The sequence below is a fragment of the Ruegeria sp. A4 genome (genome assembly GCF_056543025.1).
This window is the reverse complement of sequence record NZ_JBQGAW010000001.1, coordinates 56834-114186: the sequence shown is the minus strand read 5'-3', so window position 1 is coordinate 114186 and position 57353 is coordinate 56834. Positions and strand designations below refer to the sequence as shown.

The following is a 57353-nucleotide window of genomic DNA, read 5'->3' as shown; positions in this document are numbered from 1 at the left end:
CGATCAGCGAGAACACGCCATTGCCCGGCGCGAACTCTCCGATCAGCACGGTGTCACCGGACAAAGGCACTGACCCTTGCACCGTCGCGCCGTTGTAGGCGGCGAATTTCGGTTGCAGGTTGTCGATCTGCATCAGCGCCCGGATCGTGATCTCGCTCATGCGCCATACTCCTCATAAATGTCGCGCCAGGGTCGGCTTTCATATGCGACCCGCTTGATGTTGATGAGATGCAGGGCGGTGACATTGTCCGAGGTGATCGACCCCGACCACGTACCGGTACCCAGCATGAAGGATGGTTCAAGGTCGGTGGAATACCCCATGCCGCCCATGATCCCCGGCGTATTCACCAGGACCCGCCCCGTGGGTACGGTAGAAAACCGAGCGACCACCTCGGGATCATCGGAATGGATGACCGAGGAATGTCCCCAACCTTCGAATTTGGCAATGGATTGCGCCAGTTCGATGCCGTGATCGGTGGACTTCGCCTCGTAAAAGGCCAGCACCGGGTTCAGCTTTTCGGCCGAAAGCGGGCGTTGCCACCCCACTTCGGTTTCTTCCGACACCAGACAGCACGTGCGCGGCGGAATCGAGAACCCCGCAGCATCGGCCAGCGCCTGTGGGCTTTGGCCGACGCGTTCGGGATCCATTGCCTGAACGCCCTTGAAGATGACCCGCGCCAGCCGATCAGCCTCGGCCGGGGTGCAGAAATAGGCGCCTTTGAGTTTCAGTTCATGGCGCAGATCGCGTGCAATTTCAGGATCGGCGACCACGGCCTGCTCACTGACACAGGCCGTGCCATAATCGAAGCTTTTTGACGTCACGATCATCTCGGCCACTTCGGACAGATCGCGCGCCTTGGACTTGTGCACGTAACACGGCACGTTCCCCGCCCCGACTGCAAGCGTCGGTTTACCGCTGGAATAGGCGGCCTTGACCATGGCAGGGCCACCTGTCGCCATGACAACCGACGTGCGGCGATGCTTCATCAATTCGGCGGTGCCCTGAATGGTCACGGCGTCCAGGCATTGTATCAACCCTTTGGGCGCGCCCATCTGTTCGGCAACGCGCGCCATGATGCGGACGGTTTCCTTCCCGCATTCCACGCCGCGCGGATGCGGGGCACAGACGACGGCATTTCCCGCCTTCACCGCAGACAGAACCTTGTAGATGATCGTGGAGGTCGGATTTGTCACCGGGATAAGCGCCGCGACCACACCCATCGGTTCCCCGAAAGCTGCGATCTTTGTCGCGTCGTCCCGCCACAACAGGCCCAGCGTCGTGACATCCCGCAGGTAATCGGCGACCGACAAGGCGTTGAACAGATTCTTGACCCGCTTGTCTGCTGCGTTGCCGTACCCGGTTTCCTCGACCGCCAATTGCCCCAACCGTTCGGCTTCGGGTTCGATCGCCCGAGCCATGGCATCGACAATGGCATCCACCTGTGCCGGGTCGGTGCCAAGAAAGGCGCGATAGGCTTCGAAAGCCGTTTCAGCAGCGCGCCGTGCGGCGGCGATGGATTTCAGATCAGCGTCCATCACGAGGCTCCGGTGGCAATGGTGTCAAAGATACGGCGGGCCTGATCGACATCGCCTGCGGAAATTCCGATGGTTTCCAGCCTGCGCCCGGACGCGGCCACGTCAGCGCCCAGGATACGGTCTGTCATGCAGATCAGGCTTTCCGTCAGAGGCGCAGTCAAACCTGCGAGCTGTGCGGCGGAAACAAGGGGCACCAATGACCCCAAGACGCCGTCGCGCATCAATTGGCGCGCGGCCTGCCGATCCGGGACCGGACGCGCGCCCGCCCCCCGCTCGGCGCCGGCATAAGTTGCGATCCAGTCATCGGTCTCGGGCAGGTTTCGAACGCCAAAGGCCTTTGCGACCTGCCGCCTTTCGCCAGCCAACCCGTGGATCACGTCATGCTGTTCCGGCCCTATGAGCGCAGAGAATGTCCGGTTGCCTTCCAGCGGCACCCCGCCCATCGGCACATCCGGTCCACCGGACCCCAGCCCCGCGCCACCAAGGATCAACGCCGGAATCTCGACCGCTGCGGAAAGATCGGCAAAGCCTGAGGCCAGAACCGAATCCAGCGGCTGGATGTTCGAAAGATAGGGTTGCAGCGCTTCAAGAACGTCCGCGCGGCCTCGTGGCAAGGTCGCAGCAGCCATCGGTGCCGCCTGCGTCAGGGTCAGGCCCGCACCTTCGGCCTGATACCAGTATGGCAGGCCCTGCGCCTCGACCAGAGTAACGTCGGCAATGCAGCCGCCTATTCGCAGCATCCAGACCGCTTCGACCGCGCCCAAAGAGCGACCGGGCGCCAAAACAAGAACCTGCCCATCGTGCAGATGATCGGCCAGCACCATCGCATAGGTGCGCTGTTTGTGGATCGGCCCGGTCAGAAAGATCGCCTGTGCGTCCCGCACTGCTGCATCCAACTCTGCCGTGGTGCGGATCGAAGGCCCGTCGCGATCCACCTGATACGTGCCCACAGGCCCTTCGCCGCGAATGCCGATGCCCGAGGATTGGGCAAGCAATGACAGTTCCGCCCCATAGGCCGAAAACAGCGTAACCTCAGCCCCTTCGGCCAGACACAGCGCTGCCAGAAGACGGGCATCCGGGCCGCCACCCAATACTGCAATGCGCTCAAACCTTTGGGCAACGGGTGCATCCCGTGTCGCGCCACGTGTCACCGCGCGCGTGAAATCCTCGAAACCGGCTGACATGGTACCTCCTCAAAGGGGTTGATCAGGCCGACGACCCGGCACCCAGCCCGTCGATGATTGCCTCAAGCTCGTCATGCGGCCGCGCGATCACGTGAACCGAGACCACCTCGCCCACCTTGTTGGCCGCTGTCGCGCCTGCATCGGTGGCGGCTTTGACCGCGCCGACCTCGCCGCGGACAAGGGTCGTCACCAGCCCGCCGCCAGCTTTGGTCTGACCCACGATGGCAACGTTGGCTGCCTTGACCATCGCATCCGCGGCTTCAATCGCGCCGACCAGGCCGCGTGTTTCGATCATGCCCAGGGCCATCTGCCCCGCCACTGGTTTCGCCATTTTCTGTTCCTCCAAAAATAGATGTTTCGCGTAGTGTGATTCAGGTCGTCGAGACGCGGTCGATCACCGCGATGATGGCCATGTCCACGGGGGCCGTGGACAGCCCGGCCGCCATGCGGGCGGCAGACCCGCTGACAACCAGCACCGTATCCCCGACCCCAGCGCCGCAGGTATCGACCGCAACCCGCGCGGGATCGATCAGGCTGCCCTTGCTGTCGACCAGATCCGTCACCAGCAGCTTTGCTCCGACCAGCCTGGCATCCTTGGCAGTTGCCGTGACAGTTCCAGCGACCTTGCCCAAGTGCATCAGAACGCCCTCAGGTAGCGGTCCAGCTCGACCTGTGTGACCTGTTGATTGAAGAATTCCAGCTCTCGCTCGGCCTGTTGCAGGACCAGTTCCCACTGCATTTCGCCCATGACATCGCGCAGCCATTCCGATCCGCGCGCCAGATCGATGGCGGTTGGCAAATCGGTTGGAATTGGGTCTCCGATCCCTTCCTCGTACCCGTTGCCTGTCGTCGGCTCCGAAGGGGACAGCCCCTGTTCGATCCCGTCAAGCCCGGCGGCAATCTCGGCCGCAAGCAACAGATACGGGTTGGCGTCCGCACCGGCATCGCGCTTTTCCACCCGCACGGCACTGTCCGAGCCTTCGATGACACGGATACCAACCGTCCGGTTGTCATAGCCCCAGCTCGTGTTGATCGGGCAGAAGGTATAGGGCTGGCGACGGCGATATCCGTTGACCGTGCCGCTGCCGCAAATCGCCGTCTCGCACATGCGCTTTTGCAGGCCTGCGATGAAGGATTTTCCGGTGTCGTTGATCTTGCCGTTGTCGGCAAAGGCGTTTTTGCCGTCTTTCCACAACGAGTAATGCGTATGAAACCCGTTGCCCGATTGATCAAAAAACGGCTTGGGCATGAAAGTCGCCAGATAGTCGTGCGCGATCCCCAACTGGCGGATCAGGGATTTGAACAGAACGACACGATCCGCAGCTGCCAAGGCTTCACCATAGCGAATGTTGACCTCGATCTGGCCGGCCGCATATTCCGGGTTCGACTGTTCGATGGGAATGCCACATTCGTTGATCTGCTGACGGATCGGGCCAACGATGTGTTCCATCCGGGCGGCGCGGCCCAGGCCATAGACCTGGATGCCCGTGTCGCGCGGCTGGCCGGTTTCCGGGTCCAGCAGATAGAATTCCAGTTCCGTGCCGACATTCACCTCGAACCCCATGTCGCGGGCCCGGTCCACCTGCCGCACCAAAGCCTGACGCGGATCAATCGGCACCGGTTTGTGATCCATGCCCTCAGCGCGACCAAAACAGACGGCCACGCCCGGTTCCCAGGGGACAGCGACAGGCTTTGTCATCGGAAAGACATGCATGTCGGGATAGCCGTTGTCGAAATTGACGTATGGCGTATCCCAGACGTCGCAGGTCATATCGATCGCCAGCAGCGCAATCGACAGAGCATTGCCGCTTTTGCAGACATGATCCCAATGGCTGGCCGGAATGCGCTTGCCACGCATGATGCCGTTGAGATCCCCGACACCAAGAATGACGGTATGTGTGCCCTCGGGCAGATCAAACCCCGAACTCATTTGCGCGTGCTCCCTGTTTTTAGCTTTATAATTGCTGTATTCTGTATACAGTATTCACAAAGCCAGTCAGGAAACAAGGAAAATCTGCGCCATGTCCAAAAGCTCGGTCATCGTTGTCGGAGGCGGCATAGTCGGCGTCATGACAGCGCTTACACTGCAACGGCGCGGCGAGGCCGTGACATTGATCGACAGGTGGGAGCCGGGACATTCCCGTGCATCTTCAACAGATTACAACCGAGTGATTCGCGCCATATCCGGGCGGGACGAGTTCTATACACGCTGGGCGCGCGAAAGCCGCCTGCGCTGGATGGAGCTGCAAGCCGAAAGCGGCCAGAACCTGATGTATGAATGCGGCGCCTTGATTCTGGCGACGGCGGGACATTGCGACTGGGAAGACGCAACCGCACAGACTTTCGACCGGGTCGGGGTGCCCTATTACAAATTCGGTCGGTCGGATATCGAATCGCGGTTCCCTCAGTTCAAGGTCACCGACATCGAATATGCGCTGTTCGAACCCGAAGCCGGAATGCTGATGGCGCATCGATGCGTTCTGACCGGTTTGGATTTGTTCCGAAAGGCAGGAGGCAAAGTACAACGTGGTCGCGTCACCACGGATGGATCGGAACGTCCGATGCTTGACGGCAAACCGCTCGAGGCTGATCTGATCATCATGGCGACCGGCCCATGGATGGCCGACATGTTTCCCAGAACGATCAAGCCGATCTCGACCGTGGTTGGCGTCAATGTCCTCTACACTTCGACACCCGACGGGTCGGAGGATTTCGACATGAGCCGGATGCCCTGCTGGATCGATCACGGGCAAGGGTCATTTGGTCTGCCGTCGTCCGAAGGATCCGGCGTGAAGGCGGCGGTTGTCATCCCGGACAAGATCGATCTGGACAATGATGAACGGCTGATCCGCCAGGAAACGCTGGGCCGCACACGCAGCTATATCCGCCACCGGCTTCCGGGTTTAGAGGGGCAACGTGTCGTGGATTCCAAGTTCAACCAGATCATTCTGACCCCGGATACACATTTCATTGTCGACTGGCACCCTGAGCATGAAAACGTGCTGTTCGCCGGCGGATGCTCTGGCCATTTGTTCAAGCACGCCCCGGTGTTTGCAGAATTTGCCGCAGGCGTTGGGCTGAAGGATTTTGGGACCGCGGACCGGTTCAAGATCAGCGGCCGCAGAAAGCTGAGCCCGAAGGAAAGCCCCAGCGGACGCTAACCATCCAGGAGGGCGCGATAAATTCCAGCATTCGGGCATTTGCCCTGGGGCAGACGCGCGCCCGCCCGGATCGCGTCACGGCAGGTTTCGGCCTGAAGGCAGTGCCCGCATTTTTCCGCCAGTTCCAACCCCAACTCGGGGTGCGCGTTCAGGTCTGCCTCGGTCAGTCCGAATTGTCCGGCCATGGCGAGTATACGCTCTCGTGCCTGTGGTGCGCCCGATCGCAACATGGCCAGATCCGCGCGGGACAAGCCAAGGTCCGAAAGCTCTCGGTCACTCAGGTTTTCATCCCGAGGTGAGCTGACGATGCGCGCTATTTTATGAAAGAAATCTGTGTATCCCGACATCTCGCGGCCTCCTCCACCACGTTATGGATACAGTATACACCGCATTTCAAAGCCGGAATTGATCAGGATCAAGCGGGTTTTCAGGTCTTACGGCCGACCGCAGGCATTGCGAAACAAGTCAACCGCCTGTGCGGCGGCCAGATCCTTCGACACATGTGCCATTTCAATCGAGGCCAGCCCCTCATCCGCCTCTTGCGGTGCAAGGAACACGTCGCGCCCGCGCACGAACAATTCACGCAGATGGCTTGCCCGGTATTCGGGGTGGAATTGCACGGAACGGGCCGGGAAATCATAATCCAAGGCCCCTACCGGGCAGTGATCCGCCGACCCTGTCACCCGCCCCGAAGGCGGAACATGCGTGACCTGATCCTGATGCCAGACAAAGGCATCAACGCTGGCCCCGCCATAGTCAAAGCCTCGTGCGCCGACGACATTGCCGATCTCGGCCCTCTCGGCTTTGCCGCCATAGACATCCGCCATGATCTGATGGCCAAAGCAGATGCCGAAAACCGGCTTGGCATGGTCCCGGCACAACTTCAGGAAATCGCGAAGGGGCCGCATCCACTCCGTGTCATCGTAGACGCCGAATTCGGACCCTCCGACGACAACCCCATCAAAATCCCCGAGCTGAGGCAATGCCTCGCCGTCGACCACATCCACCGAGGAAAATCGGGCTTCGGGCAGATGCGGTTCAAGCCATGCGCGGATCTGCTGGGCCGTCCGCGGCAGCCCCTCAAGCAGCGGCAATGGATGAAGGGTCAACTCGAGAAGCGCGATCCTCACCAGTCGAAGGCCCGGTCGATGCCCGCCATCTTGACGCCGGTAAAAGCCGAGGCCTGAAAACTGAGCGCGCGCAGATCTTCGGTTTCCAGATTGTGCACCGAAGATTTGCCGCAGGCCTTGGCAAGCGCCGTGATCTCCATTGTCATCGCGGTCAGATACCGCGCGACGCGCTCTGCCCCTGCATGCGGGTTCATACGCGCCTCAAGATCAGGGTCCTGCGTTGCGATCCCAACCGGGCAACGGCCCGTATGGCAGTGATGGCACGCCCCCGGCGATGTTCCCAGCGCCTGGTAATCGTCCAGATATCTGGGAGTGTTGCATCCCAGCGCGACCATCGCGGCATTCCCGATCATGACCGCATCCGCCCCAAGCGCCAGACATTTGGCCGCGTCCACACCTGATCGAATACCCCCCGCGGCGACAAGCGAGACCTTGCCGCTCATCCCACACTCGTCCAGCGCTTCACGTGCCGCGCGTATGGCACTCATGGTTGGAATGCCCGTGTGATTCAGCAGCAACTCGGGTGACGCACCGGTGCCGCCCTCGGCCCCGTCCACCACGACCACATCCGCGCCTGCCTTTGCAGCCACGGCCACGTCGAACCGCGGCCGCGTGGCCCCCATCTTGATGAAGATCGGCACCTGATAGTTCGTGGCGATCCGCAACTCCTCGATTTTGACAGCCAGATCGTCGGCCCCAAGGAAATCGGGATGCCGGATGGTGGATCGCTGATCGACCCCTTCGGGCAAAGTGCGCATTTCGCTGACCCGCGGGCTGACCTTCATACCCAGCAGCAGACCGCCGGTGCCCGGTTTTGCCCCCTGCCCGACCACCAGTTCAAGCGCATCGGCGCGGCGCAGGTGATCCAGATCGACCCCATAGCGGGCGGGCGACATCTGGTAGAGCAGGCGTTGGGAGGCTTCGCGCTCCTCTTCCAGCATGCCGCCTTCGCCGGTGCAGGTCATGGTGCCCACCTTCGAGGCACCATAACCAAGCGACGCCTTGGCCGAGGCCGAGAGCGCGCCGAAAGACATCGATGCGATATAGATCGGGATTTTCAGTTCCAGTGGCCGTTCCACCAATCCGCGCCCGCCGCCCAGAACCGTCGTCGTATCGCAGCTCTCGCGGTATCCTTCCAGCGGCAGGCGGGTCATCGTCGCCGGGACAAATGTCAGATCGTCGAATGTCGGCAACTGCTTGTTGAACGTGTTGTAGCCACGCACCTGATACCGCCCAAGCTGCGCCAAAGCGTGAACTTCCGATATCGCTTCGGGCGTCCAGCGGGTTGATCCCCCTTCATCATAAGACGAAGGCACACCAGCCGGTCGCCCATCGACCGCGCCTGCGTCGCGGAACCGTATTTCTTCCTCTGACGCGACTTCGAACGGGTAGTCATAGGGTTTACTCAGATCATGAGCCATGCGCTTGCGTCCCTGCTTTCAAAATACCAAAGGCGCTGGCCAGAGACCATTTTGCGCCAGTTACGAGAGCTGTCGACAAGCCCCAGAGGATCAAGGATCGCATCGACCTCGGCCACCTCTTCGGCAGTGGGTTCGATCACCGAGACGTCCACACCCAGACTTTCGACTTCGCCTGCGACCCAAACCTCGCCTTGCCACAACGCGTCCGCACAGGATTCACCCGCACCGCCCAGCGCAATGATGCGTCCCGCATGCGCCATGAAACCGGATTGGTATCCGATCTTGCCCTCGACCACGATGTTGCCGCCCTTCATGGCAACACCGACACGCGGCCCGGCATCACCTTTGACATGAATGGTGCCGCCAATCATCGCCGCCCCGCAGGACATGCCCGCATAGCCGCCGACAGTGATGTGACCCTTGGCCATCCCTTCGCCCACGGCCCACCCGCAATTGCGTTCGATTGAGATGTTGGCGCCAGTGTTCAGTCCACCGCAATAGTATCCCACCGAACCTTCGAAAGTGATGTCCACATCATCCGGCAGGCCCACGCCCAGATTGTGTCGCGACAGCGTATCGACAACCCGGATCGGCCGTCCTGATGCGCAGGCCGCCATGATATCCCGGTTCACCTCACGAATGTGCCGCTTGCCGACTTCGATGACGATTTCATCCATCTGTCTTGCTACCTCGCTCATGCTGCCAGGCTCCGGTTGCCGACACCCCAGATGCCGGTCAGCGATGGGCCATCATAGTTGATCACGTCGCATTCCTCGGTCATCACCCGACGCACCGCCTGTTCTTCGGTCGCGGCTGCCAGATCCCCATTGCGATTGACCACCACTAGCGGCTTCATCGCGAACCGATCCTTGGCAAATCCGATCCCGTCCGGCGTTGCGATCATGTAGGTGAATACCCCGTCGATAGAGGTAATCGACTTCTTCAACGCCTGTTCCATCGTCAGGCCCGCTTTCATCTGGTCACTGACCCAGACCGCAATCAACTCGCTGTCATTCTCGGTCAGAAAGCGATAGCCCTTTCGGCTCAACTTGTCGCGCCAAGTGAAATAGTCGGTGATCTGGCCGTTATGCACGATCGCCACATCCGAAAACGGCCGCGCCCAGAACGGGTGTGAAGCGTTGGGCAGAACCGAGCTTTCCGTCGCAAGCCGCGCGTGGCCAAGACCATGGGTGCCGATCATGTCACGCACGCCATGCTTTTCGGCAACCGCTTCGGCCCCGCCAATATCCTTGATGATCTCAAGACTGCGGCCGCAGGACTGCACTTCGAACCGGTCCGTCAGCTCATCTGCATCCCGCACCCAGGCCTGCAAATCAGTCGGGTCCGAGATTTCCGCACGAAAGCAATAGTGCCGGTTCTCATCGGTTACGATCTTCGGATCGGACAGAAAGCCAGAGCCGTGATCCTTCAACACCGCCTCAAACGCATTCAGGTCAGCATCCTGCCGGGATTTGTCAAATCCCATCCCCCGCAAAACATATCCGGTGTCTCGTGGCGGCCCATAAACTGCAAATCCGGTGCTGTCTGCGCCACGGTGTTCCTGCGCATCCATCAGGTCTACCAGGTCCGCCCCGACCTGCCCGGGTGCGGTAAGAATCCTTCCAGCGATTCCACACATGAAGAGCTCCCTGTTCAACTGTGTCTGTATACTGTATACAGTACACGAGCAATAGCAAGCCCATTCGCCTTGGCACCAGATGCTTTTTTGAATACAGAATTCACAAAACACGGAAAGAGAGGCTCCGAGTGGCTCTGAAACAGATAAAAACACAGCGCAGACGGCTGGCGGACGAGGTTTATGATCAGTTGGTCGAAGCCATAATGAGCCGCGAAATCTCTGCCGAAGACCGATTGGTTCAGGAAAAGCTGGCAGCGGAACTGAACATCAGCCGAACCCCGGTTCGCGAAGCCCTTATGCGGCTGGAAACCGAAGGGGTTCTGGAAGTCGCCGCAAGCGGTGGTTTCCGGCTGGCACGCATGGATCAAGCCGAAGTCCGGCAACTGTATCAGGCCCGCGCCGCAATCGAAGGTCAGGCTGCCCGGATTCTTGCGGCCCACGCAGACCCCGCGGTTCTGGAGGGTTTGCGCGAGCTGATTCGTCGTGAGGAAAATCTGACCAACCCTACGACGCGCGACTATTTCATAGCCAATCGGCGCATTCACCGCGCCTTCATGGTTGAAGCGGGAAACAAGTTCCTGCTGGACATGTTCGACATGATCTGGGGCAAGGCCATGGCCTTTCACCTGTTTTCCGCAATCGAAAATGTCGATATCTCACAGTCTCTGGGTGATCATCAGGCGCTTGTCGACGCGATTGAAACCGGAGACGTGACAGAAGCACTGGAAACCTTTACCGCCCATATTCAGGCCGGGTTCGATTTGCAGATCGAGGGGCTGAAAGAAGCGGACAACGGCTGACGCACAGAACCATAGGCAAGGCGGACCGCGCCGGTTCGCCTGCCTGAAACCGGCTCATGCATCGCGGCAATGCCATCAAGGTATCCGCGCGCTGTTCTGACGGCTTCATGACAAAACGGTCATTTTCGTCTATTATAGAAATCTCTCATTACAAAGACCCTCCGATTCCATCGGAGTTGATATTTGAACGACACGTTTTTCCACAGGCGGTCCCAAGTCGACTATTCGACCACCTCAGATTCCGGAGAGAGAAATGAGTGCTGACGAAAACGACAATCGCAAAGAACACGAATACACCGAAAGCGAAAAGACAGATCCGGAATGCCGGTCTGTCGATGACAGGCTGACCGCGATCGAGCAGCGCCTCGACCAGTTGATGCGCGTCATGGAACCAGGCCCGGAAGACAGGCTGGAAACCGTCGAACATCGCGTGGACGCGCTTTTGACATCCATCGAATCCCTGGGCGAGCTGGGTAATCATTCTTCTGATTTCAATCCCACGTCCACCGGTCCTGCCTTCGGCTTCGTTGACGCCGGCAGCGTTGGCGCTCCGACGCGCCGCACGTTCAGTTGGGCCAAGAATTGCTGCAAGAATTGGTGCAGCATCCGTGCCAGCAGCAAAGGGTGCCATCCAAACGCCTGCTGAATGACAAATCCCGTTTGGCGGGGAAAATTGTTTTGTTCCATGTCTATTTCGACAACGCGGATTGATGCGGCAATACAGTCCATTGCAGGGTCGATTGCTGCGGCCCCGATCAGAACTGATGCAATCGGACTGGGAAGCGCCGTCGCCGGAGAGGCGCTGGCATTGCTGGCGGCAGACAAGTTTCTGAAGGATGATCGCGTGCGATCCGCCGCGTCAGGTCGCCTTGCGACCATCTGGGCTTGCGACCGAGACCTGCGCGGAGCCCCTGTTTCTCTGTTCGATGGCCGCGCCGGCCTTGGGTTGCTGGCCTGTCATGCTCTGGACGCCAATCCACACGATCCCGAAGCGCAACTGGCGCTTGACCGTGCCCTGCGTTCGGTTGCGCAACGCCTTCTCGAAGCCCCCTGGATGGGGCACTTCGATCACGTGTCCGGTCTTGCGGGTATATCCGTATTTCTGTGCGAACCGAAATCCCGGACGGCCCGTCTTGGGGGAAAGTCGCTGTGCCTGCGTTTGGCGGCGGAGCTTTGGAGGCACTCGGCACGCACAGAACGGGGGCTTGCGTGGACAGAACCTTTTTCCTCTCCGGAAGACGAGACCGGCCCCCGGAAAACAACGCGGCACCTCGTCAACATGGGGCTGGCGCATGGTTCTCCCGGCGCCGTTCTGGCTCTGGCCCGCCTGGGTCGGCGGCACGCGTTCACGCCGCGACACATCGAAGACCTCAAAGACGCGGTCCTGTTTCTCCTTTCGCACCGGGGCGCATTTTCAGACAGCGGCCTGTCATCCTGCTTTCCCTGCATGTCAGCGCTCAGTCATGCCTGGGAGGTACCGTCACGTCTTGCATGGTGTTATGGCGACCTTGGCATCATATACACCGCGCTCGCGGCGGCGAGGCTGGTGGGGATGGAGGACGAAATACGCGATGTCGCATCGCGGGTTCTGGTATCCTGCGTCGACAGACCTTTTCGTGAGACGGGTATCAATGATGGCGGGCTTTGCCATGGCGATGCCGGAATTGTCGTGATGGCCCTTGCCATTCGATCGCTTTTTCCCAAAGCAGACGTCGATCCTCTGATCGAAAAGCACGCCGAACGGCTTTTGTCCCTCGTTGAACGGGAATTGAGCCCGGACGGGCTCCCCGCGATCGGCGCAGGCTGGAAGACGTTTCAATCGACGGACCTTCTGACCGGGTCGAGCGGCGTTTTGTTGGCACTGATTGCCCTACGGGACGCGGGTTACCTCGGATATCTGAAGTTCATGGGGCTGGATGTTGAACAGAATGTCCACTGCCCGTCCCATACGGAACCGCACAGCTCTCGTCCGTTCCTCGGAATTCGTGTTTGTACGCGTTCACCGCAGCACGATCTTGGTGGAGTCACAAAAAGCACCCGAAAAAAGGATCTGGAAAAGCGTGCTTCAGATTTAATTCGCGATCCGGCCTTTGCCTTGTCGCTGTTCATTGCACGACCCGGTTTCTTTTCGAAGGTCATGCGGGAACTCGAGAAAGGCGAAGACCTCTCCCCCACAGTCCTCGGCACATTGTATCGGTTTGTTTACAGAATGTGTTTTCGCCCGACGCCGTTCGGCGCATTCGCGGCAGTGGGCACGGCAATACCTGTTGCAGGCAAGGACATCGTCACCGTGGCAGACCACCATCTGGATATGGATCTGGACTGTGGGTTTTTGTCTCATATTGCCGCCGGACTCGCCGAAACGCAAAGCACGAGGGTGCGATGCAATCCATCGGCCTGGTGGGAACAGGACGTTCTGCACTGGATAACCAACGGTGATCTCGACGGGCCCTGGAACCAAGAACAGATCATTGCAGCGGCGGATTCCGATCTGGCAGAGTTCATCTTTGATGTCGATTCCGTCCCGATTTCCGATCTGGAAACGGCCCTCAAAGACCGCCCTTTCAAATCTGCCGTGACAATCTCGGATCTCTGTCGGTCCGAGGCTCTGATTCCACAGAAAGACCCAATACTTCTGGGGCATGACGCAACCGCCAGAACCCTGAAGCGGCTGGAAAGAGATATGACCGCCCGTCAAAAGAGAGGCTTGGCGGCGCTCGGGCATGCTCTTGATGCCGCGCGTGAAATCCCTTCGATGATCGCGTTAAAGCAACTGGGGCGAACAGCTGACTCTTTCGCCCCGGGTTGGAGAGGTGATTTTCTGCATGTCGATGCGCATTGCGTCGGCACGTTGGAAACTCCACTGCGCGCGGTGCAGGCACTGACCGACGCATGGAACATTTTGGAAAAGATCGGCTTTCGCGTGCCAAAGCCAAACCGTTTTCTGGAATTTGAACGGCGTTTCCTTGACCGTTACGGTGACCGCGCCGTATTGCTGGGTCAGGCCGTGGATGCCGAAAGCGGGCTAGCATATCTCGGCATGTCGCTGCGAATGGATTTCGTTACAGGTACGGGGTCGTCAAGTGATGCCCCCAGGCAAAACCTTCAGGAATTTCCGCTGGAACCCGATTGGGACGCGCGCAAGTGGGTGCTTTGCGCGCAGGATATCGAGATCCTGCATGCCCGCAACACGGATCAGACCCCTTTCGCCATCCAGGATGGCGTTCTTCTGAGCAAAGTAGGACGCAGTGTCGGGCACAACCCCGTCTGGACGGCCTATCCCGAAGGGATTTTTCCGGGCGGGCCCAAGGCTATTTTCGGCCGTTTCTCAAGGCGAAATCAGTTGATCGCAGACGCATTGATGCAACACAGCCCCACGCGTGAAGAGGATTCGACAATTGTCGAAGCAGACATCCTGTGCGCCACGGACCCCCGGTCATCAAACATCCTCAGACGCGCCAGCCTTTCCCGGTATGTCATCGAGATCCTCGGCGACAGCGGGTTGCCGCCCGAACAGAGGATTCCGCTGCACGATCTGTGGATTCGTCACGATGGCAGCCGGTTCCGGCTGTTCTGGGGCAGCCAAGGCGTCGAGGTCATTCCACAGCTGCATGCTGCGCACCAAAGCCCTCCCGGGGCGCCCGCTGTCTATCTTCTGCTCATCGACATCGCCACGCACATGCGGCAACCGTCGGTGATCTGGTCGTGGCAAGCGCAAAGCAATCGGAACCGGTTGCCTAGGGTCTGTGCTGGAAATGTGGTCCTTGCGCCGCAACGGTGGCGGCTTTGCATCCCGACAGAGGTGGTCAGGTCAGGCAAAGCGGAAATCTGGCTGGAAGCCAACCGAGAAAAACTGGAATTGCCGCGATTTGTGGCCCCCACGGATGAGGCCAGCGACATGGCCACGCCATGGGATCTGGACAACCCCTTTTCCACTGCCAACCTGATCAAGACGCTGAAAAAAGGGCCGCTTTCGATCTGCGAGTACCTTCCGACGCCCAAGGATTGGTGGATCGACTCGCCGCATGGTCGATTGGCCTCTGAACTGGTTTATGCCCCAGCAAAGCCAGTTGATACGCCCTTTGTCGAATACGATGCCAACCCGACCGCATGGCAACCGCTGGGGCACGGCACTGAAGAGGCCGGGTCATGGTTGTATCTGCGGCTTTTCGGGGATGCCATAAAGCTGGAACAGTTCCTGAAACTGCAATCGAACAGGTTGACGCTTTGGCAGAAACGCAACCTGATCGAGAACTGGTTCTTCGTAAGATATGCAGACCCGGAACTTGAACTGCGCCTCCGCATCAAATTTTCAAACGATCATGACAGAGTTCTGAGGAACCGGGTGCTTGTTCACTTGCAGAAAACGGCCGGTGGATTGGTGGACAGGTTTCTTGTTGACGAATACCTGCCTGAAACGGCGCGCTACGGCGGAGAACTGGGGCTTCGCGCATGCGAGAGGATATTCGGCGCCGACTCGATCACTGCGCTTGACGTGCTCAACGATCCGAAGATCGGTCGATCCAGACGATGGATGGCATCAGCCGCCAGTATCGATGCCCTGTTCGAAGATTTGGAACTGCCCACAGGTGTTCGGCTGGCGATCTCCGAGCGCTGTTCGCAAAACTACGGCGGCGGCCCGGCGTCGCGCCGGATTGCGCGTCGCGCTACTGGAAAGGAATGGAAAAGTGCATGCGTTGTTCTGAGTGAACTCGGTGTGGGCAAGGGTATTCAATCGCGGCCATCGCGCTGGAACGCACGTGCCGCCAGGCTTCATCCGGATCTTGGACGCCTTCAGCGAGAAGAACAGGATGGCCGGTTGGGAAACAGCTTGGCCGACGTTCTGGGAAGCCTCGCTCATATGTCCATCAACCGGATCCTTCACTGGGGAACTGCCGCGGAAGAGGCGGTCATCCACGAGGCGCTGTGTCGACATTATCGAACCAAATTGAACCACGGGTGGAAATCGTCCTAGGCGGCACGCTTCAGGCAGCGGGTTGGAACCTGAACCGTCCGCCCGAAACATTGGCCGTCCACAGATACCCCCTGCCCCCGAAGGAAGCACCTGGCGCATGGGGAAAGGCAACGTGGATCACTGCGCTTTTGACCGGCAGCGGGACACCTCGGACCCTGGATCACACTTTTACAGCACGCGGCGTTTTGGGACCTGTCGACTTACCGCGTAACCTGCAAGCGCCGAAAGCGATTTTGCCACGCCGCCCCGTGGCACGGGGCTTAGCGCCGCTATTGCCTGATCGCGGTATTCTTCAGGCAATTTCTGCCTCTTGATATGGCGCGTGGCCGGAGAAAGCTCTGCCAAAAACCGCGCAGGGTCACGGTGACTGAGGAAAGCACGGACTGCCGCGCCCCCCGTTTGCCGCTGGGCTGCCTCGAGAACAGGCACGCTGAACAGGCCGCTCGAGAGGTCTGACGCAAATGGGGTGCTGCCCGGGGGGCGGTCTAGGGCAAGTTCATCCTCGGTCAGCAGGTACGCCAGGCCAAGATTCTCACCATAGTCGCGAAGGGCACCTGACAGATCGTTTTGTTCGGCAAGCATCGCGCCGAGTTCACATGGCAGTCGGAAGAATGCAGCCATGCAGTGCCGCATCTGCGCGATGCGCTTTTCGACAGCCAGATCCGGTTGCCACGCGGTCCGAAGTTCGGACACTCGGCCTTCACAGGCCGAGGCCATGGCGCTCAGGATTGATGGCACCAGATCCGGGCAGTCCCTTGCGCCGACTTCATGCGACTTCGCCAGAAGATAATCACCTGTGAGTATCCCAAGCTTGTCACCCCAGTTCGCCGTGGCGTCGGCTGTTGCTGCCGCCCCCTCGATCCCTCGAATGCCGCTTTGGGCAAGAAACCCCAGATACGCAAGCTCCAGCGCCGTGGCCGCGGCACGACGCCGTTTTGCCTCAACATCACCCAGATAGGACGTCAGCAAAAGCAACAGCGAAGGTCGAAACGCAACCATGTCAGCCCGCTTGCCCGCGAAGGACATGCGCGTCAGAAACGGCCAATCGGTGCGTACGATGTGATTGAGGCGCGCACCCACATCGCGCAGGTCGTCCCCAAGCGGCATCTCGGGCACTCGCACAAGGGGCGATACGTCATCCAACATGGCGCTTTCCACATCACCGCCAGTGCCTTCAGGCACCAAAACGGCGCGGCGCAGCATGTTGTGGACCGGCTTGTCGCTTTCAAACGTATCGTCCAACACGCGCCAGATGAACTCGTATCGGCGGCTTGCGCGGTTCCCGAGCGTGAAGTAACCGGCAAAGCGATCCCCCAACAAAAGCGCATAGTCGTCTGCCGCCACCCAGGGGCCTGCCCCTGTGCGGAGACATCGATCAGTGGTTTGCGCCGCAAGCGCACCGGATTCCAGCGCAAAGCTGATTCCTTCGCCTGTAAACGGGCTGATAAGACCGGCGGCGTCCCCAACCAGCAACAGACCCGAATGGGCGGCGCGTTCCGGTGCGAAATCGAACCTCAGCGGTGCCCCCAAGGTCGTGCCGGACAACTGAATGCCCGAATATTCCGGATAATCCTTGCGGAGCACGTCCAGAAATTGATCGAACAATGTCCTGACGTTGGTGTCAAACGCCCTGCAAAACAGCCCGACACCGACATTTGCAGTTCCCTTCCCCGTTGGGAACGCCCAGCCATAGGACGGCAACAAATACCGGTCTGTAACATCAGTCAACGGCAGCATTATTTCCAGCAGTGGCGGAGTGTCTCCGCAGCCATCGACATAACCGCGAAGCGCGGTGCCATAGCCTTGTTCCGGTGTTTCCCGCAATCCCGCTGCTTTCGCCAATCGAGACGCGGCCCCGTCCGCGGCGATGACCATGTACCCGGTCAGAACCGCCGTCGTGCCATCCTGCATCCGAGCGGTGACACCTGTGACAGTCCCGCTTTCATCCGTTACCAGATCGTCGGCGCGGCATTTTGGCAAGAAAGCCGCTCCTTCCGCGCGGGCCTGACGCAAAAGACAGTCATCCAGTATCAAACGGGGTACAACCAGCCCATAGTCGTCTTCGCCCTCGTATCGAAAATCCCGGTGGCCCCTGTTGCGCATATGGACACGCACACCTTCGACCTCTTGTTGATCTGTAAGCGCGGATAGAATGCCGAGGCGTTTCAGCTGAGAGATACCGGACCGGGTGATTCCGTCTCCACAGCTTTTGTCCCGAGGGAAATCCTCACGGTCGATCAGAATGACCTTTCGACCTCTCCGCGTCAGCTCGATGGCGGCAGCGCTGCCGCCGGGCCCCGCACCGACAATGATGGCGTCCCATGTCTCGGCCGCGGCCTCCGCAGGTGTCGCAAGCGGCAGATCCTCGGCAAAAGGGCCGTAACCGTCCATGTCAGGCCCTCCTTTCGACCGAAAGCCGGGCGAGGTTTGCCAGCGAGGCGCGCAGCACATGATCATCCAGCCCCGAGATGACCTGTACGGCCGCTTCGGATTTGTCCCGCGCCAACTGTTCCGTGGCTTCCACCGCGCCCGAATTGCGAATGATCTCTACAGCGCGCGAAATATCCGCATCCTGCATTTCAGCCAGCCTCAACCTGGCTCGCAATTCATCGGCGGCCTGACCGTTCTGACCCAGGCACAGGAGCACCGGCATCGTATAGGCCCCTTCGCGCAGATCAGAGGCGGACCCCTTTCCAAGTTCCGCGCTGCTTGCAATGTAGTCCAGAACATCGTCGCGCAGTTGAAACGCAAGGCCCAGGCACTTTGAATAGGTGATCAGTGCGTCTCGATCCTGATCACTTACGTCCGCCAACATCGCCCCCAACGATGCGGCGAGAACAAACAGCTCGGCCGTCTTGTCCTCGAGCATTTCAAGATGCTCTTCAATGGTCCAATCGGCGTTGTAGGCGTTTTCGGCTTCGCGCAACTGCCCCAGACACAGCGCAGCGCAGTGTTTGCCAGCCAGCTCAGAGGCCTTTGGGCTGATGGACTCCAACAGGTTTATTGCACGGGCCAGAATGAATGTTCCGGCGAAGCTGGCGATGGGCGAAGACCAGCGACGGTTCACGCTTTCCGCTCCACGCCGAAGTTCGGCCCGGTCCATGACGTCGTCATGATAGAGCGACGCCACATGGATCATTTCGACAGCCGCCGCCGCCTGAATTGCGCGGTTGCGGCCTTCTGTGTCGGTGAGGCTTCGCGCGGTAAGCAGCAGAAGAATTGGCCGCAACCGTTTCCCGCCAGCCCCGATAAGCCAGTGGGCTATCTCTTCGAATCCCGGCTGGTCCGAGGCGACGGCATCCAACATGGATGCTTCAACCTGGGGTATCGTGGCCCGGACCTGTTCGTCTTGCAACCAGTCAGACATCCGCAATCTTGCGGAACTGCGCCAGCGTCTTCTGCAAACGCTTCGACCTGAGCGCCGCTTCGGAGTTCCTGATGAAACTGTCGTAGCCCTCGTGCAATGCTGCGGACTCGGCGCGAACGACAATCTCACCACGGTGGAAAGCGTCCATTACGGTCATCCTGCCTTCGGATATGGCCACAAGTGCTTCCGGTGAAATCGCGCCGACGCCCCGGCCTTTCCCTTTGCGCTTTTGGCTCGGGTTGATGAGAACTTCACCGCTCATCACCGAAACTTCGACCGACCCCATACCAAAAACACCAACCGTTGCACTGGCGCCCTCGTACTGCTTGACCAGTTCAGCATATTCCTTCTTGGCGTCCGCCTTGAAACCCGCCAAAGCATCTTCGGCCAGTTTTTCGACTGCCTTTGCACCCTCTTCCGGCTGCATCCGCTGTTCATAGTCTGCCACGTTCGTATCCTCCGTTCCAAAATATCCAAATCAAACCGAGCCGACCGCCGCCCGAGCATCCACACGCCCGGCGCCCTGCTGCGTGGTCGGTGCGCCGATATCGACGGCGGTGGCCATGAGAACTGCCTTGATGTCAGCCGGCAGAAGTGTCGGGTTTCGCTGCAACATCAGCGCCGCGACCCCGGCGACATGAGGACAGGCCATCGAGGTGCCGCTGGCCTCGAGATGAAGCGGATCTATCACCGTCGCGCCGCCATTCATATCATTGCCGGTCGCCGATCGCGATGCCACGATATCCACGCCGGGGGCGGTGACATCCGGTTTGTCGCGTCCATCCGGCGTTGGTCCAGGACTGGAGAAACCGGCCATGTTGTCGCTGTCATCGCTTGCGCCGACGGTAATCACGCTCTGCGCAATACCCGGACAGCGAATGCGTGTGTCATAGGTGCCGCAACTGTCATTTCCCTCGTTGCCCGCGGCCACCACAAAGGTCACCCCGGCGGTCGAAGCCGCATCAGCGGCGACACATAAAACGCATGTTCCGTCCGGATCGACCCAATTGCCGTTTCTGTGGGAAAAGCCCCAGGAATTGGAAAGAACATCCATCCCGTCCGCGACGGCCTGTTGGATTGCCGCAACGCAGTTGGGAGCGTTCCCGCTGCCAAACTGATCCAGCAGCTTGTAATCGTGGATCACCGCCCCCGTGGCGACACCACGGAACGTCGCGCCATTGCTGGCGACAACACCCGCACAATGCGTACCGTGCCCGTTCAGGTCGCCTAAGCCCTCGCCGGTAAAATCCTGTTGGGTGCCGAAATTTCCGGCAAGTTCGGGATGTGTCTGGTCCACGCCCGTATCCAGAACGGCAACATCCACTTCGGCACCGTTGATCCCGCTGGCTTCCACGACATCGGCATTGATCAGCGGACGACTGTTGTCCAGGTCGACCAGGATCTGGTTTTTGCAATGAGCCATCTTCAGGACATCGGCGCGCCCCGCGATATCCGTAAGGCGCTGATCATCGGCAAGGACAACCAGACTGTGAGTCAGCCAAAACGACCGCTCGACTTCAATCCCCCGCTCTTCAAAGCTTTTGGCGATTTTGCCCACCACGTCTTCACCATGGCGTCGGTGTTGCAAGATCGAACGGCGGCGCTGGCGCCGGTCGAACGCACGGGGCGGGCGATCCGGCGATGCCCTGCCGCTGCGCAGCGAGACCAGCACGCGATGCCGGGGAAGCTGGGCGGTTTCCGCTTGGCCAAGCAGGGCGTTCAGGCGCGCCTCTTTTCGGTTGGCCAAGAGGTCGCGCAAGATAATGCTGTCCATCTTCGAAATGGACTCGCTGCCAAACTCGGCACGAAGCTTCTCGATTTCACGACGTTCCGCTCTTTCGAAGCGATCAACGTGTTCCCGGCTTAACTCGGACATTTCGTGCTCCTTTAGATCATGGTCTTGTGGGGTTTTCAGGAATGGCCTGACGTTTGGTGGAATGGGTGATCATCACCACGGAAGGATCGTTGGCCATTGTCGCGATGGCCCCGGGCGAAAGTTCAACGGCAACACTGTCGATCAGCCACAGTTCGGTAATCCCGACACCGCCCAGGTTTTCCAGAGTGCCGACCAGAGGCCGTGTGCGTCGGCGGAAATACTCTTCGCGTGCCTTCGTTTCGGCGCGCCGGAAAGAGGGCGCATTGCCTTCGGTGTCTGGCGCCAAGCGCAATATGACCTGTACCGAGTGCCCATCATCACCGTCTGTTACGGCCTTCGCCAAATCCGATTGCAGCTGCGTGTCCAGCTTGCCCCAAGCCGCCTCGGACAGGCCGAACGGATGGGGGCTGTTGGTTTCGGTCAAGGTTCTGTCCTCCGTGGTCGTCCTTGCACTGAACATGGCCGGTGCGACGGTACGATCGAAGCGCGGGTTCACGACAATGCCGGGCCCCGGTTCAGGCTCTGCCGAAGGCGTACTGCGCAGGTGTTCCGGCCGGAAACACAGTTCGATCAACGCTGCTTCCTGCGCACGCATGGCGAGGGTCACCATACCGCTTGCCTGAACCTCGATGACCTGTACCCCCTGCTGCTGCGTTCCTGTCTGGGTCGTCAGGACATTGCCCGCCGCATCAAGTGCGATGATCGTTATGGGCTTTCCGCCAGCAAAGCTCAGCTTGAGGCGGGCCCAGTCAGCAACGACCGGCAGATGGGCAAAGACACCGGCGATGGAAAGCAACAGTTTGGGTGTGCCTTGCGGCTGGAACCCGCCAATGATCTGAAGAAGGCTGCCCTTGGTCGGCAGGAACCGCACACCGCCGACGTTCAATACCGGATGGCGGGAAGGCAGTTTCTGGCCGCGAAAATCAATGCAACGTTCACGCGGGGGAATTTCCGGATCGGGCTTCGGCTGCTCCGGACAATGCGGCTGAATCGCGATGAAAGCGCAATCATCAATGTAGCCAAGCGCATCGTTGCGCGGATCATCTCCGCTGAACTCCAGAAATACCGTCACGGCTTCGGCTTCCGCCGTCACGCGGCCCCGCAATTGCCGCCAGGCACCGTCCAGATCGCCGGTCCACCATTCCACCCAGGGCGCCCGCGGATCATCACCACCGCGCGGATCCAACCCCAAAGCATAGCCGCCTGCGTCGCCGGCCTCCTTCGCGAACCAACACGAGAATTCATAGTCCCATCCCGGGTTCGAACCCAGCGATTGCCACAGGCCGACACGAAGGCCGCGCTGTGCGATGACCCGCTGGGACCTGTCACCGGTCCGGACGATGCACCCTTCGCAGTCAAAGGCATCGGCGGGGATCGGGGCCAATTGCGGAACGGGATTTCCCTTTCCGGCGTGAAAGGCTGCCAAGTCGGTCAGCCATGCATAGGGTGTCCAGAACCGACCGACATTGCCCGCTGGAAGCGAACGGAAACCATCTTCGAAACCGGGGTTCAGCAAATGCACGACCCGGACGGTCAGGTCGTCCTGACCAAAGGCGCCATCGTCATCCATGACGGTACAGATGGCCCGGAAGTCACCACACTTTTCATAGATATGCGAGGCGGTCGCCGTGCCTTCGGCTGCCGGTGGTTCGTTCGTTTCCTCGATCAGGGCGGTGCGGGGTTCACTGCAATCGCCGAAATCCCACTTGGCCGTATGCGTGTCGCACCAGCCGGGATCCCGAAAATCGGCGACAAGCGTGATCGGTGTGCAGACATATGCATAAAGGTCAGGGCCAGCTTCGACCTCGGGCGGAACATTGGTAACGGTGACACGCAGGGTGTCGATGGCCTCGCCGCCGTTGACGTCGCGAATACGCACCGTGACGGTGTATTCGCCATTGTCGCACCAGGCATGGGTCACGGTCGACGTGCCTGTCGCCGCAGGAGGAGCATTGGTTTCAGAAATCACGCCGGGTTTGGGCGCGTGGTGATCACCGAAATACCACATGGACTCGTGGGTGTCGGGGTATTCGACATCTCGGAACCGTGCGACCAGAGTGACCTCTTCACCCTCCTGCACCGTCAGATCAGGGCCGGCATCCACTGTCGGCGGCACATTTTCGACGGTAACAAGCGAGAAACTGCGACTGCGCGCTCCGCCCGGCTGGTTGATCGTCAGCGCATGTTTTGCGGTGTAGACACCGCTTGCAGCATAGACATGCTGAATCGAGGGCAAGACCGCGGCCGGTGTTCCGTCACCCGGCAACCACTCGTACCCCGCGTCAGGATGTTCATTCGCAGCCGCAAGCGACATGGCCGATGCGGCCGCACCCGACCGTGCCCCGCCCGAATCCGCCGGGACGACATCCGTGGCTTCGCAACTGCTTATGACAGTGAAGTCTCCGGCAATTTCAAGACCGTCGGTATCAATCACGATGGGGTCCGAGAATACCGCTTCGACCCGCCCGATCCTGGCAAGGTTCTCCGGCCAACCGGTGATACCCGTAACCGTATTCGTAACTTCATCTGACAGGATTTCACTGCCCATGCTTTCGGCAATTCCCCGGACGACAAGGGCCACGATCACAACGACCAATGCGCCCAGAATTCCGAAAGCGCCGAATGACAATATCGCGGCGATTGCCGTCAGCACCCAAAGCAGCACGGATTCTTCGGGATCGACATCGCTGTCGATTTCAAAGTGATCCATTTGCTGTCCACCGGTTGGGCCCAGCGAACCATTCGGCTGCCAGCGCAATCCGACATCATTAAAAAAGTCGGCATCCACATCAATGCTGCCCAGGATCGCGTCTACGACCGTCACCTTGCCCGATATTCTGATCGCCCCCGCCCTGAGGCTGACGTCCAAATCGGTCAGCCGGACTTCGCGCCCGTCAGGTGTAAAGGTCTTTGGAAGGTCGTCATCCGACAATTCGGCTTCGATGCGCGCCGTTTCTATCGAAGCTTCGACCTGGGTCGCGCTGATGGCAATTGCAAAATCCCTGTCAGCAGGAATGAAATTGGCAAGCCCGCCTACGTCACCGCCGCCATCATCGTTCAAGGCGATCGCCAGAAACTCGTTTGTCACGCCGACGGTGATGCTGTCGACTTCAAATTCTTCGTCCGTTGCCTCTGGTCCCCAGATGTAAACGAAATCGCGGGCCTCAAGATCCTGATGAAAAAAGTCGCCGATGAATTCTTCGATCTCGGCCACTGTCGGGGCCGCAATTGAAATCTCGCCCAGCCCACTGGCCAATTCCTGCCCCCGCGACACCAGTTCGCTGGAAATCTGGGCGTCGAGGTCAATCGCGACCAACGGGATCGCCGCCAGTTGATCACGGTTGTCGATGTAATTGTCACCCTCTGGCCCATATTCCGGACCGGCGGGGGTGATCGCGTCCACGGTAACGGTGGCCGCGCTCAAATCCGTTCGGAATTCCGAACCGACCCGACTGAAAGGTGCCGTGATGTTGATCCGCGTTTCGATCCCCATGGGGTCCTGCGGATTGAAAAAAAGCTGCACCGTCGGCCCAACGACAATGTTGAACATACGCAGATAGACCGGCAACGAAATTGTTATGTCACCGCCTGACACGGTGGTTTCAATATCGTGCGCCGCGTCCGAGGCGTCGTTGAAGATTTCCGCATGGACATCAGTCGTCAACGCTCCCAAGGCAAATTGCAGCTCGGTCTCATCGATGACATGGGGGATGGAGGGAAAGGCCGGATCGATCGGTCCGCCGGGTCCACCGTTCTCATAGGCTTTGTCCACGAATTCACTTGCGAACAACTCGATATTGGACGCAATCGGATCGCCGCTGGTCAGCGTGGCGGATACCTGGTTGCGAGGCAGGCCATCCAACAGCCATCCCACATCCTGACGCCCGGGAATTAGACCAATCGGCGCAGCCGCAGCAAGATCGGCCGTCATCGTCAGCATTTGCGCCGATGGAACCGGGGGGTTTTCGATTTCGATCTGGATCAGGACACCAAGTTGAATTTCGGCACCGGTGATGTCCGGGCGCAAGCTGGCGTCCAACTGGTCTTCGGGAATCTGAACCGACCCGTCAGCTACAACAAAACCGCCAAAGGTTTCACCTGCGGGAACATCCATGAATTCGGGAATGCGGCCTTCATCGCCGGGATCATCGTCGCATTCCGCGGACTTCCACGCCCCCCGAATGACCTTTCGCAGGACCTCTTCCGAGGCTTCGACGACAACTTGATATCCTCTTGTATTTGCCATCCTGACGTCCTCGGTGTGACGGCGCGAGGGAATCGCGCCCGGGTGTCTTCAAGCAGTGCCGGTAAAAACGGCGCGGGGCGTGATATTGACCAGCCTACGTTTCCCGGTTCGCACGGCACGATACAGCGCCTCGGTCGCAAAACGCGGTGTCGATGCATCAAGTTGCCGGTAGGCAAGCAACGGAGAGATGATTTTGTGCGCCTTGCCCAGTGCTTCCAGCGGATCGGGAATCTTCGCGGGCTCAGTCAAACTTGGATCGATCCCGGCGACGGATTTGCCCTTGGCTTTGCCGGGAAACCGGCGCGCGATTTCCGATGCCTTGACCCTGGCCACCTTCACTTTGGAGGTGGAGTAGCGCACTTTTCGCATCGGCAAGGACAAGGGAGACAGGTCAGGGCGTTTCGAAATATCATCGACCAGCTTCAACTCGTCGAAAAGTACCACAGCAAGATCGTTTTCCTGCCCTGGGTCAAATTCATGCCCGGACGCGGCGAAGATCTTTTTCCGCAAACTTTTGCGTTCAACGATCTGTTTCTTGGAAAACCGCGCTCTGTCCTCCAGCTCAAGTCGGCCAGACAGGTCCAATTCGAGCCCAAGCTCCTCAAGCGCCAACACGGGGTTAATCAGCGCAGCACGAGCAAGCTCTGGGGTGACATTCAAACGGGCAGCAATATCATGCACTGCTGCTTGAACGTCCTGAAACGTAGCCATAGCAGCCTTCCAATTACGAAATAAACGTAACTCTTGAACGCTTGGAACTGATAGATAGATACTTTGGGAGTCTTACTTCACGATATATTTTTAAAGCGATTCCGTCAATGAGCCGGAGACGCAGCAAGGCTGACTTCAACCCGATCGCGAAACGTTATTTGTCGCGTCGCTGGTTGTATCGGACGGGTTTGTCGCGAGAAATGCAGCCCGGAATACAGGCCCTGACCATCTATCGACAACGACAGTGCGGGACCTTCCCGCGCCACGGCCGGGGGTGGTGGTTTCAAGCAAAACCGTCAATCGTGACGCCGCCACATTGTGCAAACCTCCCGTGGTCCCGCGCCTTCAATCCCTCCACAACACCTCGCGCCCCTCTTCCCCCGGACCACATCACCTGCCATAATGGGGGAAACTCAAAAACAAGAGCAGCACCCATGCCCGACGATCTGTTGACGCCAGAAGCGACCACTACCTATGACGCCTCCTCGATCGAGGTGCTGGAAGGTCTGGAACCGGTCCGCAAGCGACCCGGCATGTATATCGGCGGCACGGATGAACGCGCTTTGCACCATATGGTGGCCGAGATCCTCGACAACTCGATGGACGAGGCAGTGGCAGGCCATGCCAACCGGATCGAGGTGGAACTTCACGCCGATTACGCCCTGACCGTGCGCGACAACGGGCGCGGCATTCCGATCGATCCGCACCCCAAGTTCCCGGACAAATCCGCGCTCGAGGTGATCCTGTGCACGTTGCACGCGGGTGGCAAATTCTCGGGCAAAGCGTATCAGACCTCGGGTGGTCTGCACGGCGTGGGCGCCTCGGTGGTGAATGCGCTTTCGGATTCGATGGTCGTTCAGGTGGCCCGCGACAAGCAACTTTATGAACAACGTTTCTCGCGCGGTGTCCCGTTGGGCCCAGTGGAAAAGGTCGGCGCCGCCCCCAACCGGCGCGGCACCACAGTCACCTTCCACGCTGACGACCAGATCTTTGGCCACCACCGGTTCAAACCCGCCCGCCTGTTCAAATCCATCCGGTCCAAGGCCTACCTGTTTTCGGGCGTCGAAATCCGCTGGAAATCCGCCATCGATGACGGCGAGACGCCCACTGAGGCCACCTTCCACTTCCCGGGCGGGCTGTCGGACTACCTGAAAGAGACGATGAATGGCTCGTCGACCTATGCCGAGCAGCCCTTTGCCGGAACCGTCGATTTTCAGGAGAAATTCGGAACCCCCGGCAAGGTCGAATGGGCGATCAACTGGACGCCCTCGCGCGATGGGTTCATCCAATCCTACTGCAACACCGTCCCCACGCCCGAAGGGGGCACCCATGTGGCCGGGTTCTGGGCCGCGATCCTCAAGGGGATCAAGGCTTATGGCGAGTTGATCAACAACAAGAAAGCCGCCCAGATCACGCGGGAAGACCTGATTGCCGGGGGCTGCGCACTGGTCTCGTGCTTCATCCGCGAACCGGAATTCGTCGGCCAGACCAAAGACCGCCTTGCCACGGTCGAGGCGCAGCGGCTGGTGGAAAACGCGGTGCGCGACCATTTCGACAACTGGCTGGCCGCCGATACGAAATCCGCCGGCGCGATCCTCGACTTCCTGATCCTGCGCGCCGAAGAACGCCTGCGCCGACGGGCCGAGAAGGAAACACAACGCAAGTCCGCCACTAAAAAACTTCGTCTTCCCGGCAAGCTGGTGGACTGTTCCAGTTCAACACGCGAAGGCACCGAACTATTCATCGTCGAGGGCGACTCGGCGGGCGGCTCGGCCAAAATGGGGCGCGACCGCAAAACGCAGGCCCTGCTGCCCTTGCGCGGTAAGATCCTGAACGTGCTGGGCGCGGCCAGTTCGAAACTGGGCACCAATGCCGAGATCAACGACCTGACGCAGGCGCTGGGCGTGGGGCTGGGCAGCAAGTTCAACCTCGACGATCTACGCTACGACAAGGTCATCATCATGACCGACGCGGATGTGGACGGGGCGCATATCGCGTCCTTGCTGATGACGTTCTTCTTCACCCAGATGCGCCCGATGATCGACGCGGGCCACCTGTACCTGGCCTGCCCGCCCCTGTATCGTCTGACCCAAGGCGCCAAACGCGTCTATTGTCTGGACGAGGCCGAGCGCGACGAGTGGCTTGAGAAAGGTCTGGGCGGCAAGGGCAAGATCGACGTTTCGCGTTTCAAAGGTCTGGGCGAGATGGACGCCAAGGACCTGAAAGAAACCACGATGGATCCCAAATCCCGGAAATTGATCCGGGTCACCATCGACGAGGACGAACCCGGCGAAACCGGCGATCTGGTCGAGCGTCTGATGGGTAAGAAGCCCGAACTGCGGTTCCAGTATATTCAGGAGAACGCGCGGTTCGTGGAGGAGTTGGATGTTTGAGGGTAGGAACGTGTTGGCTTTGTGGACAGAAGGCGAACCTTCATAGCAGCCACGTTATCCCCAAGTTTGTTTTTCGTTGGTTAATCAATACCGGTGGAACTCCATTTTTACGGGCCGGAGCTAACCCAAATAAAAGGGTGCAGGATGGCGATAGGCACTACCTGTATTGCTCAGAATGCGAAACAACACTTTCAACGTGGGAGCAAAAAGCTAAAAAGCGACTGTTTGACGCTGCTACTGGAAGTGGTGAAATACCGGCAAAGTATGGCTCTTGGCTTTCTCGCTTTGCCTGCTCTCTAGCCCTACGAACTGTACAATCTCAGTTGTATCGAGGAATCGAAAACAAATATGATCCATCTTCGCTGGATCTTTTGTTTAAAGCCGAGAGAAGCTGGAAACAATTTCTTACCGGCTCGTCCAAGCATCCCGGAGAGTATAGCCAATACTTTCTCCACCTTGGGTATTTTGATGGCTTTAATGACCCATCTTTGCCGTCAAACTGGAATACTTGGGTAAAACGGTCCGTTGAAAGGGACACAATTTACACTCCAAGTGGCAGTTTTCTTGCCACTTACGTTAAGCTAGGTCCAATCATCTTCTTCGGCAAAATACGCGACGACAAGCAGATTTTGGGGAAAAGCTTCGTGCGCTGTTCAGAGGGCGAGTTTCCGCTTCCTGACACCTTGTTGAACTCTGCGACATGGAGTCTGTTTAAAGATAGAGCGTCATCGGCGCAAAAAATCTTGAGTGCTATGTCGGAAAAACAAAAACAACTTGTTGGCAGACAAATCTTTAAAGACCCAGAAAAATTCTTGAACTCAGGCTTGGCGGAAGCATTGCTTCAGGACTTCGAGCAATTTGGCGGAAGTTGACAATCGTAAAATTGGCGCGTGTGCTATCACGTCAACTGTAACGAAATGAGTGAACATCCCTTCTACCTCAAAACTAACCTCGCGCCCGCCTTGGGGGGCGGGTTAGGCGCGTGCTTGATGCCTTGCATCAAGCTTGGCCGGATAGGAAGACGCACCAACACCACACGCGCCCTCAAAAAACCAAAACCTACTGCAATTCAAACGCCTTCGGTTTACAAATCAAACCAAGACCCGGCTTCCCCGTGACATGCTGGCTTGGATTTAACGATTAAGGATTTGCAATGGCCCGCCTTTATGACAGTCGAAAACGTGTTCTCGTAACCGGTGGGGCCGGGTTTCTGGGCTCGCATCTGTGCGACAGGCTTCTGGATCAGGGGCATGAGGTTTTGTGCGTCGACAACCTGTTCACCGGCACCAAGCGCAACATTGACCATCTGCACAACAACCCGCGGTTCGAGTTCATGCGCCATGATGTGACTTTCCCTCTGTTTGTGGAGGTCGACGAGATCTATAACCTCGCCTGTCCTGCCTCGCCCGTGCATTATCAGCACGACCCGGTGCAGACGACCAAGACCAGCGTTCACGGTGCGATCAACATGCTGGGTCTGGCGAAGCGGCTGAAATGCAAGATCTTTCAGGCCTCAACCTCCGAGGTTTATGGCGACCCGACCATCCATCCGCAGACCGAAGATTATTGGGGCAACGTCAACCCGGTTGGCCCGCGATCCTGCTATGATGAGGGCAAGCGCTGCGCCGAGACCTTGTTCTTCGACTATCACCGGCAGATGGGGTTGGAGATCAAGGTCGCCCGCATCTTCAACACCTACGGGCCCAGAATGCACCCGGCAGATGGGCGCGTCGTGTCGAACTTCATCATGCAGGCCCTGACGGGTGATCCGATCACGATCTTTGGCGACGGTACGCAGACCCGGTCTTTCTGTTACGTGGATGATCTGATCGAAGGGTTCATCCGCCTGATGGAGACCGGCCCAGACGTCACCGGCCCGGTCAATCTGGGCAATCCCAACGAATTCTCGATGAACGAGTTGGCCCGCGAAGTGCAGGCCCTTGTGGGGGCCGAGACCCCTGTCAGTTTCAAGGAGTTGCCAGAGGATGACCCGAAGCAGCGCCAGCCCGATATCACACTGGCGCGGACCCTGCTGGGCTGGGAGCCCAAAGTGCAATTGAAAGAAGGGCTGCACGCAACCATCCGGTATTTCCGCGATCTTCAGGCCGAAGGCGAGACCTAGGGCCAAGGCCCGGTTCAAGATCCGGGCACGCCCCCAGCCCCTGTCCTGCCCCGGCGCTTGCGGAACCTTCGCAAGGCATCGCCTTATTCGAAATCTGCCTGATCCAGCAGCGTATAGGTGAACTTGTTGCCAAACGCGGCGCGCCCGGCTTCGCATTTCAGCAGAAACTCGGCAAAGTGACGCTGGTCGGCGAATACCTGGCACCCGGCGGAATAGATCGTATTCGCAGTGTCATCGTCACCGTTGTTTGGCCCCTTGTGCAGATTTATGCCGAACATCCCACTTTGAGGATTAACAAGGTTCAGGTTTCCATCCCTGTTGTTGTCCCGAAACACGGTAACGTTTCCCAGCCTTTGACACAGCGCCTTGTGGCCTCCGGGCCGGCCTCGTTTATGAATATCGATCTTGTAGCAGGACCGATATTGCCCGGGCGCCAGAATGGCCGTCCCATCCGGGTTTATCGGGTTCTTCAGGTAATGATCGCTGGGATCGGCCGTCATCGGGTAATACGCTATATCCCAAACGCCAAGAAACCGGTGGAACACCGTCATGACATCATCGAATTTCTTGGGTGAAACCGGGTGGGCGCGAATGCCCACTATGTTCAGGTTCCAATCGACAGTTGGGGTGTCGAAAACCACAAAACCCTTTTGGGACATGACGTCCATAATCGCTTGCACAGAGGGTCTGAACATCTCTCAATTCTCCTTAAACAATGCGGCCATGTTACCACAGAAGTGACCGACCGTAAAAATCGCCCCCTTGGCTTGTCGCTGCGCGTGTAGGATTTTCGTTGCCTAACCCGTTGATCTCGTTCAAACTTGCTGAAACAAGAAACCATGATTGAGGTCCGGGCGTCCAAACCCTTTTTGATCGACAACCGATTTGCAGGACGAGAGGACGACATGAAAACACTGACCTATGGGCTGGCCTTTGCCATGCTGGCGACCCAGGCCCCGGCGCAACAGACGCTTAGCCTGGCATCTCCGATCCCGGACGGGGCGGAAACACGGTTTTGCTATTACAAGGGGCTGGCTTATTCACCGGATTCCTTCATCGTGATCTTTGGCGACAATACGGTCACTGACACGATCAACACGCGCGAGGAACGCCTGCTGCGATGTGTAAGCAGCGACAAGGGCACCATGCACTGGAAGCCACAAAGCACGTTTCAGGTCGGCCGCTAAGCCAGAAATATCACTGTCGCCCAGGGCTTTTCAGCCGGATCAGACCGCCAATCCGATCAGGGCGACACCCACGGCCATGAGCACCGCGGCACCCAACCGTCGCGCCCAGTTGCCTTCCTTGAGGAATACGAACCCGATCAGTGCGGCAAAGATGACCGAAGTTTCCCGCAGCGCCGAAACCGCGCCCAGCGGTGCAAAATTCTTGGCGTACAGTACCAGACCATAAGCTGTCATCGATACCAGCCCGCCAAGAATGCCGATCATCCACACTTTGGCTGGCAGGTCTTTCAGGGTCGCACGTTTCCGCACCCCGACAAATCCGGCAATGAACAGGTGCAGAAACGCACCCCACGCCCAATAGCTGAGCGTGTTGCCCGACAGCCGAACGCCGATCCCGTCAACGACCGAATAGATCGAAATGCAGAACCCGGTGCCCAGCGCAAACATCAGTGCGCTGCGCCCAACGCCCGAGCGCAGAGCTTTCCAACTGCTCAGCTGGATACCCACGGCAATCAGGACGATACCGGTCCAGGCCTGAAAAGGCAGCACTTCTCCGACCAGGACCATTGCCCAAAGCGAAACCAGCGCCGGGACAATTCCACGGGCGATGGGGTAGACCACGCTCAGATCACCATGCTGATAGGCTTTTCCCAGCATGAAGTAATAACCGAAATGCACAACGGTCGAGAGCAGGATGTAAACAAAGCTCTCTGGGTTTGGCAGCGGCAGAGCCATCACCATGACCGCCGTAGGCAGCACTTGACCCAAAGCGACCAAACCCAGCATGGAAGTTCGATCCGCCGCTGTCTTCACGATAGCATTCCACACCGCGTGCAGCAAAGCAGCCGACAGAATAATAAGGACAACGAACAGGGTCATGTCCGGACCTTTCCCGCAGAGATTTCGCGCCAAAAGGGTCAACTGCCCCATTCAATTGGCGCCATGTCTGCAAAGGGTGGATCGTTGTCAAGCCCGTTTCAGATCACCTGGGTTGTCAGCCATTTCTCGATCTTCGAGGCCGGCCCTTCCCAACCCGGCTCCATGAACAGGAAATGCGCATGATCTTTGACCAGCAAAAAGGTTCCGCGATCCCCATAGCGCGTTGCCAGTGCGCGGCAGGTATCGGGGTTAACAGCCCTGTCTTCGGCACCCGAGACCACCAGAACCGGGCAGTCAACCTTGTCGAAATCAACCTTGATCGCGTGATGGTCATCGAACATCCAAAAGAACATTTCAAACATCACGCGCCCGCTTTCCGCGCCCAATTGATCGAATACAGCGTGCTGCTGCGCCTCATCCATCTCGTTCAAGGCGAATGGGGCCATCAAATCGAACCCGACCCGCATCGGCTGCTTCCAGAATGGGCCGCCTTCCATCAAGGTGCGCGGTACAGCCCGTTCATCATCGGTTTCGGGCAAAGTGCCCCAAGGCGCATTGGGATTGATCAGAACGATGGCACTGGCCAACCCACGAGACGCCACTTGTTGCGCCACCACCCCAGCAATGGCATGCCCCAAAATGACAGGTTTGCGGTCCAGTCCCTGTACAAAATCGGCGATGTCGTTGGTGTAGTCCATGACACTGGTATCGGTCAGACCCGGGTCGGGGTCCGCTTTCGGGTCACCGTCATGGTAACGCAAGGCAGGAACGTGAACCGTCCAACCTCGGTCCCGAAAGAAGGCCGCGTAATCCTGCATGCACCAAGGTCCGGCAAATGCTCCGTGGATAAGAACGATTTCTTTGGTCATCGAAGTCCCCCCTGCGCTGCCTACAGTATGGGGATATGGTAAGACGTTACAACTGCCCGTGATCCCTGTTGCAGGTCGAAGCACAGGTCCTAAGATTGGACGCATGAGTTTTGTGACCGACAATCAATTGCCCCTGCTGATCCTCTTCTTTGTCATCGGCTCAATCGGCACTGCCTTTCTGTTTCGCAAACCGGCAGGGCACCGGGCGTGGAAACTGGCTGATCTGGTATGGGTTGTGCTGGGTGGCATCGGGGCATTGGTCGCTGTCTTGGCCGGGCTTTATACCTCGGACAGCTCGCGACTGGACCGACAGATCGACGTGGCCTATGCCGCGACGCTGGCATTTGACAGGGATGCGGCCCGGTTCCGCCTGCGGTTCTGTGATCCGGCCTATGATCCGGATACCGCCGTACTATGCGAAAAGGTTGAATTCCTTTCAGCTTCGACCGCCAGCAACTCGGAACTGCCCCTGTTCATCGCGGTCACGAACGAAGTGGCCCCCCTACAGGGGCTTCACTTCCTGGTTGGGGGTCAGTCCAAAGACGAAAAGGACGAAATACGTGACATGGCCGCCAAAGCCGATGCCTTTGACATCGACCAGTTCCTTGTCTTCACTTCACTGGACGAAAACACACAGACCGCCATTGACAACATGCGTCGCAAGGTTCCCGCGATTGCGGGCGACTATCTGATACTTGCGCAGAGCTACGATGACCTGATCGCGCAGGTCGGGAAGCTGAAAGAAGAATGGGAATACCTACAGGACAATGCTCATATTCTTGTCCTGCAAATCGTGGCCCTATGCCTTGTCAGTTTTGCGGCACCGTTTCGGCTGGGGAAATCCGTGGTCGAGCTGCGCACCACGCTCAGCGACGATACGTCTGCGCCAAACCTTGCGGGTCAGCCCCCAAAAAGTAACGCAGAAGAGTCCACAGGTTCCGAGCACCGCGCCGAATCCAGCCCGCCCGCTCATAGCGCTCCGCACTCGTAAAGGCGCGTGTGTTCAGAACAGTGACCTTTGGCAACGCGCGCACCAAAGCCACATCTTCCATCAACGGCTGGTCGGGAAACCCGCCTGCCGCTTGATAGGTGTGACGCGGAACCAGCAATCCCTGATCTCCGTAGGGCAATCCCAGCATCCTGCTGCGCAGATTGGCCCAGCCAGCCACCCAGGCCGGCGCGATCCCGCGCGCGCGGAACGCCAGCTGAAACGCGGCAGGTTTGGCTGAAGGCAGGTGGGCGCTCACGGTCTCGCTCCACCCCTGTTGCAGCACTGTATCCGCATGAAGAATCAGCAGCCAATCCCCTTTGGCCTGCGCGCACCCGCGGCGCAACTGGCCGCCTCGGGATGGCGGGCCGGTCACGACCGTCGCACCAGCCTCTTCCGCAATATCCGGCGTGTGATCGGTTGAGCGTGCATCGCTGATGATCAATTCCCGGATCAACCCGGCATGCACGCCTTCCATCAAAGCCCCAAGACATTCGGGCAAAGCATCGGCAGCGTTGAGGGTCGGGATTACGACGGTAATAGGCGCGGGCACGTCTGATAACCTCTGGTCTTGGCAACGGAACTTCCTATATCACGAGGCCTGAGGAAATGACGAGGACCAAGCCATGCCCACCCGCCGCATACTGCGCCTGTCCGGCTCGGATACCGAAAGCTTTTTGCAGGATCTGATCACCAACGACATTAAGGGGTTGGACAACGGGCTGGTCTACGCCGCTCTGCTTACTCCGCAGGGAAAGTATCTGGCGGATTTCTTCCTGAAACGAGATGCCGACGGAGTTCTTTTGGATGTGGCCGAACACCTTGCGGATGATCTGGTCAAACGTCTGACGATGTACAAGCTGCGTGCGGATGTGACGATCGAGGGAACCGATCTGAACCTGCAACGCGGCACCAAGGCTGCGCCGGAAACCGCCCTGCCCGATCCCCGCCACCCGGACATGGGCTGGCGCAACTACTCGCCCGAACCCGAGGGCGATGATGGAACCGACTGGGATGCACTGCGCGTCCGGCACTGCATTCCCGAGTCAGGCATTGAACTGACCCCGGACAGTTACATCCTGGAAACCGGCTTCGAAGCGCTGAATGGCGTGGATTTCAAAAAAGGATGTTATGTCGGTCAGGAAGTGACCGCGCGCATGAAGCACAAGACCGAATTGCGCAAAGGTCTGCGACGCGTCGTTGTCCAGGGCTCGGCCCCGGTAGGGACCGAGATCAGTGCAAATGGCAAACCTGTCGGAACATTGTACACACAGGCTGGCGGAAACGGGATCGCGTATCTGCGATTTGATCGCGCAGGCCCGGAGATGCAGGCCGCGGACGCCACGATGCGCCTGGAGGACTGAGCCCACCTTGTTGCCAAATCGGCACGACCCGCGCATCAGCTTGTATTGAAAAGTTTGAACCCGTTGTCCTGCACTGCCACAGTGCAGGCAAACAGGACAAACCGGATACCCGCATGTTTCGACTTTATTCCGCGATCTGGCGCGCCAGTGCGGGGCGGCAGATCATCCTCATCATGCTGTCCGTCGCAATTGCGGGCCTTGCCGCCGTGCCGCTTGAGTTTCAGCGCGACATCGTCAACCACCTGACATCCGACGATGTCGGGACTGAAAAACTGATCCAACTGGGCATCGGCATGATGGCCGTCATCCTGCTGAGCCTCGCCCTGAAATGGGTACTGGGCTATCGCGCCGGAACCTTGGGCGAAGACATGATCCGGCTGATCCGCCAACGCCTGCTTTGGCGTTCGACCGACCTGAAGGATTCAGACGAAGGCCTGCGCAAAGGCACCATGACCACCGCCATTTCGGCCGAAGCCGAAGAGTTGGGCAAGTTTGCCGGTGGAGCCTTTTCGGATCCGGTCGTTCAGATTGGAACGCTGATCAGCGTCATCGGCTATATCTCGTCCACGCAACCAGGTCTGGGGCTGATTGCGTTGTCAATGATCGTGCCGCAAATCATCATCGTTCTGGTCTCGCAGCGCAAAGTGAACACTTTTGTGGCGGAACGGGTTCGAATTTTGCGCGGTGCCACCGACCGACTGACGACCGAGGATATCGAAGCCGTTGAGCGGGATATCAACATCATGTTCGATGACATTTACGACACGCGGCGGCGGATGTTCCTGTGGAAACTTTCGGCAAAGTTCCTGCTGAGCGTGATCAACGGGGCCGGCACCGTCGGCATCCTGATGCTGGGGGGATATCTGGTCTTGCAGGGCAAAACGGATGTGGGCACCGTGGTGGCCGCCACCAGTGGACTCAGCCGCATTCAGGGACCCACTGCCTTTCTGATCGCATTCTATCGTCAGGTCAGCGCCAATCGTATCAAGTACGAATTGATGCTGGAATTGTTCGGCCCGGATCCAACCCGCTATCGCTATCGCCCCAACGCATAAGAAAAGACCGCGGGGCGGGTGCCTGCGCGGCCTGATACGTAACGTGACGAAACGTCACGCGCGTTCGGAATATTCCATCGTTTCCGTGTTCACGACGATCATTTCGTCCTGGCCGATGAAGGGGGGAACCATGACTTTCACGCCATTGTCCAGCAGCGCGGGCTTGAACGAGTTCGCCGCCGTTTGACCTTTTACCACCGGTTCGGTCTCGACGATTTTGCAGGTCACTTTCTGCGGCAGCGTCGCGTTCAGCGCCTCGCTTTCGTAGAACTCGACAACAATGGTCATGCCATCTTGCAGAAACGGACGGCGGTCACCCAGCAATTCTGCTGGTAATTCAATCTGTTCGTAGGTTTCTGAATCCATGAACACCAGCATTCCGTCGGATTCGTACAGAAATTGCTGATCCTTTTGCTCCAGACGCACGCGTTCGACTTTGTCCGCCGAGCGGAAGCGTTCGTTCAACTTCGAGCCATTGCGCAGGTTGCGCAGCTCCACCTGTGCAAAAGCTCCGCCTTTGCCCGGCTTTACATGGTCAACCTTGACCGCTGCCCACAGGCCACCGTTATGCTCAAGCACATTGCCGGGGCGAATTTCGTTCCCATTTATCTTGGGCATTACATAAATCCTTCACAAACGGTTGATGCATCAGTTGCGGTCCCTATATCTGGCGGGATCACACCTGACAAGACAACGACACCTAGTGCTGCAGGTGCAGCGAGCCATGCAAGTGACGCAACGCAACTATGCATTTTAGCTGTATCCGAATCGCACCTAATCGGTCATAAGGACCCTCACGCCGAAAATGCAAGAGCAAGAACAACAAGGAAGACGAGATGAGAGATTTCGTTGACGGCACTGCCTTTAACAATGAGCAAGGCAATCGTGCGCGCAAACTTTTCGCGGCCGTTGTCCTGGCTGCGCTTGATGATGCTATCGCCGATGACAAGAAATACGGCAATGGCCCCGAACAAATCGCCCGCTGGGCGCGTTCGCGCGATGGGCGCGAAGTTCTGTCCTGCGCAGGAATTGACCCGAACGAACGGGTTGTCAGCGGATTGATGGAATTCGTTGGACGCGGCGTCCGTACCTCGGTCGCCCTGTCGCGGGAAGAAAGCGAACGCCGCAACGCTGCACAGCAGGCCGAAGCTGCCTGAACCAAGGTAGATTTGGATTGAACAAACGCGCTCTGCCTATCAGAGCGCGTTTTTCTATGCCTGATCGTCAGGCATGAAGCCAACGGCTCAAAAGAACAACAACCATTGCCGCACCACCCAGAATTCAGCCGCCAGCATGGTTGCGAACAGGGCTTTGCCCCAAACCGGCAATCCACGCTGCCAAAGCAGAACATATGCAGCCAGACAAACAAAGGCTGACACCGGAGCCACCCACAAGGCATGATGGTCGCTGTCCCAATAGCTGACAGGGCTGTGGAACACCCAGTCGCTGATGGGCCAGAACTGTGGCCGTCCGTCGCCCGCATGAAGCAGGAAATCTGTCGCAAGATGCAACAGACCCGCCGCTGCACCGACAGCCAGAACATGCCAACCTCTCCAGACTGCCAGCAGGAATGTCAGCCCCCAGAGGATAAAGGAGTTGTCTATGGCGAATACGGTCTGCCACGCCGGGGAAAAGTAAAGCTGCCCGAAGACCACCTGCTCGGGGATGCCCAGAACAAACAGGGACACGCCCGCCATCACGTATAGGGACAGATCCGGCAATAACGCTCCCACGAGCGCGGCCCAGAGGATACGTCCTTGCGGCGGCCGGGCGAACACGGCAGCCCCGATCAAAAGATGCGCAGGCGTATTCATCCGGGGCTTTCCCTTTCGGCTCAAATCAGATCATCTGCGCCCAGACTTATAGGAGACAAGGCATGGTTCGCGCCATCATGATTCAAGGGACCGGCAGCAACGTCGGAAAATCGGTTCTGGTGGCGGGGCTGGCGCGCGCCTACACGCGCCGGGGCCTTCGGGTCGCGCCGTTCAAGCCGCAAAACATGTCGAACAATGCAGCCGTCACTGAAAACGGCGGCGAAATTGGCCGCGCGCAGGCCCTTCAGGCCCGTGCGGCAAAGCGGGCAACGCACACGGACATGAACCCTATTCTTCTCAAACCCGAGACGGATACCGGCGCGCAGATTATCGTACAGGGACAGCGCGCTGGCACGATGAAGGCCGGTGACTATCGCAAGGACAAATCCAAGCTGCTGGGCGCAGCGCTGGAAAGCTTTGACAGGCTCTGCGCCGACGCTGATCTGGTTCTGATCGAGGGCGCTGGCAGCCCGGCTGAGACCAACCTGCGCAAAGGTGACATCGCCAATATGGGATTTGCCCGTGCAGCGGACATCCCTGTCGTTCTGGTCGGGGACATTCATCGTGGCGGGGTGATTGCACAGATCGTTGGTACTCAGGCCGTTCTGGACGAAGGCGACGTGGCGCAGATCAGGGGTTTTGCCATCAACCGCTTCAATGGCGACGTGTCCCTGTTTGACGAAGGCCGTGATGATATCTCGGCCCGAACAGGCTGGCCCTGCCTTGGGGTCGTGCCCTGGTTTCACGACGCCTGGAAATTGCCGGCCGAAGACATGATGGACATCCGTTCCCATACCGGCGGCGCGTGCAAGGTCGTTGTGCCCCAACTGGAGCGTATGGCCAATTTCGACGATCTCGATCCGTTGTCTGCCGAGCCCGGCGTGAGCGTCGAGGTCATCCCCGGCGGGCGTCCCCTGCCCGGCGATGCGGATCTGGTTCTGCTTCCCGGCAGCAAGTCCACGATCGGAGACCTGAGCTATTTCCGTGCACAGGGCTGGGATATCGACCTGTATGCACATGTTCGCCGCGGTGGACATGTCCTGGGCTTGTGCGGCGGCTATCAGATGTTGGGCAAGACCATTTCCGATCCTGATGGCGTGGACGGCCGGCCGGGCAAAGTTGATGGATTGGGGTTGCTGAACGTCGATACCGTAATGGGCGGGCAGAAACAGGTCATCCTGCGTTCCGCCCATGCCCTGCCAGACCGAGAACCGGTCAGCGGATACGAAATCCACATGGGCCATACCGACGGCCCTGACCGCGCCCGCGCATGGCTCGAGATCGAAGGCAGACCAGAAGGCGCCACCAGCAGCAACGGCCGGGTCAAGGGCAGCTATCTGCACGGAATTTTCTCGTCAGACGCATTTCGTGCCCGCTATTTGTCAACGCTGGGCGTGACGTCGGACATTGCCTACGAAGACGGAGTCGAGCGGGCGCTCGATGATCTTGCCGATCATCTGGAGCGCCACATGAATCTTGACCTGATGCTGAGCCTGGCCCAGCCACCACAGCGTGGCTGAATCTTATCCCAGATCTTTCGCGGCGAGCGCGCGCGCGATTTCCCGCCGCACCATTTTGCGCACGTTTCGCGTGATCCGCTCGCCCATTGCGCCTTGCAATTCCTGGCGGACAACTTCCGCGATCAGCTCACGCAATGTTTCTTCATCCAAATCCGTTGTCGAAACGTCTTCAACGACTTCAGTGGCACGATCGGATTCAGCCGGTCGTCCCGCCCGGATGAACTCTGCGTTTTGTATCGAAGCGGACTCGGGCTGAGGATCGTCCGTATCTTCCTGATCAGTCAGAACGACGGTCCTTGCGGCCGCAAACTCCTCTTCGACGTTCCACGGTAGGGAATGCGTCGGTGTGCCGGAATAGGCGTCTGCGCTGTCGCCATCCGGCTCCCATTGATCCTCGGTTTGCGCAATCGCCGCTTCCAGCGCTTCGATCTTGGCACTCAGGCTGATCGCGGGATCATCGGTTGAGCCGGTTTCCGCGGAATGTCCCTCAGTCGCGTCATCCGCAGTGTTGGCAGGATCACCTGCCCTGACGATGTCGCAGGCACGCAGCAGCATCGGCTTGGCCGAGTCGGCAACATCAGCAGACGGCTTGGCGGGCGTGATCTCGGGCTGAGCAGGTTTGCTGATGCGCAGCGCGTCCGTCAGCACCAAACGCCCCGGCTTGCGCGTTGCACCCTGTTGATCCGAGGAGGATTTACCGCGACTGTCTTCACTGACCAGACGTTTGACCGAAGACAGAACGTCTTCGATCCCTGCTTTCACGACATTATCAGACATTGTTCTCTACCGCTCTATCGTTGGATCGAGTGTAGCCAAACAATCCGAGCCCTACAACAAATAGTATTGCCGGTTAGTCCCGACGCAACGCTTTGAGGACTCGATCCAGATCCTTGCTCTGTTTGCTGACACGCGCGGGGGCTTTCTTGACCAGATTATAGTACAAAGTCGGGTCATAAATCTGAACCGCCAGGCCAAGACGTTCTGCCGTCAAAAGGCCCTGCGCCTGCAACAGCTGATACGCTGCGCGCGATCGTTCCGTTCGCGACGCCACTTCGGCCAGCTGCGCGTCCAGCAAATCCTGCTGAGCATTCAGAACGTCCAAAGTGGTCCGGGCACCCAAGGTCGCTTCTTCCCTGATGCCGTCAAATGCAACCTGTGATGCACGAACCCGTTCCGTCGACGCCCTGAGGCTGGCACTGGCTGCCTGGAACGCTGCATACCGGTCCGTAACGCCCTGTGTGATATTCTTTTGTACGTTCAGAAGATTCGCACGAGACGCATCCCGGTTTGCCATAGCGCGCCGCACATTCGCGGCCAACCGGCCACCGGCGTAAATCGGCTGTGTAAAGTCCAGCGACACGGTCGCGTCATTCACATAGTCGTTGTTGTCATAGCTTTCACGCACACCCGCATCAGCATTCAAACTGACATTCGGCCCAAGGTTGGCCCGCTGCTGCTGTACAATCAGATCAAAAGCGCGGACTTGATGCTGCGCCGACAGAATCGCCGGGTGGTTGCGTTGCGCGAGGCTAATCGCTTCTGCCTCGCTCCGTGGAAGATTGGGCAGGCTGGGTTGACCGGCCGTCCTCCCTGGCGCCTTGCCGACCGCATTGACATACTCAGCCTGCGCAATGCTCAGTTCACCACGAGCGACCGCCAGATCAGCCTGAGAACTTGCCAACTGCGCCTCGGAAAGCGCCACGTCCGTACGCGTCACTTCGCCAACTTCGAAGCGATCATTTGATGCGCGAAGCTCTTCCGCCGAAACATCCACGTTGTTCTGGCGAATTGCGACTGTTTCTTCCTGTAGCAGCACGCCCAGGTAAGCATTTGCAGCGCGGATGAGCACCTGTTGCTCAATGTCGATCAAGGTTTGCCGGGTCGACAGAACCGTCTCCTGCGCCGATTGCTTGCCCAGAACCGAAGCGCCACCATCATACAGAAGCTGAGTTAGCCCCAGACCGGTGAAAAACCGGGACGGCTCGGTCGTTGTGACCACATTGCTGGTCCGAGACCGGGTATAATCCTGGCTGACCTGTACAGTCCAGTTGATGATCGGTCGCAACGCGGAAAGCGCGATCGCCACATCTTCATCTGCCGCGCGCAGCAGCGCCCGGTTCTGCTCCAGCAAGCCGCTTGTATTATACGCGCCGATGAAGGCGTCTGTTATGTTGTCAGCCCACGCCGGACGCCCTGGCATAACGCTGATGGCAAGTCCTGCGGTCACTGCGAATGCCCTGACCAGCTTGCCTGTCGCTGAACCACGCATACCGAAATCCTCTCAAACGAAATTACACTGCCCTGAAGGCAGTTTGCGGTCTTCTTTTCAACTAATCAAGGCGCCAGCAGAATCTATCGGCGAACTATAGCGAAAATGCACACTCCGCCGAAAAGCTCTCTAGTATCGGTGCACTGGCGTTGAACGCATCCCGCCAGCTGACCCGGCCTCCGGTCTTTCGACCGATCCGCACGGTTCCAAGATTGCCTTCAACAAACAGGCATGCAATCCGGCCATGTTCCTTGAGCTGATCCAACAGAGCGTCGGGAATCCGTTCAACACCGCCCTGCACCATGATCGCATCGTAAGGACCGTGCTCAGCCGCACCCTGATCCAAAGGACCGACGTGGATAATGGCATTGTCCACATCGGCCTCAGCCAACAGGCTTTGCGCCTCGGACGCCAACGAGTCGTCGCTTTCCACACCAACAACCAACTGGGCCATGCGCGCGGCAACCGCAGTGGAATACCCCGTCGCCGGAGCGATATCGAGAATCATCTCGTCGTTCGAAATGTTGAGCGCATCCAGCATTTTAGCAAGCGTTCTCGGCTCGAGCATACAGCGCCCGTTGCCCAGATCGATCACACTGTCGGCATAGGCGGCCTCACGCTGTGCGTCAGGCACGAAGTTTTCGCGCGGGACGTTCAGCATCGCCTCAATGATCGGAAACTTTGTAACATCCGAAGGTCGGATTTGCGTATCAACCATAGTGCGGCGCCGGGCAGCGAAATCTGTCATAGGATCTCTCGAGTCATTCCCAAAGTTACCCGGCTTTTGCCACATCCTAAACTGCCCAGCAACGGCCCTGTTGACGCAACCCCCCCCGCGCCTGTGCATTTGCGGTTGCGGGCTTCGGCAAATTTCAATCTCGTCGACAAAATTGCGCGCAATCCTCTAGACGCCCCTTGGGAAAGCTGCTAAAACCCCACGCACACCACAGCAAGTATTTGATTTTACTTGAAAAGGCGAGTTGGCGGAGTGGTGACGCAGCGGATTGCAAATCCGTGTACACCGGTTCGATTCCGGTACTCGCCTCCAATACCTCCAATGACCTGCGGTACTTTGTCTTTCTTCGAGGTCCAGTATCCAACCAAAACTTGGATTTTTCGTGTTTCGATCTGGTTCTGTTCCATCCGACTGCGAGCATTCTTGGCATATGCCGCCAGCTTGCGTTCAGGCAACACCTCGCCGTACTTCCTTGGCATCTTCATCTCGAAATGATCAGAATTGGTGACCTGAACCATTTGTACGACCCGTTTAGGTGTATACCATTCTTGTGGGCAGCTTGCGATCAGGGACGGCCAAGCTGGCCCTTTGCGCGGTTCAGGCAGCGGCAGAATGGTTCTGCAAACAAAGCTGTCGGACTGTCTGTCGTCCATGGCTGGAATTGACCTGCCATTGCCTATGCTGCTTCGACCTGGTTGGAACGGCATCGCACCCGCACGAAACGTGCAGGCTACTTCATGCAATTTGGCCTATCCTTCTTTCTGACGTGTTCGTCAAAACGGGCCTCCGAAGGCATTGCTCACACAGCAACCTCTCAGCAACATTATGTCTCAACACCGCCAAAAAACGAAACTTCATGACAATCCGGGAAGGATGAACTAGGACTCTAACAAAGAAAAAGTTCTGGACGTATTGTGGAACACATTGCCTTTACCTTCGAGATGGGGGTCGTTTGCACCCTGCTGGCTTTCACCGTTTTTCTGTTCGTTTCCGAGATCATAAGGATCGACCTTTCCGCCATATTGGTTCTGGTTCTCATAGGCTTGCTCAGCTACGCGCCCGGGCTGGGAAATCTGGCGGATGTCACCCTTCTGTTCGACGGCTTCGCATCCAATGCCGTCATCTCGATCATTGCGGTCATGATCGTCGGGGCCGGTCTGGACAAGACGGGGATCATGAACAAGGTGGCCGCCGTCATCCTCAAATACGGCGGCAAATCCGAAGGCAGGGTTGTACCAATCATATCCGGCACCGTTGGCGTCATATCCTCGTTCATGCAGAATGTCGGCGCCGCTGCTCTGTTTCTGCCGGTTGTCAGCCGAATTTCCACACGGTCAGGCATACCGCTGTCGCGCCTGCTCATGCCGATGGGATTCTGCGCCATTTTGGGCGGCACGATGACGATGGTCGGGTCGTCTCCTCTCATCCTGCTGAACGATCTGATCCTGACGGCAAATGAAAGCCTGCCGGCCTCTCAGAAAATGGAGCCCTTCGGCCTGTTCTCGGTCACGCCGATCGGTGCGGTTCTGATCCTGACGGGAATTGGTTACTTTCTGCTGTTGGGACGCTGGGTTTTGCCCGAGGCTGAAGGACCTGACAATACGGGTACCGGACAAGGGACACAGGAATACCTGCAAAGGGTTTATGGCCTCAAAGCCGATGTGTTCGAAGTCGTGGTGCCCGAGGACAGCCCTTTGGTCGGCGAGATCCTGGCCGACATCAACCACGAAAACCACCTGTACATCATTTCCACCTTCTATCGCGGCAAAACCTCGATGGTTCAGGTTTTGACAGCGGAAATAGCAGCGCCGTGTCGGCTGGCCATCGTCGGCCGCCGTTGGGAGGTCGAGAAGTTCGCCGAGAAATACGGGCTGACCGTTCTTCCGGATTTGGACATTTTCGTCGAAGAGTTCGCCCCAACCAATGCAGGCGTGGCCGAGGTGGTCATCACGCCCGACAGCAAGCTGATCGGCAAATGCCCCCGCGAGCTTTTGTTTCGCAAGACCTACGGGATGTCGTTGCTGGCCATTCACCGCGGCGAAGAGACGCTGAGCCATGTCGAGACCGAGGATCACGAATCCACTCAGATCGGGCTGGAAAAGTTTCAGGCGGGTGACATGCTTGTGGCGCATACCAGATGGGACAACCTGATGCGGATCAAACGAGATCCGGATTTCGTCGTTGTGACGACGGACTTTCCCCAGGACGAGCTGAGGCCGCAAAAAGTCGGCTGGGCCCTGGTATTCTTCGCCATTTCGCTGTCGTTGATCCTGTTCACGGACGTCCGGCTTTCACTCTGTCTTCTTACCGGCGCGGTGGGCATGATGCTGACCCGTGTGCTCAGCGTGGACGAGGCGTACCGCGCGGTCGGATGGAACACCGTATTCCTGCTCGCTTGCCTTATACCTTTGGGACAAGCCGTGCAGAACACAGGCACGGCCGCGTGGATCGCCCAGCAGATCATGATAATTCTGGACGGCTGGCCGCTCTGGTCGCTGCAAACCGGCATCGCCATTCTGGCGACGGCCTTTTCTTTGGTCATGTCCAACGTGGGGGCCACGGTTCTGCTGGTGCCTCTGGCGGTATCGATTGCGGTGGCGGCGGGTGGAAACCCGGCCGTCTTTGCCCTGACGGTCGCCATATCGACATCGAACAGCTTCATCATCCCAACCCATCAGGTAAACGCGTTGATCATGGGGCCGGCCGGATACAAGGTGATGGATTTCGTCCGCTCCGGCGGAATAATGACGGCGCTGTTTCTGGTCGTCTCGCTGCTCATGATCAACGTCATCTATTAGCGCAAGAGGATCCGGGGTGTTCGGTGGTCTTTTCCCATCATCTGGACAGGTACAGTCAAGGCACCCGTCCACGATGGTCTACGCCCCTTGCTGAGATACCGTTCGTCGCCCGGCCCATCTCGGGCTGGAGCCCGGCACACCATGCCGCCCATCGACGCCCACAGGTCGCTTTCCATGCCTCTGCATCATTCTTGCACGCGACTCGCTTGACAAGCAGGCCAGCGGTGCCGCATGTCCCTTTCGTTGGTGTCGGTGACAGCCGATGAAAAGGGAATGCGTCAACGGTCTTGCCGCCAAACGCAGCCGCCCCCGCGACCGTGAACGGAGAGGATGCCCAATGCCACTGGCCCGAAAGCCGGGAAGGCGGGACATCCGACAGAGGCCCGCCTCTGGCATCCGCAAGCCGGGAGACCTGCCAACAACCGAAGTTGAAACCGGGCGGGGTGTTCCGGTGTCGGGTCCATGACCAATCGTGGCCCGCATGAAACCCCGTCCCCCGCGAAGAGGATTTGGGGGGATGAGAGACATGACCGAGACCGCACCAGTCGAGTTGCTGGTCTGTACCACCTGCCGTCGCGGCCTGCCTGTCGAAGATGACGCGCAACGCCCGGGCGCTTTGTTGCACAAGGCCCTGGAACAGGCAGACCTGCCCGACGGTGTCACCCTGAAAGCCGTTGAATGCCTGTCAAACTGCGATCAAGGCTGTTCGATCGTGTTGCGCGGGCCGGGCCGCTGGACCTTCGTGTATGAAAACCTGAACGAAACAGATCATGTCGACGTCATCGTCGACGGCGCGACCAAGTATCTGGCCACTGAAGATGGTTTGGTGAAATGGCGCGAACGCCCCGAACATTTTCGCAAGAACTGTGCCTCGCGCATTCCCCCGATTGGAGCCTGACATGTCGAACCTGGAAAAACTCCCCGTCACAGTGATCACCGGCTTTCTGGGCTCGGGCAAGACCACTTTGGTGCGTCACCTGATGCAGAACCCACAGGGCAAGCGCCTTGCTGTCGTGGTCAACGAGTTCGGCGATGTAGGCGTCGATGGCGACATCCTGAAATCCTGCGCCATTCCTGATTGCCCGGCGGAAAACATCATGGAACTGGCAAATGGCTGCATCTGCTGCACCGTGGCAGATGATTTCATTCCCACCATCGAGGCCCTGATGGCGTTGGAGCCGCGCCCGGATCACATCCTGATCGAAACCAGCGGTCTGGCCCTGCCGAAACCGCTGCTCAAGGCATTCGACTGGCCTGACATCCGCTCGAAGATCACCGTCGACGGCGTGATCGCTCTGGCCGATGCCGAGGCTGTGGCCGCAGGTCGTTTCGCGCCCAATGTCGAAGCGGTGGACGCCCAGCGCATGGCCGATGACTCGATCGACCACGAAACGCCCCTGTCCGAGGTGTTCGAGGATCAGATCTCGTGCGCCGACATCATCCTGCTGACCAAGCCCGACCTCGCCGGCCCCGAAGGCGTGGCCAAAGCGCGCGAGATCATCGCCGCCGAGGCGCCGCGCCCCCTGCCCGTCGTCGAAGTGGCCGAAGGTGCCGTGGACGTGCGCGTTGTGCTGGGTCTGGAAGCCGCCGCCGAGGATGACATGGACGCCCGACCCTCGCATCACGACGGCCATCACGATCACGAGCATGACGATTTCGAAAGCATCATCGTCGAGCTGCCCGAGCAGACCGAACCGGCCCAACTGGTCGCCAATATCGAACGCCTCGCCAATGAACTGAACATCCTGCGCGTCAAAGGGTATGCCGCCGTTCAGGGCAAACCCATGCGCCTGCTGGTTCAGGCGGTCGGCGCGCGGGTACGGCACCAGTATGACCGCCCGTGGGAACCCGGTGAAGACCGTCGTTCGCGTCTGGTCGTCATCGCCGAGCATGACGATATCAAAGAGGCGGAAATCCGCGAAATCCTCGTGGGTGTGCGTGAGGCCGCCGAGTAAGACCCATGCACGTCGTCTTCCGCGAAAGCCACGGGCTCGAGGAAACCGAGACCCCAACCGATCTGGGCCAGAGTCCGGCGGAACTGGTGGTGCTGTCCTTTTCGGACAGCGATCTGGGTGCTTTCGCGGCGGGCTGGCATCGTGGTGGCGGACCGGAAGGGCGAATGCCGACCCTGCGGCTGGCGAATTTGACGGCGCTGAAACACCCGTTGTCGGTCGATACCTATGTCGAACAGACGCTTCAAGGCGCCAAGGGCATTCTGATCCGGCTGATCGGCGGCGTCCCCTACTGGGCTTATGGGTTGCAGCAGGTTCTGGCGCTGGCGCAGGCCAAGGGCATCGCGCTGGCGGTGCTGCCCGCTGACGGGCGCGAGGACACGCGGCTGGATGACTATTCCACCCTGCCGGTCTCGACCCTGCGGCGTCTGGCGCATCTGTGCGATACCGGCGGCGAGGTCGCGGCACAGGCGGCGCTGGCGCAGATGGCTTTGGCGGCGGGGCTTTATGCCGGTCCGGTGATGGGCGCCAAGACCTTGCCCGAATGTGGCGCGTGGTGTCCGGATCGCGGCGTAATCCCGGTGGAAACCGCGTTCGAAGGTAACGCCAAACGCATCCTCGTCACTTTTTACCGCGCTTACCTGACCTCGGCAGACACCGCCCCGATCGCCGCCCTGATCCGCAGCCTGCGCGCCCGTGGATACGCGGCGGTGGGCCTGTTTGCCCCGTCTCTCAAGGCGCCCGTGGCCGCCGGCTGGTTGCGGGAACAGGTTGTTGCGCTGAACCCATCGGCCATTGTCAACGCCACCTCGTTTTCGGGAAAAGGCGCGTCGGGAACGTCGCCTCTGGACGCGGCAGGCGTGCCGGTGTTTCAGGTCGCTCTCGCCACCTCGCGCCGCAAAGCCTGGGCCGAGGCGGAACGCGGTTTGTCCCCCGCCGATCTTGCCATGCATGTGGTACTGCCCGAGGTGGATGGACGGATCTCAGCAGGAATCGCGTCTTTTAAGGAACCCGGAAAACGCGATCCGCATCTGGAATACGCGCGCTTTGCACATCGGCCCGAACCGGACCGGATCGAAGCGATCATCGACCGGGTATCGGGCTGGCTTGCACTGAACGACAAACCCAAGGCAGATCAGATTCCTGCGTTGGTCCTGTCCACCTATCCCGGCAAAGACTGGCAGATGGCCCATGCGGTTGGCCTCGACGCGCTGGCCTCGGCCGAGGCGATGCTGTCCGATCTTGACGAAGAAGGCTATGACATCGCGACTGGCGCGCCGATTGCCGACACTCTTCTGGACGCACGGATTTCATGGTCGCTTGGGGATTATCAGCATGCGCTTGCGGAATTGCCCGAGACTCTGCGCGCTGATCTGCACACCGTTTGGGGCGCACCCGAAGATGATCCGGCCTGTGCCGATGGGGCCTTCCATTTCACCGCGCTTTGGCGCGGCAAGGCGCTGGTCGCGCTGCAACCTGAACGCGGCACGCCCGAGCTGCGGGATGACGACTATCATGACCTCTCGCGCACCCCGCGCCACGGTTATGTCGCCTTCTATCTGTGGCTGCGCAAAGGCTTGGGTGCGGATGCGCTGATCCATATCGGCGCGCATGGAACGCTGGAATGGTTGCCCGGAAAATCGGTCGCCTTGTCTGCCGATTGTTGGCCCGAGGCGCTGATCGGCGATCTGCCGGTGATCTACCCGTTCATCGTGAACGACCCGGGCGAGGCCGCGCAGGCCAAGCGCCGGATCGGAGCCGTCACGCTGGGCCACATCCCGCCCCCGATGAAGGACAGCGGTACGCCCGATCGGATGGTGCGGCTTGAATCGCTGCTGGATGAGTTTTCCAACGCCGACGGGCTTGACCCCAAACGCCGCGACCGCTTGCAGGAAGATATCCGTGATGAGGCGCAGGCGATAGGGCTGGAAAGCGATCTCGGCCTCGATCAGGCAACCTGCACCGCCGAAGCCATCACCCGCATCGACCGCTTTGTCTGTGACATCAAGGAAAGCCAGTTTGGCGACGGGCTGCACATCTTCGGGCGCGTGCCCGAAGTGACGGGCGGTTTCGATCCGGCCCCTTCGGCCCACGCCGAACGCGACGCGCTGATCAAAGCGCTCGAAGGCAAGCGGATTGATGCCGGGCCTTCGGGGTCCCCCTATCGTGGCCGGTCAGATGTTCTGCCCACCGGGCGGAACCTTTACACCACCGATCCGCGGTCGGTTCCGACCCGTGCGGCCTATGCTCAGGGTGTGAAACTGGCCGAAGAACTGGTGCGGCGCCATCTTCAGGAAGAAGGCGATTACCCGAAGGGGCTGATTGTCGATCTGTGGGGGTCAGCCACCATGCGCACGGCGGGCGAGGAATTCGCCATGGCCCTGCACCTGCTGGGCGTCAAACCCGTGTGGGACAAAGGGTCCGAGAGGGTTTCCGGCATCGAGGTTCTGCCGATTACCGACCTGAGCCGCCCGCGCCTGGACGTGACCCTGCGGGTCTCGGGCCTGTTCCGGGATGTTTTCCCGACGCTGTCCGCTTTGTTTGGCCAAGCGGTTCGCGCATTGGCCGCGCGTGATGAGGCAACGGACTGGAACCCCTATGCCGGGCAGGCGCCGGCAGCGCGGGTCTATGGACCTGCGCCGGGAAGCTATGGCGTCAATATGACCGAACTCTCCGAAGTGTATACCGACGAGGCCCGTGCGCAGGCCGGTGAAGCGTGGCTTGAGGCCAGTTCTTTTGCATTGGAAGGCGAACACATCTCGCAGGACAAGGACGGCATCACCCAACGCGTTGCAAATGCGGACAGCTTTGTCCACTTGCAGGACCTGACCGAAACCGATCTTCTTCTGGCCAACGATTATGCCACGCACGAGGCGGGCTTTGCCGCCGCCAAGAAGATCGCCGGCGGAACCGCGCAGCTGTACCATCTGGACAACACCAACCCCGAAAACCCGCGTGCCCGCACTTTGCGTGAAGAAATCAGCCGAGTCGTCCACGCCCGTGCCGCCAACCCCGGCTGGATCGCCGGAATGCAGCGCCATGGTTTCCGGGGGGCGGCTGAAATCGCGGCAACGCTGGATCATATGGCCTCTTTCGCGCATCTGTCCGGCACGGTCGCACCGCATCTTTTTGACCTTTACCACGATGCCACGCTGGGCAACGAAGAGGTCGACGCGTTCCTGCAAGAGGCCAATCCCAAGGCGCGCCAGGCCATGCAGGACCGGTTCCGCGCGCTGCTTGAGGCCGGGCTTTGGAACACGCGCCGGAACTCTATCCGGGCTGATCTGGAGGGATTGAGATGAGTGCACCGATCGTTCAGGGCTGGTGCCCGGGCGCCCATCGTCCGATGATGTCTGGTGACGGTCTGGTCGTCAGGGTCAGGCCCCGGCTGGCGCGTCTGGACGCCGATCAGGCACTGGGACTGTGCGATCTGGCGGACCGCTTTGGCAACGGCTCGATCGATTTGACCAATCGCGCCAATCTGCAATTGCGGGGCGTGGAAGAGGAAGACCATCGGCCTCTGCTCAAAGAGCTTGCCGCGCTGAACCTGCTGGATGCGGAACCCAGTATCGAAATACGCCGCAATATTCTGGTTACACCGCTCTATCAGGCGGGCGATTTGACCGCTCGGCTGACCCATGAATTGATTGACCGGCTTGCGGAGCTGCCGGCCCTGCCGGCAAAGTTCGGCTTTGCAATCGACACCGGCCGCGAACGTCTGCTGGCGTCGGATTCGGCTGATATTCGTCTGGAAACCGGAGCAGGCGGCCTGATCCTGCGCGCCGATGGCTGCGAAACCGGGCGGAGCGTGACCGAGACCGACGCCATTGACCACGTGATCGCGCTGGCGATGTGGTTTGCCGAAACCTACACGCCCGAAACACGCCGCATGGCGCGTGTCATCGACGCCCTGCCGCAGGAATGGCAAGGAAGTGCGCCCGGTTCTGTTGGCGCAAAGCTTCAACCGGGCCGCTGCGAACTGGGTGCCCTGTACGGCGCGGCTTTTGGGTCGCTGCCTGCGCGCAAGCTGTATGACCTGATCGAGGACAGCGGTGCTTGCGCCCTGCGCGTCACCCCGTGGCGGCTGATCCTGCTGGAAGGCGGGGCGGCGATACCTGCCCCGGCCTTTGTCGACGATGGAACCGATCCGTTGATGACCACCGACGCCTGCCCCGGCGCGCCGTTCTGCCCGCAGGCGCAGGCCGAGACGCGCGACATCGCCCGGGCGTTGGCTTCGCGGGTGTCCGGACGCCTCCATGTTTCGGGCTGTAGCAAGGGATGCGCTCGCATGGGTCCTGCCGACATCACATTGGTGGGCGCAAACGGACGATTTGATCTTGTCAAACAGGGCCGCGCAGGGGATGAGCCCAGCCAACGCGGGCTCGACCCGGAAACACTCATGACTATGGACTTCACCTGATGCCCTATACATACGAAACCGATGGCGCGGCGATCTATAAGGAAAGCTTTGCCACCATCCGGTCCGAGGCTGATCTGGCCCGTTTTGATGCCGATGAAGAGCAGGTTGCCGTTCGCATGATCCACGCCGCGGGCATGGTCGGGCTGGAAGAGTTCGTGCATTTCTCGCCCGGCTTCGTGCAGACGGCCCGCACTGCTTTGGAAAATGGCGCACCGATCCTGTGTGATGCGCGCATGGTCAGCGAAGGTGTCACCCGTTTCCGCCTGCCCGCCGACAACCAGGTGATCTGTACCCTGCATGATGAACGCGTACGCCCGCTGGCTGCCGAGATGAGCAACACCCGTTCCGCCGCTGCGCTGGAGCTGTGGCGGCCGCATCTAGAGGGCGCGCTGGTCGCCATAGGCAATGCGCCCACCGCACTGTTCCATTTGCTGAACATGCTGGAAGACCCGGATTGCCCGCGCCCTGCCGCGATCATCGGCTGCCCGGTTGGCTTCGTCGGCGCGGTGGAATCCAAGGATGCGCTGTGGCAGGCGCAACCGGTGCCGTCCTGCATCGTCAAAGGTCGTCTGGGCGGCAGCGCCATCACGGTGGCGGCCATCAACGCCATCGCAAGCCGGGCAGAATGAAGATGGGCACCATATACGGTGTGGGCCTTGGCCCCGGCGATCCGGATTTGATGAGCGTCCGGGCTGATCGCCTCCTGCGCAATGCAAAGCATGTGGCTTATTTCCGCAAACCCGGTCGCAGTGGTCAGGCGCGCAAGATCGTTAACGGGATGATCCCCGAAGGCGCGGTCGAGTTTCCCATGGAGTATCCCGTAACTACCGAGATCCCGGTGACAGACCCGCGTTACAACGAATTGCTGGCAGCATTCTACGAAGACTGCACAAGGCATCTCAAGGCCCTGTCAGAAGGGGGTGAGGACGTGGTTGTTCTGTGCGAGGGCGATCCCTTCTTCTATGGCTCGTTCATGCACCTTTACAGCCGACTGCGCCAAGACGCGCCGGTTGAAGTTGTACCCGCCATTACCGGCATGTCCGGAGCCTGGACCGCGACCGGAGACCCGATCACCTGGGGTGATGACGTGCTGACCGTGCTGGTTGGCACCCTGCCCGAAGACACGCTGGCGGAACGCATGGCTCTGACCGATGCATTGGTCGTGATGAAAATCGGACGCAACATCGACAAGGTGAAGCGCGCTCTGAAGACCGCTGGCCTGTATGACCGGGCGTGGATCGTGGAATATGCGCAGATGCCGAACCAGACGGTGACAAAGCTGTCCGAAGCCTGCGAGAAGATCACTCCGTATTTCTCGATCATCGTCGTGCACGGTCAGGGACGGCGACCATGAGCGGCTGGGTCAAGATTGCCGGTCTGGGGCCGGGTGACGAGGCGCTTGTTACACCAGAAGTAACAGTCGCGCTGGCCGAAGCCACCGATGTTGTGGGCTATATCCCATATGTGGCGCGTATTGCCGAGCGCCCCGGCCTTACACTGCATGCCAGTGACAACCGGGTCGAAATCGACCGCTCGCAACATGCACTGCAAATGGCTGCCGATGGCAAACGGGTGGTCGTTGTATCCTCGGGCGATCCCGGCGTGTTTGCCATGGCGGCGGCCGTTTTCGAAGCGCTGGAAAACGGCCCTGCGGAATGGCGTGGCCTTCAGATCGATGTGCTGCCGGGGATCACGGCGATGTTGGCTGCATCCGCTCGCGCGGGCGCCCCGATGGGGCATGATTTCTGCGCCATCAACCTCAGCGACAACCTCAAACCATGGTCATTGATCGAAAAACGCCTGCGCCTTGCTGCACAGGCGGATTTCTCGATGGCCTTTTACAATCCGCGCTCGAAGTCCCGCCCGGAAGGCTTTGTAAAAACGCTGGAAATCCTGCGTGAAGAATGTGAGCCCGAACGTCTGATCCTGTTCGCCCGCGCCGTATCGCGGGCCGATGAAGAGATGCGCATTTCGACACTGGCCGAAGCCACGCCCGACATGGCGGATATGCAGACTGTGGTGATCGTGGGGTCATCCCGAACGCGCGTCATCGAGCGCTATGGCGCACCCATCGTTTACACCCCTCGCTTCACCCCTGATGAGGATCAGGGATGAGACAGCCAGTCCAGAACCTGTGCGACCTGCGAAAACTCGGTCCGCTTCGGCAGAACCGGGCGGTCGATCATCAGCACGGGAAGGCCCAGCGCCCGCGCCGCGTCCAGCTTGGCGCGAGCGCCCGTGCCGCCAGCGTTCTTGGACACGACCAGCTGCGTCCCATGGCGCTGCATCAAAGCCCGGTCGTCGGCTTCGGTAAACGGCCCTCGGGCGACGACCACCGCTGCATTCGGCAAGGGCAAAGTGTCGGGCTCATCCACAAGGCGCAGCAGATAACTGTGTTGAGGTCGGGTCGAAAAATCTTCAAGATGCATGCGGCCAACGGCAAGGAAGACACGCTGAGCATCGCCGGACAATGCGTCCACGGCGGCAGCCATGTCGGGCACGTGACGCCAGACATCGCCGGGCTGCGACACCCAGGACGCGCGAGTCAACGCGGCCAATGGCGTCCGCGTCGCGGCGCATGCCTCGGTCGCGTTCCGGCTCATCCGGGCCGCAAATGGATGGGTCGCGTCCACGACATGGGTGATGGCGTTCTCATGGATATAGGCGGCCAGACCTTCCGGACCGCCGAAACCGCCAACCCTTACCGGCAAGGGCTGCGGACGCGGGTTTTCCACCCGTCCAGCGTAGGAATACACAGCCGCAATCCCTTGTTGCGAAACAGCTTTGGCCAGCGCGTTGGCCTCGGTCGTGCCGCCAAGGATCAGGAGGGTTGTCATGTCTGAATCTCCGTGGCTGACCGTTCTGGGACTGGGCGAAGATGGGTTTGATGGCCTGTCGCCAACCAGCCGTCAAGTGCTGGACCGGGCCGAAGTGATCATGGGGCCGCCGCGCCACCTGTCATTGCTGCCCGAAACAGGGGCGGAACGTGTCGAATGGCCTGTGCCGTTCTCGGAAGGGCTGCCGATCCTGAAGGGATTGCGTGGCCGGCAGACGGTTGTTCTGGCCTCGGGCGATCCGTTCTGGTTTGGCGCGGGTTCGGTCATTGCGCGCAATTTCGATGCCGGTGAATGGACCGCCCTGCCCGGCCAATCCACCTTCTCGCTGGCCGCTGCCCGGCTCGGCTGGCCTTTGGAAAGCACCCTGACCTTCGGCCTGCACGCCGCGCCGCTGACCCGTTTGCGTCCTCATCTGGCGCCGGGAGCGCACGCGATCTTGTTGCTGCGTGACGGAAAGTCCGTGGCGGAACTGGCACGGTATCTGACCGAGACAGGCTTTGCCGACTCGGCCCTGCATGTGATGCAGGCGCTTGGCGGTCCGCGCGAAAACACCAGAACAGTCACGCTGACCGAGGCGCTGTTGGGCACGTTCGACCATCCGGTTTGCGTCGGTCTGGAGGTTTCCGGTGCAGGACCTGCCCTTTCCAAGGCGTCTGGCAAACCGGACCACATCTTCGAGACGGACGGTCAGATCACCAAACGCCCGATCCGCGCGCTGACACTCTCGGCGCTTGCTCCGCAACGGGGCGAACACTTGTGGGATATCGGAGGGGGCACCGGTTCGATCAGCATCGAATGGCTGATGTGCGATGCGACCCTGACCGCGACCAGCATTGAACCCCGTGCTGACAGGGCTGAGCGCATTCGTCGGAATGCCGATGCATTGGGTCAGGATCGGCTGAATGTCATCCATGGCACCGCGCCCGCTGCACTGGATGGGTTGGAACTGCCCGACGTGGTGTTCATCGGAGGGGGGCTTGATCCAGACCTGCTGCACTGGCTGCACCAGAACCTGCCGTCCGGAACCCGCCTGGTTGCCAATGCCGTGACTTTGGAAAGCGAGGCCACATTGGCCCAGTGGCATGAGAAACTGGGCGGAGAGCTTCTGCGGATCGAACTCGCTCAGTCGGCGCCGCTTGGACCGCGCCGCGGCTGGAAATCCGCCTATCCGGTCGTGCAGTGGAGCGTGACGCTATGATCGTTGCCGGTTTGGGATTCTCGTCCGCTGCCACGGTTGCCAGCTTGCGCGCCGCATTTGACACGGCGGCCGCAAACCACGATGTCGCCGCCCTGGCAACCGTTGCCGACAAGGAAGGTCATTCGGTCCTGACGACCTTTGCCGAAGAACTGTCGCTTCCCCTGCATTTCGTTGCCGCCGCCGATCTGGCCGGTCAACGTACACTCACCTGCTCGAACCGCAGCCGCGCAACCTATGGCACCGGAAGCGTGGCCGAAGCATCCGCATTGGCCGCCGCCGGAAAGCTTTTTGGCCCGGGCGCGCGGCTGCTTTCACCCAGACAGATTTCAGACGACCGGCTGGCGACCTGCGCCATAGCCATCGGAGGACAGACATGACCGTTCATTTCATCGGCGCCGGACCGGGCGCCGCCGACCTGTTGACGCTGCGCGGGCGCGACATCATCGCATCCTGCCCCGTTTGCCTTTATGCGGGTTCCCTGGTTCCGGAAGAAATTCTTGGCCACTGCCCCGAAGGCGCAAGGATCGTGAACACCGCGCCGATGGATCTGGATCAGATCATGGCCGAGATCGAGGCCGCACATCAGGCCGGCCAGGATGTGGCCCGTCTGCATTCGGGCGACCTGTCGGTCTGGTCGGCGATGGGGGAACAGATCCGCCGCCTCAAGGAAATGGGCATCCCGGTCAGCGTGACCCCTGGCGTTCCGTCCTTTGCGGCGGCTGCGGCGGCTTTGGGAACCGAGCTTACTTTGCCCGGGCTGGCGCAATCCGTGGTTCTGACCCGGACACCAGGCCGTGCATCTTCCATGCCCGAAGGCGAGACGTTGGAGAATTTCGCACGTACAGGGGCGACACTTGCCATTCATCTGTCCATCGGCAATCTGGACAATGTCATTGCCGATCTGAC

General features: G+C 59.5%; 51 protein-coding genes, 1 tRNA gene, 1 pseudogene and 1 riboswitch (2 of these 54 running past the window's edge). Of the genes and pseudogenes, 26 read left to right on the top strand and 27 right to left on the bottom strand.

Translation table 11 applies throughout. The annotated features are described in order from the left end of the window. The 6 genes in view from ACR0E2_RS00530 to ACR0E2_RS00505 are tightly spaced (at most 40 nt apart) and all read right to left on the bottom strand, a layout consistent with a single transcriptional unit that may run on beyond the window. Positions 1-160: the 5' end (the start) of a BMC domain-containing protein gene (locus ACR0E2_RS00530; RefSeq protein WP_480444689.1), read on the bottom strand. It extends 464 nt beyond the left edge of the window; 160 of the gene's 624 nt are visible here — the first part of the coding sequence; the start codon lies at positions 158-160; the stop codon falls past the left edge of the window. After that, positions 157-1536, bottom strand: a complete 1380-nt coding sequence (locus ACR0E2_RS00525; RefSeq protein WP_480444687.1) for an aldehyde dehydrogenase family protein — start codon at positions 1534-1536, stop codon at positions 157-159. Before ACR0E2_RS00525 ends, ACR0E2_RS00530 begins: the two co-directional genes overlap by 4 nt. Beyond that, complete coding sequence (locus tag ACR0E2_RS00520) at positions 1536-2720, bottom strand: hypothetical protein (protein WP_480444686.1); 1185 nt, start codon at positions 2718-2720, stop codon at positions 1536-1538. The genes ACR0E2_RS00525 and ACR0E2_RS00520 overlap by 1 nt, the downstream gene beginning before the upstream one ends. A 22-nt stretch (positions 2721-2742) precedes the next feature. Beyond that, positions 2743-3051 carry a BMC domain-containing protein gene (locus ACR0E2_RS00515; RefSeq protein ID WP_152457498.1) on the bottom strand — a complete coding sequence of 103 codons (309 nt, stop codon included), beginning with the start codon at positions 3049-3051 and terminating at the stop codon, positions 2743-2745. A 40-nt stretch (positions 3052-3091) separates the two neighbouring features. Then, entirely contained in the window at positions 3092-3358 is a 267-nt protein-coding gene (locus ACR0E2_RS00510) for a EutN/CcmL family microcompartment protein (RefSeq protein ID WP_152457497.1), read from the bottom strand. Next, on the bottom strand, positions 3358-4650 hold the full coding sequence (locus ACR0E2_RS00505; protein ID WP_171639763.1) for a glutamine synthetase family protein: 1293 nt from the start codon (positions 4648-4650) through the stop codon (positions 3358-3360). Before ACR0E2_RS00505 ends, ACR0E2_RS00510 begins: the two co-directional genes overlap by 1 nt. A 91-nt stretch (positions 4651-4741) precedes the next feature. On the opposite strand from ACR0E2_RS00505, the gene ACR0E2_RS00500 reads away from it, so the two are divergent. Beyond that, entirely contained in the window at positions 4742-5881 is a 1140-nt protein-coding gene (locus ACR0E2_RS00500; RefSeq protein ID WP_480444683.1) for an FAD-dependent oxidoreductase, read from the top strand. On the opposite strand, the gene ACR0E2_RS00495 is transcribed toward ACR0E2_RS00500, so the two are convergent. The 5 genes from ACR0E2_RS00495 to ACR0E2_RS00475 all read right to left on the bottom strand — a co-directional run bounded on the left by ACR0E2_RS00495 (position 5878) and on the right by ACR0E2_RS00475 (position 10071). Beyond that, a complete protein-coding gene (locus ACR0E2_RS00495) occupies positions 5878-6228 on the bottom strand; it encodes a YjiS-like domain-containing protein (protein WP_171119483.1) in 351 nt (116 codons plus the stop codon). The genes ACR0E2_RS00500 and ACR0E2_RS00495 overlap by 4 nt on opposite strands. Positions 6229-6315: 87 nt before the next feature. Continuing rightward, positions 6316-7011, bottom strand: coding sequence for a type 1 glutamine amidotransferase (locus tag ACR0E2_RS00490; RefSeq protein ID WP_480444681.1), 696 nt, complete (start codon positions 7009-7011; stop codon positions 6316-6318). Next, positions 7008-8432 (bottom strand): FMN-binding glutamate synthase family protein, encoded by a 1425-nt coding sequence (locus ACR0E2_RS00485; protein ID WP_152457492.1) that lies wholly within the window; start codon positions 8430-8432, stop codon positions 7008-7010. Before ACR0E2_RS00485 ends, ACR0E2_RS00490 begins: the two co-directional genes overlap by 4 nt. Beyond that, the gene (locus ACR0E2_RS00480) at positions 8417-9130 is read right to left on the bottom strand and encodes a GltB/FmdC/FwdC-like GXGXG domain-containing protein (RefSeq protein WP_480444680.1); all 714 of its coding nucleotides are present in this window, start codon (positions 9128-9130) and stop codon (positions 8417-8419) included. The genes ACR0E2_RS00485 and ACR0E2_RS00480 overlap by 16 nt, the downstream gene beginning before the upstream one ends. After that, positions 9127-10071: a class II glutamine amidotransferase domain-containing protein gene (locus ACR0E2_RS00475; protein ID WP_480444678.1), complete on the bottom strand. Its 945-nt coding sequence runs from the start codon at positions 10069-10071 to the stop codon at positions 9127-9129. The genes ACR0E2_RS00480 and ACR0E2_RS00475 overlap by 4 nt, the downstream gene beginning before the upstream one ends. Positions 10072-10199: 128 nt before the next feature. On the opposite strand from ACR0E2_RS00475, the gene ACR0E2_RS00470 reads away from it, so the two are divergent. From ACR0E2_RS00470 to ACR0E2_RS00460, 3 genes are all read left to right on the top strand, one after another. After that, positions 10200-10871 (top strand): GntR family transcriptional regulator, encoded by a 672-nt coding sequence (locus tag ACR0E2_RS00470; protein ID WP_152457489.1) that lies wholly within the window; start codon positions 10200-10202, stop codon positions 10869-10871. 253 nt (positions 10872-11124) lie between these two features. Continuing rightward, on the top strand, positions 11125-11517 hold the full coding sequence (locus ACR0E2_RS00465; RefSeq protein ID WP_171170450.1) for a hypothetical protein: 393 nt from the start codon (positions 11125-11127) through the stop codon (positions 11515-11517). 39 nt (positions 11518-11556) lie between these two features. Continuing rightward, a complete protein-coding gene (locus tag ACR0E2_RS00460) occupies positions 11557-15846 on the top strand; it encodes a thiopeptide-type bacteriocin biosynthesis protein (RefSeq protein WP_480444677.1) in 4290 nt (1429 codons plus the stop codon). Between the two features lie 168 nt (positions 15847-16014). On the opposite strand, the gene ACR0E2_RS00455 is transcribed toward ACR0E2_RS00460, so the two are convergent. Genes ACR0E2_RS00455 through ACR0E2_RS00440 form a run of 4 tightly spaced genes read right to left on the bottom strand, consistent with a single transcriptional unit; the run spans position 16015 to position 20636 of the window. Beyond that, positions 16015-18237 carry a geranylgeranyl reductase family protein gene (locus ACR0E2_RS00455; protein ID WP_480444675.1) on the bottom strand — a complete coding sequence of 741 codons (2223 nt, stop codon included), beginning with the start codon at positions 18235-18237 and terminating at the stop codon, positions 16015-16017. Between the two features lies 1 nt (position 18238). Further along, positions 18239-19213 (bottom strand): polyprenyl synthetase family protein, encoded by a 975-nt coding sequence (locus ACR0E2_RS00450; RefSeq protein WP_480444673.1) that lies wholly within the window; start codon positions 19211-19213, stop codon positions 18239-18241. Beyond that, a complete protein-coding gene (locus tag ACR0E2_RS00445) occupies positions 19206-19661 on the bottom strand; it encodes a hypothetical protein (RefSeq protein ID WP_152457484.1) in 456 nt (151 codons plus the stop codon). The genes ACR0E2_RS00450 and ACR0E2_RS00445 overlap by 8 nt, the downstream gene beginning before the upstream one ends. A 30-nt stretch (positions 19662-19691) precedes the next feature. After that, positions 19692-20636, bottom strand: a complete 945-nt coding sequence (locus tag ACR0E2_RS00440; RefSeq protein ID WP_171119474.1) for a S8 family serine peptidase — start codon at positions 20634-20636, stop codon at positions 19692-19694. Here ACR0E2_RS00440 and ACR0E2_RS00435 point away from each other — a divergent pair. Beyond that, positions 20628-21080, top strand: coding sequence for a hypothetical protein (locus tag ACR0E2_RS00435; protein WP_171119473.1), 453 nt, complete (start codon positions 20628-20630; stop codon positions 21078-21080). The genes ACR0E2_RS00440 and ACR0E2_RS00435 overlap by 9 nt on opposite strands. Positions 21081-21105: 25 nt before the next feature. Here ACR0E2_RS00435 and ACR0E2_RS00430 read toward each other — a convergent pair whose 3' ends face one another. Next, positions 21106-25335, bottom strand: coding sequence for a PKD domain-containing protein (locus ACR0E2_RS00430; protein WP_480444670.1), 4230 nt, complete (start codon positions 25333-25335; stop codon positions 21106-21108). Positions 25336-25383: 48 nt separating this feature from the next. Next, positions 25384-26046, bottom strand: coding sequence for a hypothetical protein (locus tag ACR0E2_RS00425; protein ID WP_480444669.1), 663 nt, complete (start codon positions 26044-26046; stop codon positions 25384-25386). A 434-nt stretch (positions 26047-26480) separates the two neighbouring features. On the opposite strand from ACR0E2_RS00425, the gene parE reads away from it, so the two are divergent. From parE to ACR0E2_RS00410, 3 genes are all read left to right on the top strand, one after another. Continuing rightward, entirely contained in the window at positions 26481-28439 is a 1959-nt protein-coding gene (parE, locus tag ACR0E2_RS00420; protein ID WP_171231933.1) for a DNA topoisomerase IV subunit B, read from the top strand. Beyond that, a complete protein-coding gene (locus ACR0E2_RS00415; protein WP_480444668.1) occupies positions 28436-29311 on the top strand; it encodes a hypothetical protein in 876 nt (291 codons plus the stop codon). Before parE ends, ACR0E2_RS00415 begins: the two co-directional genes overlap by 4 nt. Before the next feature lie 281 nt (positions 29312-29592). Continuing rightward, positions 29593-30561 (top strand): UDP-glucuronic acid decarboxylase family protein, encoded by a 969-nt coding sequence (locus ACR0E2_RS00410; protein WP_480444667.1) that lies wholly within the window; start codon positions 29593-29595, stop codon positions 30559-30561. An 83-nt stretch (positions 30562-30644) separates the two neighbouring features. Here ACR0E2_RS00410 and ACR0E2_RS00405 read toward each other — a convergent pair whose 3' ends face one another. Then, positions 30645-31256 (bottom strand): hypothetical protein, encoded by a 612-nt coding sequence (locus ACR0E2_RS00405; protein WP_480444665.1) that lies wholly within the window; start codon positions 31254-31256, stop codon positions 30645-30647. Positions 31257-31400: 144 nt separating this feature from the next. On the opposite strand from ACR0E2_RS00405, the gene ACR0E2_RS00400 reads away from it, so the two are divergent. Next, positions 31401-31748 carry a hypothetical protein gene (locus ACR0E2_RS00400; protein WP_171363114.1) on the top strand — a complete coding sequence of 116 codons (348 nt, stop codon included), beginning with the start codon at positions 31401-31403 and terminating at the stop codon, positions 31746-31748. A gap of 39 nt (positions 31749-31787) precedes the next feature. Here the strand turns inward: ACR0E2_RS00400 and ACR0E2_RS00395 are convergent, their stop codons facing one another. Both ACR0E2_RS00395 and ACR0E2_RS00390 read right to left on the bottom strand, forming a co-directional pair. Continuing rightward, positions 31788-32627, bottom strand: coding sequence for an EamA family transporter (locus ACR0E2_RS00395; RefSeq protein WP_480444663.1), 840 nt, complete (start codon positions 32625-32627; stop codon positions 31788-31790). 98 nt (positions 32628-32725) lie between these two features. Beyond that, positions 32726-33496: an alpha/beta hydrolase gene (locus ACR0E2_RS00390; RefSeq protein WP_480444662.1), complete on the bottom strand. Its 771-nt coding sequence runs from the start codon at positions 33494-33496 to the stop codon at positions 32726-32728. A 103-nt stretch (positions 33497-33599) separates the two neighbouring features. Between ACR0E2_RS00390 and ACR0E2_RS00385 the strand changes: the two are divergent. Continuing rightward, positions 33600-34355, top strand: a pseudogene (locus ACR0E2_RS00385) (hypothetical protein); the annotation flags it as partial. Positions 34356-34362: 7 nt separating this feature from the next. On the opposite strand, the gene ACR0E2_RS00380 reads toward ACR0E2_RS00385, so the two are convergent. Next, entirely contained in the window at positions 34363-35037 is a 675-nt protein-coding gene (locus ACR0E2_RS00380; protein WP_480444660.1) for a TIGR04283 family arsenosugar biosynthesis glycosyltransferase, read from the bottom strand. Between the two features lie 73 nt (positions 35038-35110). On the opposite strand from ACR0E2_RS00380, the gene ygfZ reads away from it, so the two are divergent. Both ygfZ and ACR0E2_RS00370 read left to right on the top strand, forming a co-directional pair. Further along, on the top strand, positions 35111-35848 hold the full coding sequence (ygfZ, locus tag ACR0E2_RS00375) for a CAF17-like 4Fe-4S cluster assembly/insertion protein YgfZ (protein ID WP_480444658.1): 738 nt from the start codon (positions 35111-35113) through the stop codon (positions 35846-35848). 113 nt (positions 35849-35961) lie between these two features. Next, entirely contained in the window at positions 35962-36903 is a 942-nt protein-coding gene (locus tag ACR0E2_RS00370) for an ABC transporter transmembrane domain-containing protein (RefSeq protein WP_152457471.1), read from the top strand. A 54-nt stretch (positions 36904-36957) separates the two neighbouring features. On the opposite strand, the gene efp is transcribed toward ACR0E2_RS00370, so the two are convergent. Next, positions 36958-37521 carry an elongation factor P gene (gene efp, locus ACR0E2_RS00365; RefSeq protein ID WP_170346480.1) on the bottom strand — a complete coding sequence of 188 codons (564 nt, stop codon included), beginning with the start codon at positions 37519-37521 and terminating at the stop codon, positions 36958-36960. A gap of 218 nt (positions 37522-37739) precedes the next feature. Here efp and ACR0E2_RS00360 point away from each other — a divergent pair, with 218 nt between their 5' ends. Next, on the top strand, positions 37740-38060 hold the full coding sequence (locus tag ACR0E2_RS00360; protein ID WP_037310273.1) for a DUF6280 family protein: 321 nt from the start codon (positions 37740-37742) through the stop codon (positions 38058-38060). Positions 38061-38147: 87 nt separating this feature from the next. Here ACR0E2_RS00360 and ACR0E2_RS00355 read toward each other — a convergent pair whose 3' ends face one another. After that, the gene (locus tag ACR0E2_RS00355) at positions 38148-38717 is read right to left on the bottom strand and encodes a cobalamin biosynthesis protein CobQ (RefSeq protein ID WP_480444656.1); all 570 of its coding nucleotides are present in this window, start codon (positions 38715-38717) and stop codon (positions 38148-38150) included. 62 nt (positions 38718-38779) lie between these two features. Here ACR0E2_RS00355 and ACR0E2_RS00350 point away from each other — a divergent pair, with 62 nt between their 5' ends. Continuing rightward, positions 38780-40237 (top strand): cobyric acid synthase, encoded by a 1458-nt coding sequence (locus ACR0E2_RS00350; RefSeq protein WP_480444654.1) that lies wholly within the window; start codon positions 38780-38782, stop codon positions 40235-40237. 3 nt (positions 40238-40240) lie between these two features. On the opposite strand, the gene ACR0E2_RS00345 is transcribed toward ACR0E2_RS00350, so the two are convergent. The 3 genes from ACR0E2_RS00345 to ACR0E2_RS00335 form a co-directional block, all read right to left on the bottom strand. Next, complete coding sequence (locus ACR0E2_RS00345; protein ID WP_480444652.1) at positions 40241-41014, bottom strand: hypothetical protein; 774 nt, start codon at positions 41012-41014, stop codon at positions 40241-40243. 73 nt (positions 41015-41087) lie between these two features. Further along, the gene (locus ACR0E2_RS00340) at positions 41088-42506 is read right to left on the bottom strand and encodes a TolC family outer membrane protein (RefSeq protein WP_480444650.1); all 1419 of its coding nucleotides are present in this window, start codon (positions 42504-42506) and stop codon (positions 41088-41090) included. Between the two features lie 94 nt (positions 42507-42600). Then, a complete protein-coding gene (locus tag ACR0E2_RS00335; RefSeq protein WP_171228412.1) occupies positions 42601-43254 on the bottom strand; it encodes a protein-L-isoaspartate O-methyltransferase family protein in 654 nt (217 codons plus the stop codon). Positions 43255-43480: 226 nt separating this feature from the next. On the opposite strand from ACR0E2_RS00335, the gene ACR0E2_RS00330 reads away from it, so the two are divergent. The 9 genes from ACR0E2_RS00330 to cobJ all read left to right on the top strand — a co-directional run bounded on the left by ACR0E2_RS00330 (position 43481) and on the right by cobJ (position 54527). After that, positions 43481-43554 (top strand) — tRNA-Cys (locus tag ACR0E2_RS00330). A 629-nt stretch (positions 43555-44183) separates the two neighbouring features. Then, complete coding sequence (locus ACR0E2_RS00325; RefSeq protein ID WP_480446165.1) at positions 44184-46040, top strand: SLC13 family permease; 1857 nt, start codon at positions 44184-44186, stop codon at positions 46038-46040. Between the two features lie 227 nt (positions 46041-46267). Then, positions 46268-46474: riboswitch (cobalamin riboswitch) on the top strand. A gap of 92 nt (positions 46475-46566) precedes the next feature. After that, complete coding sequence (locus ACR0E2_RS00320) at positions 46567-46938, top strand: DUF1636 family protein (RefSeq protein ID WP_152457464.1); 372 nt, start codon at positions 46567-46569, stop codon at positions 46936-46938. 1 nt (position 46939) lies between these two features. Next, entirely contained in the window at positions 46940-47995 is a 1056-nt protein-coding gene (gene cobW / locus ACR0E2_RS00315; RefSeq protein WP_480444648.1) for a cobalamin biosynthesis protein CobW, read from the top strand. Between the two features lie 5 nt (positions 47996-48000). Beyond that, entirely contained in the window at positions 48001-51294 is a 3294-nt protein-coding gene (gene cobN / locus ACR0E2_RS00310) for a cobaltochelatase subunit CobN (RefSeq protein ID WP_480444646.1), read from the top strand. Next, complete coding sequence (locus ACR0E2_RS00305; protein WP_480444644.1) at positions 51291-52412, top strand: cobalamin biosynthesis protein CobG; 1122 nt, start codon at positions 51291-51293, stop codon at positions 52410-52412. Before cobN ends, ACR0E2_RS00305 begins: the two co-directional genes overlap by 4 nt. Next, positions 52412-53041 (top strand): precorrin-8X methylmutase, encoded by a 630-nt coding sequence (locus tag ACR0E2_RS00300; protein WP_152457460.1) that lies wholly within the window; start codon positions 52412-52414, stop codon positions 53039-53041. The genes ACR0E2_RS00305 and ACR0E2_RS00300 overlap by 1 nt, the downstream gene beginning before the upstream one ends. Continuing rightward, a complete protein-coding gene (locus ACR0E2_RS00295; RefSeq protein WP_480444643.1) occupies positions 53038-53766 on the top strand; it encodes a precorrin-2 C(20)-methyltransferase in 729 nt (242 codons plus the stop codon). The genes ACR0E2_RS00300 and ACR0E2_RS00295 overlap by 4 nt, the downstream gene beginning before the upstream one ends. Next, on the top strand, positions 53763-54527 hold the full coding sequence (gene cobJ / locus ACR0E2_RS00290) for a precorrin-3B C(17)-methyltransferase (protein WP_480444641.1): 765 nt from the start codon (positions 53763-53765) through the stop codon (positions 54525-54527). Before ACR0E2_RS00295 ends, cobJ begins: the two co-directional genes overlap by 4 nt. On the opposite strand, the gene ACR0E2_RS00285 is transcribed toward cobJ, so the two are convergent. Next, a complete protein-coding gene (locus ACR0E2_RS00285) occupies positions 54518-55249 on the bottom strand; it encodes a cobalt-precorrin-6A reductase (protein ID WP_480444639.1) in 732 nt (243 codons plus the stop codon). The two genes, cobJ and ACR0E2_RS00285, sit on opposite strands and share 10 nt — an antisense overlap. On the opposite strand from ACR0E2_RS00285, the gene cbiE reads away from it, so the two are divergent. The 3 genes in view from cbiE to cobM are tightly spaced (each overlapping or abutting the next) and all read left to right on the top strand, a layout consistent with a single transcriptional unit that may run on beyond the window. Further along, positions 55248-56447 carry a precorrin-6y C5,15-methyltransferase (decarboxylating) subunit CbiE gene (cbiE, locus tag ACR0E2_RS00280; protein ID WP_171231967.1) on the top strand — a complete coding sequence of 400 codons (1200 nt, stop codon included), beginning with the start codon at positions 55248-55250 and terminating at the stop codon, positions 56445-56447. The two genes, ACR0E2_RS00285 and cbiE, sit on opposite strands and share 2 nt — an antisense overlap. Next, on the top strand, positions 56444-56824 hold the full coding sequence (locus ACR0E2_RS00275; RefSeq protein ID WP_171228873.1) for a cobalamin biosynthesis protein: 381 nt from the start codon (positions 56444-56446) through the stop codon (positions 56822-56824). The genes cbiE and ACR0E2_RS00275 overlap by 4 nt, the downstream gene beginning before the upstream one ends. Beyond that, positions 56821-57353, top strand: the 5' portion of a protein-coding gene (gene cobM / locus ACR0E2_RS00270) for a precorrin-4 C(11)-methyltransferase (protein WP_480444638.1). Its footprint extends 262 nt past the window's final position; the window shows 533 of its 795 coding nt (coding positions 1-533); the start codon lies at positions 56821-56823; its stop codon lies beyond the right edge, outside the window. Before ACR0E2_RS00275 ends, cobM begins: the two co-directional genes overlap by 4 nt.

Coding starts and splice junctions, on each gene's coding strand:
- ACR0E2_RS00525 (WP_480444687.1), bottom strand. CDS start 1,536: ATGGACGCTGATCTGAAATCCATCGCCGCCGCACGGCGCGCTGCTGAA.
- ACR0E2_RS00520 (WP_480444686.1), bottom strand. CDS start 2,720: ATGTCAGCCGGTTTCGAGGATTTCACGCGCGCGGTGACACGTGGCGCG.
- ACR0E2_RS00515 (WP_152457498.1), bottom strand. CDS start 3,051: ATGGCGAAACCAGTGGCGGGGCAGATGGCCCTGGGCATGATCGAAACA.
- ACR0E2_RS00510 (WP_152457497.1), bottom strand. CDS start 3,358: ATGCACTTGGGCAAGGTCGCTGGAACTGTCACGGCAACTGCCAAGGAT.
- ACR0E2_RS00505 (WP_171639763.1), bottom strand. CDS start 4,650: ATGAGTTCGGGGTTTGATCTGCCCGAGGGCACACATACCGTCATTCTT.
- ACR0E2_RS00500 (WP_480444683.1), top strand. CDS start 4,742: ATGTCCAAAAGCTCGGTCATCGTTGTCGGAGGCGGCATAGTCGGCGTC.
- ACR0E2_RS00495 (WP_171119483.1), bottom strand. CDS start 6,228: ATGTCGGGATACACAGATTTCTTTCATAAAATAGCGCGCATCGTCAGC.
- ACR0E2_RS00485 (WP_152457492.1), bottom strand. CDS start 8,432: ATGGCTCATGATCTGAGTAAACCCTATGACTACCCGTTCGAAGTCGCG.
- ACR0E2_RS00480 (WP_480444680.1), bottom strand. CDS start 9,130: ATGAGCGAGGTAGCAAGACAGATGGATGAAATCGTCATCGAAGTCGGC.
- ACR0E2_RS00475 (WP_480444678.1), bottom strand. CDS start 10,071: ATGTGTGGAATCGCTGGAAGGATTCTTACCGCACCCGGGCAGGTCGGG.
- ACR0E2_RS00465 (WP_171170450.1), top strand. CDS start 11,125: ATGAGTGCTGACGAAAACGACAATCGCAAAGAACACGAATACACCGAA.
- ACR0E2_RS00460 (WP_480444677.1), top strand. CDS start 11,557: ATGTCTATTTCGACAACGCGGATTGATGCGGCAATACAGTCCATTGCA.
- ACR0E2_RS00455 (WP_480444675.1), bottom strand. CDS start 18,237: ATGGACGGTTACGGCCCTTTTGCCGAGGATCTGCCGCTTGCGACACCT.
- ACR0E2_RS00450 (WP_480444673.1), bottom strand. CDS start 19,213: ATGTCTGACTGGTTGCAAGACGAACAGGTCCGGGCCACGATACCCCAG.
- ACR0E2_RS00435 (WP_171119473.1), top strand. CDS start 20,628: ATGAGCCATCTTCAGGACATCGGCGCGCCCCGCGATATCCGTAAGGCG.
- ACR0E2_RS00440 (WP_171119474.1), bottom strand. CDS start 20,636: ATGGCTCATTGCAAAAACCAGATCCTGGTCGACCTGGACAACAGTCGT.
- ACR0E2_RS00430 (WP_480444670.1), bottom strand. CDS start 25,335: ATGGCAAATACAAGAGGATATCAAGTTGTCGTCGAAGCCTCGGAAGAG.
- ACR0E2_RS00425 (WP_480444669.1), bottom strand. CDS start 26,046: ATGGCTACGTTTCAGGACGTTCAAGCAGCAGTGCATGATATTGCTGCC.
- parE (WP_171231933.1), top strand. CDS start 26,481: ATGCCCGACGATCTGTTGACGCCAGAAGCGACCACTACCTATGACGCC.
- ACR0E2_RS00410 (WP_480444667.1), top strand. CDS start 29,593: ATGGCCCGCCTTTATGACAGTCGAAAACGTGTTCTCGTAACCGGTGGG.
- ACR0E2_RS00405 (WP_480444665.1), bottom strand. CDS start 31,256: ATGTTCAGACCCTCTGTGCAAGCGATTATGGACGTCATGTCCCAAAAG.
- ACR0E2_RS00400 (WP_171363114.1), top strand. CDS start 31,401: ATGATTGAGGTCCGGGCGTCCAAACCCTTTTTGATCGACAACCGATTT.
- ACR0E2_RS00395 (WP_480444663.1), bottom strand. CDS start 32,627: ATGACCCTGTTCGTTGTCCTTATTATTCTGTCGGCTGCTTTGCTGCAC.
- ACR0E2_RS00390 (WP_480444662.1), bottom strand. CDS start 33,496: ATGACCAAAGAAATCGTTCTTATCCACGGAGCATTTGCCGGACCTTGG.
- ygfZ (WP_480444658.1), top strand. CDS start 35,111: ATGCCCACCCGCCGCATACTGCGCCTGTCCGGCTCGGATACCGAAAGC.
- ACR0E2_RS00370 (WP_152457471.1), top strand. CDS start 35,962: ATGTTTCGACTTTATTCCGCGATCTGGCGCGCCAGTGCGGGGCGGCAG.
- efp (WP_170346480.1), bottom strand. CDS start 37,521: ATGCCCAAGATAAATGGGAACGAAATTCGCCCCGGCAATGTGCTTGAG.
- ACR0E2_RS00360 (WP_037310273.1), top strand. CDS start 37,740: ATGAGAGATTTCGTTGACGGCACTGCCTTTAACAATGAGCAAGGCAAT.
- ACR0E2_RS00355 (WP_480444656.1), bottom strand. CDS start 38,717: ATGAATACGCCTGCGCATCTTTTGATCGGGGCTGCCGTGTTCGCCCGG.
- ACR0E2_RS00350 (WP_480444654.1), top strand. CDS start 38,780: ATGGTTCGCGCCATCATGATTCAAGGGACCGGCAGCAACGTCGGAAAA.
- ACR0E2_RS00345 (WP_480444652.1), bottom strand. CDS start 41,014: ATGTCTGATAATGTCGTGAAAGCAGGGATCGAAGACGTTCTGTCTTCG.
- ACR0E2_RS00340 (WP_480444650.1), bottom strand. CDS start 42,506: ATGCGTGGTTCAGCGACAGGCAAGCTGGTCAGGGCATTCGCAGTGACC.
- ACR0E2_RS00335 (WP_171228412.1), bottom strand. CDS start 43,254: ATGACAGATTTCGCTGCCCGGCGCCGCACTATGGTTGATACGCAAATC.
- ACR0E2_RS00325 (WP_480446165.1), top strand. CDS start 44,184: ATGGGGGTCGTTTGCACCCTGCTGGCTTTCACCGTTTTTCTGTTCGTT.
- ACR0E2_RS00320 (WP_152457464.1), top strand. CDS start 46,567: ATGACCGAGACCGCACCAGTCGAGTTGCTGGTCTGTACCACCTGCCGT.
- cobW (WP_480444648.1), top strand. CDS start 46,940: ATGTCGAACCTGGAAAAACTCCCCGTCACAGTGATCACCGGCTTTCTG.
- cobN (WP_480444646.1), top strand. CDS start 48,001: ATGCACGTCGTCTTCCGCGAAAGCCACGGGCTCGAGGAAACCGAGACC.
- ACR0E2_RS00305 (WP_480444644.1), top strand. CDS start 51,291: ATGAGTGCACCGATCGTTCAGGGCTGGTGCCCGGGCGCCCATCGTCCG.
- ACR0E2_RS00300 (WP_152457460.1), top strand. CDS start 52,412: ATGCCCTATACATACGAAACCGATGGCGCGGCGATCTATAAGGAAAGC.
- ACR0E2_RS00295 (WP_480444643.1), top strand. CDS start 53,038: ATGAAGATGGGCACCATATACGGTGTGGGCCTTGGCCCCGGCGATCCG.
- cobJ (WP_480444641.1), top strand. CDS start 53,763: ATGAGCGGCTGGGTCAAGATTGCCGGTCTGGGGCCGGGTGACGAGGCG.
- cbiE (WP_171231967.1), top strand. CDS start 55,248: ATGTCTGAATCTCCGTGGCTGACCGTTCTGGGACTGGGCGAAGATGGG.
- ACR0E2_RS00285 (WP_480444639.1), bottom strand. CDS start 55,249: ATGACAACCCTCCTGATCCTTGGCGGCACGACCGAGGCCAACGCGCTG.
- ACR0E2_RS00275 (WP_171228873.1), top strand. CDS start 56,444: ATGATCGTTGCCGGTTTGGGATTCTCGTCCGCTGCCACGGTTGCCAGC.